The organism is Sphingomonas sp. TF3 (assembly GCF_003985085.1).
Classification (GTDB): Bacteria; Pseudomonadota; Alphaproteobacteria; order Sphingomonadales; family Sphingomonadaceae; genus Sphingomonas.
On the sequence record NZ_RWKS01000014.1, the window covers coordinates 1 to 57,671 of the forward strand.

Consider the following 57,671-nt stretch of genomic DNA (forward strand, 5'->3'; position numbering starts at 1 on the left):
GAACGAACCTTCTGCACAACAATGTCAGGACCTATTTCGGTGCGTATAATGCATTGCCAGTCGGCGCGCGCCAGCAGGCACGCGTGATTCAGGCGGGTGCCCGGTTCCGCTTCTGATCATTGGCTTCTATGGTTGCTGGGAAGGACCGCGACGCAAGTCGCGGTCCTTTTCGTATGGGCGGCGCGTGCGCGACCGGCGTGGAAACAGACCATGTATCGGCGGAGCGAAATCGCGGCCAATGCACGTTGACGGGGTCTGAAGTGCGCGCGTCAAAATGCCGGCGGGGCAGGGGCCCCGCCGGCATTTGCGTTCCTCTTGTCCGGACTCAGTGCGGCGTGAGCGTTACGGTCGTCTGACCGGCAGAGAGGGGAATGGTCCGGCCGCCGCGTGTATCGGTGCCCGCGTCGGTGGTATAAGCCCGGCCGCCCTTTGTGGTCGTTTCGACGAACAGGCGTGCTGCGGGGGTGGCGGCAGTGGCGGGGTCGAGCGTCAGCGTGATCGTACCGGTCTTGGGCGTATAGCGCGCGGTGGCGATCTTGCCGGCCTCGAGCGTGATCCACGTCCCCGCAGGCGCGACGAACAGGCGTGCGCGCGCGCCATCCTTCGGCACGACGCTGACCGAGTCCGCCGCCTTGGTAAGATTGCCGCCATAGGCCAGCCAACCGAAGGTCGGATCCTCGACCAGATAGGTCGCGGCGGCATAAGCGTGGCCGAAAAAGCCCATGCCATAGTCGCCGGTATAGGGGTCCCATCCCATCCGGTCGGGCCAGCTATGGAAGGCGGCCGACCCGAAGCCGTCGCGATCGATATTGGTGATCCCGCCCATCATGCCGCCATAAGCGACGCGCAGCAGGTGCGTGTCGGCAGGGTTGGCGCGATAGGCATCGAACAGCGGGACGGCGTTGAGCGCCGAGCCATAATGGTGGATTTGCCGCTCGATCCGCGGATATTTGCCGCCGTAGAGGAAATCCCAATAGCGGCGCGCATTGCCGTTATAGCCCCAGCTCGGGATTGTCGGGTCATAGCCGAGGATCGCCTCGCGCGTGGTGTCCGCCTGCGGCTGGTAACCGAAATAGCGCATCCAGGCATAGACTTCGGGCTGGCCGGTCGAATCCCACGCCATTTCGCTGCCAAAGGGGTATTGCAGTGTCTTCCAATGGTCGGCGCGGCCCTTCATCAGCGCTTCCATGTTGGTCGCTTCAGCCGTCATCCCCTCGCGCTTCAGGTCCTTCAGGATGTCGACGAACACGTCGCCCTCCATCAACCCGAACTGCGTGTAATACGGCGCGTCGCGCATCATCGCGGTGACGGTGGTGTAGGCATGGTCTAGATACCAGCGCCAGTCGTGCCGCGTGACCAGCCCGGGATGGTTGCGCGCGAGGCGGTAGAGCACCCAATGCCCGATCGCGACGTGCGGATAGTTATAGGCGCGGCCGAGATCGTCGGCGTCCTTGTGCGACCACGAGGTCCAGTTCCGCCAATTCTCGGTTGGGTCGTAATAGCCGGGATGTTCCTTGGGATCGTAATAGAAGATGCTCTTCTTGACCGCACCGGCATGGTCGCCGCTGGCAATTTGCAGCGTGCCGACAACGGTTTCGTCGACCAGCGCCTCGAGCTTGGCGACCTCGGCCGCATCGGGGTTGTCGAGCTGCTTCATCATCGCCGCGACCCAGCTACCGGCACCGCCTTCGTCGCTCATCCCCGAAATCCACACGCGCGGTTCCTGCGTCAGGATCTTGCCCGCTTCCTTGTCGTAGGACAGGATCGCGGGGGCGCGGTGGAACGGGTCGGTCTTGTCGTCATACCATTGCTTGGTGGTGGTGAAGTGGCCGATGTCGGCCATCACCTGATCGAGCGGCTTGGTGATATCGTAGCTGATCGTCTGCACCATGCCATCCGCATAGGTGATGCTGAGCCGCGCCGGACCCCAGCCACGCGCCTGCACGTCATAGCGCGCCCAGCCTTTGGCAGCCGCAGTCGGCGTGGCGATCAGCGCACCTGCCGGGAAGGATTCGATCCTGGCGACCTTGCTGCCATATTTCAGGAAGAGCGCGGCGGTGAGATCGGTCGGCACGACATAGCCGGGAATGCCGACCGCGACCGGGCGGTGCTGCGCGGCGAGCGTGGTCTCGATGCCGCGAATATCGGGCGACTGCACGAAGCGCACGCCGACATCGCGGCGTTCGCCGGGGGCGAGCGTGATGCTGGTGGGCGCGTTCCATTGCGGCCCGGCCTTGCTCCATTCCTTGTCGGCATAGCCCTTTGACGCGATCGTCCAGTCGTAAAACCCTTCCGAGGTCTGGCTACGCGGGCTCTTCTCGGTGAAGGTCGTGCCCCTGGGCGCGGCGCGGTCCTGCGGGAGCGGGACATAGGCTTCGAGCGGGCTGTGCCCCTCGGGCAGGACGAGCAAGGCAGGGCCCTTGCCGCTCAGCCGGGTCACCTGGAGATAGCCTGCATCGCGCCCGATATAGGGATCGACGAAGCTCGCCTCGGCATGCGCCTGCTCAAGCGTGCGGTCATCGATGATGTTGTCGAACACCATGGGCATACCAAGCACGCCGATTTCGACCGGGGTCGGCGACGTGTTGACCAGCGTGAAGCGCAGCACGGGTGAACCGCCGACGTTGAGCCAGCGGCGTTCGACCCGCAGCGGCAGGCCGTCGCCAAGCGAGGCGGTGATGTCGGCGGCGGCGAGCGTCGTGGCGTTGGTCGGCAATAGCGTGATCGCCTTGCGCCGATGCGCCGAGGCATAGTCGCGCCATTCCCCGCCAGGGGTGCGTAGCCGCAGGTTTATGTCGCCGACATGATTGTAGCCGTCGCCTTGCCGTTCCGGCTCGCGCTTGCCCGGGACGAAATCAAAGGTCGGATCGGCGAGCGGTGAGAGGCCGGCAAGGGTCTGCGTGTCGTTGCGCAGAAGCAGTTGCAGATTGGCGACACGCACCGCCGTGGTGGCGATCGGCTGGTAGACCGGCTTGGGCGGTTGGGCGTCCTGCGCCATGACGCCGAGCGGAGTCGCGATCGCCAACGCCAGGAGCGAGACACGCAGCATGCGGGGAGGGAGCATCGAGTTTCTCACTGTTTGGCGGCGGCGGGCGCTGCTGGATGGGGGCTCTGGTCTTCGAACGCGGCGTCGGCGGGCGGTGCCTCGTCAAGGAGGTTGCGGACGAAATAGTCGCGGAACTTGCGCCAGAAGAACGGCTGGGCGACGCGGTGCGTGGTGTTGGGCAGCACCACCATGTCGAAGTTGCGATGCGCCTGGATCAGCGCGTTGCCGAGCCGGAAACTCTCGGTAATCGGCACATTGTCGTCGATATCGCCGTGGATCAGCAACAATTTGCCCTTGAGGTTGCCCGCGACCGACATGTTGGAGTTGCGATCCCACACCGCCGGGTCTGGATTGCCCATCGTCACCTCGGGCCACCAGGCTTTGTCGAGCCGAAGATCGTGATTGCCCGACGATGAGACCGCCACCTTGAAGAAATCGGGCCGCCGGAGGATGAAGCGCGCCGCGTCATACCCCCCGGCCGAGCCGCCATAGACGCCGACGCGCGTCGTATCGATATAGGGATAGCGCGCCGCCATCTGGCGGATCATCGCGATATGATCGTCGAGGCCGACTTCGCCCAGATTCTGGTACGCCGGCAAGCGAAAGGCCTGACCGCGTTGCGACGTGCCGGTCGCATCGATCACCACGACGATCGCCCCGAGTTGCGCGACGCTGCCAGGCCCGTTCAGCAGCGTGTCGCCGAACGCGCTCGGCACGACGTGCATGGTCGGGCCGGTATAGACATTGTCGATGATCGGATAGCGCCGCGTCGGATCGAAATGCGCCGGGCGATAGATCATCCCATAAAGCGGCGTCTTGCCGTCGGCGGCGAGCCCCCGGAACGGCTCGGGCATGGTGAAACCGGTCGCGATGAGCGCTGACGCGTCGGCATGGCCGAGCTCGTACAGAATGTGCCCGTCGCTGGTGTCGCGCACGACGGTGCGCGTCGGGACGGTCGGGCTCGACATTGCGTCGATCACGAACCGGCCATCGTCGGAGACGCGCAGATCATGCTCAAGCGGCTCGGGCGTCAGCAGGACGGGCTGGCTGCCGTCGAGCGTCACGCGGTATAGCGCGTGATAATAGGGGTTGCGGTCGGCTTCGCGGCCGACGCCGGTGAGCAGGATCGAGCGCTTCGCGCCATCGACATAATTGACCGACGTGACCTCCCAATTGCCCTTGGTCAGGGGTATGCCGCCATTGGGATCGTCAGGACGTACCAGGTAAAGCTGTGCCCATCCGGTGCGCTCGGACACGTCAAGCTCGCCGCCCAATTCGGGGGCTGGTTGCAGAAAGCTCGATGTCACGGTGACCAGCGGCTTCATGGCTTCGCGCGCGGTGACCGTCGATGCGCCGGTGACCGGGTCGGACAAGTAGACGACGATCTGGCCGTAGCCGCGCTCGACCCATTGCGAGCGGACCTTGCCCGCCGACCAGCTCAGATCGGGATCGGCCGGATAGAGCAGCGATTCGCTCGGGACTTGGAGGGGCACGATCTTCGCCTTGCGATGCTTCACCGCATCCTCGACGTCGATCACCAGTCGGCTCGCTTGCGGCAATTTCGCCGCGCCCGCGAGCGGGTAAACGTAGGAGAAACTGCGCGGATAAAAGGCCCCTGGCGGCGTTTCCTGCGTCATCGTCAGGCGCTGCACATCGGTCGTATCGAGCCGCCAGGTGAGGATGCGCTTGCTGTCGGGCGACCACCGCACCGACACCGGCAGCACGGGATCTTCGGTGCCTTGCTTCAGGATTTCCCCCAGTTCGGCGATGCCGCGACCATAGGGTTTGTCGCGCGTGCCGTCGGTGGTGAGCGCGACGCGGCGTTGGGTCTTGAGGTCGACCGCGACCAAATTGTGATCCTCGGCCACGATGCGGAAGCGGCCGTCGGGCGAAACCGCATCGTCGCCCTTGGGCGAGTCCTTGGCGGCTTCGGTCAGCGCGCCATCCTTGAGCGTCCAGCGCTTGCCCAACGCGCCGAAACTGAGCACCCCTGTTGCCGGGTCATAGTCCGGAGCGTCCAGATAGAGGCCGCTCGGTGGGCCCGATTTGCCGGTCGCGTCGGAAACAAGCCGCGCCAGTACGGCCTCGTTGATAACCGGACGTGCCTCGCGCGTTGCGAGATCGAGGAACAGGATATCGCGGGCGTCGGTCGGGCCGCGGCGGAACAGCACGCCGTTGCCGTTATTGATGAAATGAGCGTCGAGATTCTGATCGACGATCAGCTTGCGCATGGCATCACCAAGGTAGCGGTCGGCCAGTTGGTAGCGTTGCTCGATCGTCGGCAAAGGCGCGGGATTTGCGCGTGCCGCGATCGGTGCCAGCGCTACGCCGGTCAGCAGCGCTAGGTGCACAATGCGACGCCGATGAATGCGCAGCGACGATAGACTTGGAGCAGGCACGGCGATCCCCTTTTGCGGCACGATACAGCAGGCATGTCCGCGCACGTCAATAATATTATACGGTATATGATTGGGAGGTAGGATCGGAATCATTCCGCCAATCAACCAAGGGTGTCGCGCGTTCTGCGATTGACCTCACCTTACAAATGGTCTTAATCGTATACCGTATTATAAGGGAGTGATCATGCAGGGCACGCGTCGCGAAGTGATGGCCGGAGCAAGCGCCTTGGCGCTGCTGGCTGGGCCAACCGCAGGGTTTGCTGCCCTCGCTGCGGGTTTGCCGCGCCGGGCCACGCCGTTTCCTTTGTCTGCCGTGCGCTTGCGCCCATCAGATTACGCAACTGCGGTCGAGGTCAACCGCACTTATTTGCTGCGCCTCAGCGCGGATCGGCTGCTCCACAATTTCCGTGCCTATGCCGGGCTCAAGCCCAAGGGCGAGGTCTATGGCGGCTGGGAGAGCGATACCATCGCCGGTCACACGCTTGGCCATTATATGTCGGCGCTCGTGCTGCTGCACGAACAGACGGGCGATGCGCAAGCGAAGGTACGTGCCGACTACATTGTCGATGAGCTCGCGGAGGCGCAGGCGGCGCGCGGCAACGGCTATATCGGCGCGATGCAGCGTAAGCGGAAGGACGGCACGGTCGTCGATGCGATCGAGATCTTCCCGGAGATCATCAAGGGCGATATCCGCTCGGGTGGATTCGATCTCAACGGTGCCTGGTCGCCTTTCTATACGGTGCACAAGCTGTTCGCAGGGCTGCTCGACGTGCATGCGAGCTGGGGCAATGCCAAGGCGCTCTCGGTCGCGACCGCTTTCGCCGGTTATTTCGAGCCGGTGTTCGCGGCACTCGACGACGCGCAGATGCAAACCATGCTCGGCACAGAATATGGCGGGCTTAACGAGAGTTTTGCCGAACTGTTCGCGCGGACCAAGGATCGCAAGTGGCTGGCGATCGCCGAGCGGCTGTACGACCGCAAGGTACTCGATCCGCTGACCGCCGGACAGGACAAGCTCGCCAATTTTCACGCCAACACCCAAGTGCCCAAGCTGATCGGGCTGGCGCGGATCCACGAATTGACCGGCGAACCGGCAAAGGCCGCTGCGCCGCGCTTCTTCTGGCAGGCGGTGACGCAGCATCACAGCTATGTGATCGGCGGCAATGCCGATCGCGAATATTTCTCCGAACCCGACAGCATCAGCCGCCACATTACCGAGCAGACGTGCGAGCATTGCAACACCTACAACATGCTCAAGCTGACGCGACAATTGTATAGCTGGCAGCCCGATGGCGCGCTGTTCGATTATTACGAGCGCGCGCATCTCAACCACGTGATGGCGGCGCAGGACCCCAAAACTGCGGGCTTCACCTATATGACGCCGCTGCTGACCGGGGCGGTGCGCGGATACTCGACCTCCGCCGACGACGCGTTCTGGTGCTGTGTCGGCACGGGCATGGAAAGCCATGCCAAGCATGGCGAGTCGATCTTCTGGGAAGGCGAGGGTGCCTTGCTGGTGAACCTCTACATCCCCGCCGATGCGACGTGGCGCGCGCGCGGCGCGGCGCTGACGCTCGACACGCGCTATCCGTTCGAGCCAACCTCGACGCTGACGCTCACCCAGCTCGCTCGCCCGGGTCGCTTCGCGATCGCGCTGCGCGTGCCCGGCTGGGCTGCGGGCAAAGCGTCGGTGCGCGTGAATGGCCAACCGGTCACCCCGAGCTTCGCGAGTGGCTATGCGATCGTCGAGCGGCGCTGGAAAGCGGGGGATACGGTCGCGATCACGCTGCCGCTCGAGCTGCGGATCGAGGCGGCGCCGGGCGACGACCGGACGGTCGCGATCCTGCGCGGGCCGATGGTTCTCGCCGCCGATCTCGGCACGACCGAGGGGGACTGGACCTCTCCCGATCCGGCCTTGGTCGGTGCCGACCTGCTGTCCAGCTTCCGACCGGGCACCACACCGGCGAGCTACACCACCAGCGGCGTCGTGCGGCCGGGCGACCTGAGTTTCGTGCCGTTCTACAAGCAATATGAACGGCGCAGCGCGGTGTATTTCAAACGCTTCTCCGAAGGCGAATGGAAGACCGAGCAAGCCGCGTTCGTCGCCGAGCAAGCGCGGCTCAAGGACATCGCCGCGCGGTCGGTCGACGTCGTCCATCTCGGCGAGATGCAGCCCGAGCATGATCACGGCCTGATCTCGGAGCTGTCCTTCCCGACAAGCTATCGCAACCGCAACGGGCGTGATGCGCGATCGGGCGGCTTCTTCGAATTCACGATGAAGGCAAAGCCCGGGCCGCTCGTGCTGCAGGCGACCTATTGGGGCGAGGAGCGAGGGCGCGATTTCGACATTCTGGTCGATAATGTGAAGATCGCGACCCAGCATCTTGGCGGCGACGTGCCGGGCAAGTTCATCGATATCGAATATCCGCTGCCACAGGCGCTGACCGACAAGAAAAGTGCGCTGAAGGTGCGCTTCGTACCGCACGACCGCAGTTCGGCGGGGCCGGTGTTTGGCGTGGTGCTGTTCACGGCCAAGCCCGGCACCGTCAAATGACCATCGCGACCGCGCCGGTCTCGGTGCGCATGACGCTGGCGGAGGTCCGTGCGCTCGCCCGGCGCGTGCTGCTTCAGGTCGGGCTGTCGGGCGATCACGCGCACGCTGTCGCGGAAACGATGGTGGCGGGTGAACGCGACGGCTGCACCTCGCACGGTCTGTACCGTCTGCTCGTCGCCGCCAAAAGCGTTCGTGCCGGGACAGTTGCGCCCGAGGCGATTCCGCTTCTGTCGGAGCCGGCCCGCGCGCTCGTGCGGGTCGATGGCGGCGGCGGCTTCGCCCAATTGGCCTTCGAAACGGGCCGCGCAATGCTTGTCGAAAAGGCGCAGCGTTACGGCATTGCCGCTCTGGCGCTCAATAATGTCGTGCATTTCGCCGCGCTCTGGCCCGAAATCGAATGGCTGGCAGAGAAAGGTCTCGTCGCGCTGGCCTGCACGCCGAGCCATGCCTGGGTCGCGCCTGCCGGCGGTACGCAGCCGGTGTTCGGCACCAATCCGATCGCCTTCGGCTGGCCCCGCCCCGGTCGGCTGCCGTTCGTCTTTGATCTGGCGACCAGCGCGGTGGCGCGCGGCGAAATCGAGCTGCATCGTCGTGCCGGTAAGCCGGTGCCCGACGATTGGGGGTATGACGCCGCAGGCCAGGCGACGACCGACGCCGAGGCCGTGCTCGCGGGGGCGATGCGCACCTTCGGCGGGCACAAGGGGTCGGCGCTGGCGGCGATGGTCGAGTTGATCTCCGGGCCGCTGATCGGCGACATGACCAGCGCGGAATCGCTCGCCGCCGACGGCGGCGCGGGCGGATCGCCGCTCGGCGGTGAATTGATCGTGGCGATCGACCCGGCGGGTTTTCTCGGCGATCAGATCGAGGCGCATCTCGCGCGGGCCGAAGGCGTGTTTGCGGCGATCGAGGAGCAGGGCGCGCGCTTGCCGTCGCAACGCCGCTACGCAGCGCGCGCGCAGAGCATGGCGCACGGCGTCGACATTCCGGCGGGGTTGCTCGCCGACATCGATGCCCTGGTGGCAGGAGAATGAAGATGCGGCATGGCTGGTTTCTCCTCGTGCTGCTCGGCACAGCGATGCCGACGGTGGCCGACGCGGCACCGCGCAAGACGGCGGGCCGCGCCGTTTCCGCCGACGATCGGCTGAAGGCGATCTATACCGCCGAATATGCCTGGCGGCAGAAGATGCAGGGACCCGATGAGAACAGCCCGCCCGAAACCCAGGCCCATTTGCCCGATGTGGGCCCGAAGGCTCAGGCGGCAAAACTCGCGCGCTGGACCGAGACCGAGCGCCTGCTCGCCGCGATCCCGTTCGCGCAGTTATCGACAAAGGCAAAGGTCGATTACGCGGTCTATAAGGGACAGATCGACGCGCTGCTCGCCGAACAGACCTATCGCGATTACGAAAAGCCGCTCAACTCCGACACCAGCTTCTGGGGCGACGTCGCTGAAGGAGCACGCCGCAGCTTTCACACCGAGGCCGACTACCGCGCCTATATCGCGACCCTGCGCGAGCTGCCGGGCTATTTCGACGCGCAGATCGCCAATATGCGTGCCGGTCTCAAACGCGGGTTCACGCCGCCCCAAGTGACGCTGCAGGGCCGCGACATCGGCGTGGCCCAAATCGCCGAAGCCAAGTCGCTGGCCGACAACCCGCTCTATGCGCCCTTCGCGAGCTTCCCGGCGGCGATCCCGGCAGCGACCCAGGCCGCGCTGCGCAAAGACGGCGCGGCGGCGATCACAGAGGCAGCGGTGCCGGCGCACGCCAAGCTGCTCGCTTTCCTGCGAACAGACTATATTCCGGGTGCGCGCAAGACGCTGGCGGCATACGATCTGCCCGACGGCAAGGCCTATTATCAGTCGAAGATCCGCGAGTTCGTCACGCTCGACATCAGCCCCGACGCGATTCACGCGATTGGGGTGTCCGAGGTCGCCAAGATCCACGCGCAGATGCTCGACGTGCTGCGCCAGGTGAAGTTCGATGGCGACCTGCCCGCCTTCCTGCATTACCTGCGCACCGATCCGCGCTTCTACCCCAAGACCGCGCAGGATCTGCTCAACCGCGCCGCCTGGATCGCCAAGACCTTCGACGGCAAGGCGAGCGACTGGTTCGGGCATCTGCCGCGCAGCCGTTTTGCGATCAAGCCGGTACCGGCCGACCTCGCGCCCTTCTACACCGGCGGGCGCGGCGGCCCCGGGATCTATCTGGTCAACACCTGGAACCTGCCCTCGCGGCCTTATTACCAGATGGTCGCGCTCACGCTCCATGAATCGGCACCGGGCCACGCCATGCAGATGCCGCTTGCCGCCGAAAATACCGGGTTGCCGCAATTCCGTCGCGACGCCTATCTCTCGGCGTATGGCGAGGGCTGGGCGCTGTATTGCGAGCAGCTTGGCGACGATATGGGGATGTATGACGATCCCTATGATCGCTTCGGCATGCTCAGCTACCAGATGTGGCGCGCGGCGCGATTGGTCGTCGATACCGGGATCCACACGCAGGGCTGGTCGCGCGAGCGGGCGCAGCAGTTCCTGCACGACAATACCGCACTGTCCGATCACGAAATCGAAACCGAGGTCGATCGCTACATCGCCTGGCCGGGGCAAGCGCTGAGCTATTACATGGGGGAGCTGGCGTTTCGCAAAGCGCGCGCACACGCCGAGCAGGCGCTCGGGCCCAAGTTCAATGTGCGCGCGTGGCACGACGCGATGCTTGAGCTCGGCTCGGTGCCACTCCCGGTGCTCGACGCGCGGACCGATCAACTGATCAAGGATGGCGGCAAAGGCCCCTATCCCGAAACGGAATGACGATGCGACGCTCCATCCTCGCCCTTGTCTTGCTGTCAACGACCCCGCTCGCCGCACAGGAGACGATCCACAGCAACGGCAATCCGATCCTCGCCGACGGCCGCTCGTATTCGACCGACCCGGCCCCGGTCGTGATCGGCGATAGCTTGTGGATCCTCGCCGGGCGCGACGAGGCCCCGCCGGGGGTCAATGATTTTATCATGAACGAGTGGCAGTTGCTCGCCACTAAAGACCCGGCCAAAGGCGACTGGACGCACTATCCGGCGATCACGCGGCCCGAAAGCGTGTTCAAATGGGCCGAGCCCGGGCGCGCTTATGCCGGCCAGATCGTGCCCGGACCCGATGGCAAATTCTACATGTACGCGCCGGTGTTGGAGGCGAAGAGCGATGCCCCCGACCGCTTCGCAATTGGTGTCGCGGTTGCCGACAATCCGGTCGGCCCATGGCGCGATGCGCATCCATCGGGACCGATCCTCTCGCAGCGCGTGCCTGAGCGCAACACGATCCAGAATATCGATCCGACTGTGATGATCGACGATGACGGCACGCCGTATATCTATTGGGGCACGTTCGGGCAGCTGCGCGGGATGGCACTCGCTCGCGACATGATCACGCCGACGGGCCGCGAAATCCGGGTCGACGGGCTGAAGGGCTTCTTCGAAGCGCCGTGGCTGATGAAACGCAAGGGCGTCTATTACATGCTCTACGCCGGCAACATTGCCGGACCGACGAGCGACTGCACGCCGGCGGTCTATCATGCCTGCATCGCGTACGGCACCGCGAGCTCACCGCTCGGGCCGTGGACCTATCGCGGGGTGATCCTGAAGCCGGTTTCCTCGACCACGTCGCATTCGGGCGCGGTCGAGTTCAAGGGCCAATGGTATCTTGCCTATCATACCGCCGATGCGGTCGGCGGCGGGCATTTCCGGCGCAGCGTGGCGCTCGACCGAATCGAATGGGACGATAGCGTGACCCCGGCGCGAATTCGCCCGGTCGTGCCGACGCGGTCGCCACAGCCGACGCCGGCACCGACGCGCAACGTCGCCGGTTCGGCCACGGCGTTCGCTTCGAACACCCCGGTGCCGGTGCAATATTGGATCAAGGCGCTCAACGACGGTATTCGGCGCGAGGCCCCGCTGCCGCCCGACATGTGGGGCACCTGGCGCGGTGCCGACAATCCGGCGCATCCGTGGATCGAATATCGCTGGGCCAAGCCGGTTACGCTCAATGGCTCGCGCATCTGGTTCTGGGGGGATCATCCGGCCGGGGCGGGCGAAGGCGTTGCGCCGCCTGCGCGCTGGCGGATCGACTATTGGGACGGACGCTGGAAACCGGTGCCGCAACCGAGCGGCTATGGCGTCGCGGTCGATGCGGCACAGGAGACGCGCTTCGCCACAATCACCACGCGCTGCCTGCGCGCGATCTTCGATGCTTCGCAGGCGGGCGGTGCCACCGCCGGAGTTGCGGTAACCGAATGGGAGGTGCTCGCGCCTACGCAGCAACGGCCGACCGCCGCACCTGTCGCCGCGTCGGAGCCTTGCGGCTCATGACAGCGCTTAGCCGTCGCGCTTTGCTCTGTTCGGCGGTCGCGGTGGGCGCGCTCCGCCTAGCTCCGGCGGCGTGGGCGATGGAGACACCGCAACGGCGGGTGGCGCGCACCGTCCAGGCGCGCGCGTCGCGCTTCGTCGTCGGGACCGATGCGACCGGTATAACCAGCCTGTCCGTCCGCGATGATCCTTTCCCAACCGATTATGTCTATCCCGGCGTAGCGCTTGGCACCGCGCGCATCGCGTGGCGGCACGGCGCGGGGGACTGGGAGCGCTTCGACAGCGCGCGCGCCGTGGCAGTGCGCACGGTGGAAACCGATGCGGGCAGAAAGGCGAACTATGCCATCGCCGACGCGCTGGAACTGCAGCTCGAACAGGGCCTCGAAGGCGCGGATCTGGTGTGGCGCATCACGCTGCACAATGTGTCGGCCGTGCCGGTCGAGATCGGCGATCTGATGCTGCCGCTGCCGATGAACAACATCGCCGACGCGGCGAAGGACGACGGCAACGCTGTGTTGAAGCATAGCTTCGTCTCGGGTCATGGCTCGCATCTGTTCTGGATGCGGCGCAACAGCGTCGGGCCCCATCTGCTGTTGATGCCCGAACGCGACACCCAGCTCGAATATTGGGACATGGCGGCGGCCGAGAACCATGATGACGGCTATGGCGTCTACATCCACGCCGCCGCTGCCGCTGCCGAAAGCGCCGCCAAGGGAACGCGCTGGCGCATTCCTGTGAACAACCTGATGCTGGCTCCGGGCGAGCGGCGCAGCTACGCCCTGCGCTTCAGCCTGGTCGCGGACTATGCCGCCGCGCGGGACGCGATCGCCGCTGCGGGCGGGATCGATGTTGAAGTCGTGCCCGGCATGACGGTCCCGAGCGACTTGTTCGTGATGCTGGCGTTGCGTTCGTCCGACCCGATCCACGGGATCGATGCCGAGCATCCCGCTGCAACGCAGATCGAGCCGCTCGGGGAGCGGGCGGGGCGGCAATTATACCGAGTCCGCTTTGCTCGTCTCGGCGAGAATCGCCTCACGATCCGCCACGGTGACGCGCGCTTCACGCATCTCGAATTCTTCGCGACCGAGCCGATCGAGACGCTGATCGCCAAACGCGGCGCGTTCATCGCCGCGCATCAGCACCGCGATCCGGCGAAATGGTATCATGGTCTGCTCGGCGAGTGGAACATGCAGAGCCAGACGCTGCTTGGGCCCGACACTTATGATCAGATCAAGGGCTGGCGTATCTACGAGGTGACCTGCGACGATCCGGGGCTCAGCAAGCCCGCTTTCCTCGCCGCCAAGAATGCCGAGCACCCGGTCCAGGCCGAAGTCACCGCGCTCGACGACTATATCGAGCATTTCGTGTGGGGCGGCCTGCAGCGCAGCACCGCCGAGACCTATCCCTATGCTATCTATGGCATCCCCGACTGGAAACAGAATCGCGACAGTGCCGATCCTGGCACAAAGGGGAAGCTGCACATCTGGCGGGTGTACGATTACCCGCACATCATCCTGCTTTACCTTTCGCTGTATCGCATCGCGATCGACCATCCCGGGATCGCGACGCGGCTGGATGCGAAGGCCTATCTCGAGCGCGCGCTCGGCACCGCGCGGGCGATGTTCACCATCCCGAAAACGCTGGCGAACTGGTCGGCCTATGAAACGGGCTTTTACAATGAATGCGTCCTCCCGGAGCTGATCGTCGCGCTGGACGCTGCCGGTCGATCCACGCAGGCGCAGGAGTTGCGCGACTTTTGGGAAACGAAGGTCCGCTTCTTCGTCACCGGCGAGCCGGATCTGTTCGGCTCCGAATATGCCTTCGATTCGACGGGATTCGAATCGACCCAGGCGATCGTGCGATACGCGCTCGACCATCCGGTCGCGGGCGTTTCGCGCGAAGCGGTCACGGCGTTCAGCGCTCGGCAAATGGCGGCCAATCTGTTTTGCCGTGGCTGGCTCGAACCGGCTTATTATCTGCTGGGCAGCGATTATCGCGGGTCGGGCGGCAATGCCTATACGCTCAGCTACATGGCGCAAATGGGCGGCTGGGCGGTGCTTGATCACGCGCTTGGCGATCCTGCGGATCCGCATCCTCTGCTTCGGCTCGGCTATGCGTCGTTTCTCAGCAGTTGGGCCTTGCTCAACAGCGGCACCGCGGAAACCGATTACGGCTATTGGTATCCGGGCAAGGCCAATGACGGTGCGGCGGCCGGCGGCTTTGAGCCGGCCCCGACCGGGCTGACCTGGCTCGATCAGCCGCATCATCGCGGCGCATGGTATTATGCCTGCGAAATCGATCTGGGCTTTTGCGGTGCGTTACGCAGCGCGGCGACGATCGTGGCGGATGATCCGATCTTTGGGCGGATCGCCTATGGCGGCACGGTGCGAGAGGGCGATCACGCGATCGCGGTCGTGCCGCGCGATGGCGTGCGGCGGCGGTTCCACGCGCGCTGGGCCGGCGGGACGGTCGATCTCACCTTGCACGCCGGGCGCTTTGCCGCCGATCGTGAGATCACGCTTTCGCATGACGGGCGCAGCGTCGGATTTCTTGTCGAACACGGCGCGGCATCGGTCACGCTCGATCTCGGCGCAGGACGGTGGCGGGTCGCGATCGAGGGGGCGATCGTCACGGAGGCTGGCGGCACCATCCCGCTTGCCTTGCGCGGTCCTTCGCCCGTTGCGGTTACGCTGACCCGTCTGGCCTGAACCCATGCGCCCATTCGGGCTATCCCATCGGCGCGTTCAATCGACGAAGGGACGGTCGAGCGATGGTTGGGGTTGGGTGAACCACTGCGCGCCGGTCGCGGTCACATGGAAATGATCCTCGAGCCGAATGCCGAAGCGATCGGGCACGACGATCATCGGCTCGTTCGAAAAGCACATGCCCTGCGCCAGCGGGGTCCGGTCGCCACGCACCAGATACGCGGGTTCATGGATCGACAGGCCGATGCCGTGCCCAGTGCGGTGCGGGAGGCCGGGCAAGCGATAGTCGGGCCCGAGCCCCGCGCTTTCCAGCACCGCGCGTGCCGCAGCGTCGATCGCCTCGCACGGTACGCCGGGCTCGACCGCAGCGAAGGCGGCGGCCTGTGCTTCCTGCTCCAGTGACCAGAGTACGCGCACATCGTCTTCGACCCGGCCGAAGGCGTAGGTTCGGGTGATGTCGCTGTGATAGCCATCGACTGTGCAGCCGGTGTCGATCAAGACGAGACTGTCGTCTTCGAGTTGCTGATCGCCAGGCAGACCGTGCGGGAACGCGGTCGCACGCCCGAACTGGACGGCGCAGAAGGTCGAGCCTGCCGCGCCAAGCGCGCGGTGTGCGGCGTCGATGAAGCGGATCACCTCGCTTGCTGCGATGCCGGGCCTGAGGATGCGCGCCGCGCGCCGCTGGACTTCCAGCGTCATCGCCTTCGCTTGCTGCATCAGCGCGAGTTCGGCGGCGGACTTGATCATGCGACAGCCGTCGATCGCGGCGGCACCGTCGATCAGCGTTAGACCATGCTGGCGCAGACGCTCGCCATAATGGAACGGCAACAGCGGATCGACCGCAAGCGTCGTACCGCGCGGCAGCGCGTCTGCGACCAGCGCGCTAGGGTCTTCGTCTTCCTCCCACAGCAAAGGCTCGGCAGCGACGGCGAGGCCCGCTTCGAGCGAACCCAATTCGAACGCCGGACAGATCAATCGCGGCGTCCCGTTCAGCGGCAGGAGCAAGGCGACCAGCCGCTCGGTCGGGGACCATGGCAGGCCCGTGAAATAGCGCAGGCTCGCCCCGGCGTTGACCAGCAGTGCGGTCGCGCCGGAGGCTTCGGTCAGGGCGCGGGCACGGTCGAGCCGGTCGCGCCGCTCGGCTGGTGCGATCGGCGCGGAAAGGGTCGGCCATGGTCCGAGCGTCGCCAGTTGTTCGTCCGCCGTCGATCCGCCGATCATCGTCTGCCTCCCTTGCCGCCAAACCGTTCGAGGTCGAACGGGGCCATGTCGATAAGATTCGGGTGTCCGGCGATCATCCCGGCGACGATTTCCGCCGTCACCGGGGCGAGCGTCAGCCCGAGATGCTGGTGCCCGAACGCGTAGAAAAGATTGTCGGCGCGGCGCGACCGGCCGATCGCCGGGAGATAATCGGGCAGGGTCGGACGGCTGCCCATCCAGCGCGTGAAGGGTCCGCCAATGGCAAGGCCGAGGTCGCCAACATGCTGTTCGAGCCGCTCCCATTTGCGCGGGTCGGGCGGGCCGTCGACAGTGCCGAGCTCGACAAAGCTTGCCGCCTGCACTTGCTCGCCAAAGCGCGTGACGATCATCGAGCGATCCTCGAACACGACCGGCGGGAGGTCCTGTGGCCAGCCGGCAGCGGTTCCGCGAATGTGATAGCCGCGCTCGGCGATGATCGGCGCGCGATGCCCGATCGCCGCGACGAGCGGTGCCGAGCGCACGCCTGCGGTAACGAGCACGCAGTCGGCGTCCAGGCCGGGGATCGTCGCGTGTCCGCCCTCGCGCACCAACGTCGCCTCCTGCTCGACGATCGTGCCACCCGCCGCGCAAAACGCTTCGCTCAGCACGGCGGCGAGCCTGCCTAGATCGGTGATCTGGCCGGTGCCGTGGAACTGGATGGCACCGCCAAGTGACGCCGTCGTCGCGCGTTCGAGCGTCGCGCGTTGCTCCGCTGTTGCGGTGTCAAAGCCTGCGGTGCCGGTATCCGCTTGCGCCCACGCCGCGCGCCCTGCAGCCGCGGTTGCGGCGCTTTCCCAGACGACCAGATGACCGGCTTCGCTCAGCAGATCGGGTGCGTCGATCGCCGTCACCAGGCGTCGCCAGGCGGGCAGGGCATCGGCGAGCAATCCCGCGAGCGCACGTCTGCCCGCGGCGAAGCGCTTCGGTCGGGCGGCGGCGATCATACGCGCCGCGAACGGGAGCCAATCCCCGACTGCGGCGAGCGGCAGGTCGAGCGCGCCACCGCGTGCGAACAGACGGTCCCCCGCCGAGCGCAACGTCGCGATCGAGGCAAGCGGGGCGACTTGCTCGGTTGCGATATGGCCAGCGTTGCCCCAGGATGCCGCGTCACGGCGTGTGGAGCGTTCGACGAGTGTCACTATATGCCCCCCCTGCGCGAGCCGGAGCGCACAACTGAGACCGACCACGCCCCCGCCGATCACCGCGATTTTCACTTTCGACTTTCTCCTGTTGCCCTGCAGCATTTCACTTCGTATACCGTATTCCAGATCAAACAAAAGGACGGATCACGGAAAATGGCAATCGGTTGGAGGGGTGTTTTCCCCGCTGTAACGACGCAGTTGCGTGCGGATCTGTCAATCGACCTCGCTGATACGCAGCGCGTTGTCGACGACCTGATCCGCGACGGCGTCACCGGTGTGATCGCGCTTGGCACGGTCGGTGAAAACAACTCGCTCGAATATGATGAGAAGGTCTCGGTGCTCTCGGCGATCGTCGAAGTCGTGGCCGGCCGCGTGCCCGTGCTCACCGGCGTTTCCGAATATGATACGCGCCGCGCCGTGCGTTATGCGCAGGCAGCGGAGAAGATCGGGGCCGACGGTCTCATGCTCCTGCCGCCGATGGTCTATGTGCCGCAGCCGCATGAGCTCGTCGCGCACTTCAAGGGCGTCGCGAACAACACCGCGCTGCCGATCATGCTCTACAACAACCCGCCGGCCTATCGCACCGTGATCGACAAGGCGGTGCTGGCCGAGCTGGTCGATACGCCCAATATCGTCTGCGTGAAGGAGTCCGCGCCCGATACCCGCCGCTTCACCGATTTCCGCAACCATTTCGGCGATCGCTACGTCTTGTTCGCCGGGCTGGACGACGTTGCCCTGGAAGGGCTCTACCTTGGCGCGCAGGGCTGGGTGTCCGGCCTCACCAACGCGTTCCCGAAGGAATCGGTCGAACTGGTGCGCGCGTTCGAACGGGGCGATCATGCCAAGGCGCTCGAAATCTATCGCTGGTTCATGCCGCTGCTGCATCTCGACGCCGAGCATGATCTTGTGCAATCGATCAAGCTGGCCGAAGAAGTGATGGGACGCGGGTCGGAACGCGTGCTCCCGCCGCGCTTGCCGCTGATCGGCGAACGCCGCGCAGAGGTGATCGCGATGGTCGAAAAGGCTGCGGCGACCCGTCCGACGATTGAAGTGGCCAAGGCGGCCTGAAGGTAGAACGTGCGGCACACTTTCTTCTGCATCGATGGCCACACCGCCGGGAATCCGGTTCGTCTGGTGGCGGGTGGCGCACCGTTGCTGAAAGGCGACAGCATGTCGGCGCGGCGGCAGGATTTTCTGTCGCGTTTCGACTGGATCCGCACGGGGCTGTGCTTCGAGCCGCGCGGGCACGATATGATGTCGGGCGGTTTCCTCTATCCTCCGACCAAGCCCGATGCCGATATCGGGATCCTGTTCATCGAGACATCGGGGTGCTTGCCGATGTGCGGGCATGGCACCATCGGCATGGTCACGTTCGGGCTCGAACATGGGCTGATCCAGCCCGCGACCCCTGGCGAATTGCGGATCGAGGTGCCGGCCGGGGTGATCGACGTGCGCTACACGACCGACGGCGATAAGGTGACGGCGGTGACCATCACCAACGTCCCTGCCTATGTCGCGCAGCGCGGCATCGCGGTCGATGTCGAGGGGATCGGCCCACTGACGATCGACGTCGCTTATGGCGGCAATTTCTACGCGATCATCGAGCCGCAGGGGGCCTATACCGGGCTTGATGCGCTCGGCGCGGCGCGGCTGGTCGAGCTGAGCGGGCGCATTCGCGAAGCGGTGCGCGCGCAATACGAGCCCGTCCATCCGCTCGACCCGACGATCCGCGGCGTCAGCCACATCTTGTGGGCCGACGCGCCGCTCGCCAACGACGCCGACGGTCGCAACGCGGTCTTCTATGGGGACAAGGCGATCGATCGATCGCCGTGCGGCACGGGCACCTCGGCGCGGCTGGCACACCTGGCTGCGACAGGGCGGCTGAAGGTGGGGGACCGCTTCGTACACGAAAGCTATATCGGCAGCCGCTTCATCGGTCGCGTTGAAGCGGATACCATGCTTGGCGATCTGCCGGCGATTATCCCGTCGATCGAAGGATCGGCGATCGCCACCGGATTTAATACGATCTGGATTGATCGTGCCGATCACTTCTGGGAAGGTTTCCAGGTTAAATGAGCAAACCCGCCGTTTCTCCGGAGCACGCCCGCATGAGCATCGTCGTTCGCACTTTATCGGAACGCGTATTCGAGATCGTCCGCGAGCAAATCGTCACTGGGCAGTTGCCGCACGATTTGCCGATCCGCCAGGATGCGCTGGCGGCCGAGTTGGGGGTCAGCAAGATCCCGCTGCGCGAGGCGCTGGCGCGGCTCGAGCAGGAAGGGCTGCTGACCAGCCAGGCCAATCGCGGCTATTTCGTCCAGCCGATGTCGAGCGCCCAAGCCGAGGAAATCTTCGAGCTGCGGCTAGCGGTCGAGCCGGTTGCGGCGGCGCGTGCCGCGCGCGTCGCCACCGAAGCCGACCGCCGGGCGGCGATCGAAAGCTTCGAGCGGCTCGATCAAGCTGCGGAAGGAAATCTCGCCGAGGTGGCGATCCGCAATCGCGACTTCCACACAGCCCTCGTCCGCCCGGGGGATCGTATCCTGACCACGCAGGTGGTCGAACGTCTCACGATCCTCGCCGAGCGGTATGTCATCGCGCATCTGGCACCGGCCGGCCGCGACGAACGCGCACATGTCGAGCATCGCGGGCTGCTTGATGCCTGGCTGGCGCGCGACGAAACCACTATCGAGTCGATGCTGAGCGAGCATATCGCGGCCACGCTCGACGATCTGCGCATTGAGTTTGCGGCAGCCGCCGCGACCTGATTCATCATTCCAGGAGAGGTCATGTTCGGACCACGTAAGCCGCTCGACAGCGTTACGAGTCACCCCAAGAACGCGCGCCTCGCCAAAACGTTAAGTTGGCCGCATCTGATCGCGCTGGGGGTCGGCGCTATCGTCGGCACGGGTATCTACACCTTGGTCGGCGTTGGGGCCGAGCGCGCCGGCCCGGCGGTGATCCTCGCCTTCGTCATCTGCGGGCTCGTATGCGGATGTGCCGCCTTGGCCTATGCCGAGCTCGCGACGATGATCCCTGCGGCGGGCAGCGCCTATACGTTCAGTTATGCCGCGCTCGGCGAAGGCATCGCCTGGATCGTCGGCTGGAGCTTGATCCTCGAATATTCGCTCGCCTGCTCGACCGTGGCGGTGGGCTGGTCGGGCTATCTGGTCGGTTGGATCGAGTCCGCAGGCGTGCATCTGCCGCACGCGCTGCTGGTCGGGCCGCATGGCGGCGGCATCGTCAATTTGCCAGCGGTCGCGGTGGCACTCGCCGTGATGGGCATGTTGATCGCGGGAACGCGCGAAAGCGCGACGCTCAACATCATCCTGGTGGTAATCAAGCTAGTGGCGCTCGGCGTCTTCGTCGCCTTTGCCGCGCCCAATTTCCACACCGCCAACCTGCATCCGTTCATGCCCTATGGCTTCGGCAGCGACGGCAAGCATGGCGTGATGGCGGCGGCGGCGATCGTATTCTTCGCTTTCTACGGCTTCGATGCGGTCGCGACCTCGGCCGAGGAGACCAAGAACCCCGCGCGCGATCTCAAGATCGGCATCATCGGGTCGATGGTATTGTGCACGATCATCTATATGGCGGTGGCGATCGCTGCGGTCGGTGCGCTGCCGTTCACCGCGCTCGCCAATTCGCCCGAGCCGCTCGCTTTGGTGCTGCGCAATCTCGGGCAGCCGCTCGCGGCGCATCTCATCGCATTGGCCGCGATCATCGCGTTGCCCTCGGTTATCTTGGTGATGATGTACGGTCAAAGCCGCGTCTTCTTCGTGATGGCGCGCGATGGCTTGCTGCCGCGTCGCCTCGCGAAAGTCTCGCAGCGTACCGGCGCGCCGACGCTGATCACCGTGTTGACCGGCGTGACGATCGCGCTGGTCGCGGGGATATTCCGGCTCGACGAGATCGCCGAACTCGCCAATGCCGGGACCTTGCTCGCCTTTATTTCCGTTGGCGCGTGCCTGATGGTGCTGCGCCGCACCGCGGCCGATGCCAAGCGGTTGTTCCGCGCACCCGCCCCCTATGTGGTCGGCACGCTGACGATCATCGGCTGCCTGTATCTGATGGTCAGCCTGCCACCGATGACGTTGGTGCGTTTCGCGGGCTGGAACGTGATCGGCCTGGTCATCTACTTCGCCTACAGCCGACAGCATAGCGACGTGACGGCGCGCGCGGCATCGGTCGCGGCGCTTTGAGCGTGCGACCATGGCGGCACATGGTCGCGGGTGCGGTAGCGTGGCTGGGAATGCTGCTCGCCGGATCGCCAGCCGTCGCGCACCCGCTCAGCTGCACCCCGGCGCAGGGGGCCTATGACATCGCGTTCGTGTTCCCCGGCGCACCGGCCAACCCCGGCATCCGCATGCTCGAGCTGCACCGCGCCGCCGACGGGAGCGTGTCGGGCTGGGTGACGTCGGACTGGTATGGCCGAATGACGATGCAGCAGATCGTCGTGACGCCGACGCTGCTCAGTTTCGACATGCGCAATCTCAACACGCCGGGTGTGCCCATCCGTCATTGGCGCGCGCGCGTTCGCGGGCAGAGCGTGCTGCTCGACGGTGGCATCTGGGAGTCGACGGTCGCTCTGACCGGGCACCGCGCCACCGCTGCCGAACGCACCGCGCTGACGTTCCACGAAACCACGCTGCCGGCGCTCGGTACGCTTGCGCCCGACGGCCTCGCTTTGACCCCGCCAATGGGGTGGAGCAGCTGGAACAAGTTCGCCGACAAGATCGACGACACCACGATCCGCGCGATCGCCGATGCGATGGTCTCGACCGGATTGCGCGATGCGGGCTACACCTACGTCAATATCGACGATGGCTGGCAAGGCGGGCGCGGGCCCGACGGGCAGATCCGGCCTAACGCCAAATTCCCCGACATGAAGGCCCTGGCCGACTATGTTCACGCGCGCGGGCTGAAGCTTGGCCTCTATTCGTCGCCCGGGCCACGCACCTGCGCCGGCTATGAAGGGAGCTACGGTCATGTCCAACAGGACGCGAACACCTTCGCAGGCTGGGGCGTCGACTATCTCAAATACGATCTATGCTCCGGCGAATATTTCTACGCCGATGCCGACACCGTTCAGCGCAGCTATTACGAAATGGGCGTTGCGCTCCGCGCGACCGGGCGACCGATCGTCTATTCCCTGTGCGAATATGGGCGGTTCCATGTCGGCAGCTGGGGCAGGGCGGTCGGCGGTCATCTGTGGCGCACGACGGGCGATATCACCGACGATTATGCGACGATGGCCCGGATCGGTTTCGAGAAGAATGGCGATCCAGGCGACGCCGGTCCGGGCGGGTGGAACGACCCCGACATGCTCGAAATCGGCAATGGCGGCATGTCCGAAAGCGCGTATCGCACGCATATGACCCTGTGGGCGATGTCGGCCGCGCCACTGATGATGGGCCACGATGTCCGCACGACGAGCGAGGCGGCGAAACGGCTGCTTGAAAACCGCGGTGTGATCGCCATCGATCAGGATGTCAGGGGTGTGCAGGGCAAGGCGGTGCGCAAGGATGGCGGCTCGGAAATCTGGCTCAAGCCGCTGGCAGGTGGGGCATATGCGATCGCATTGTTCAATCGTGCCGATGCGCCCGTTACCCTGACGTTACGCCCGGCCGATATCGGGTTGGAGTCGTTCACGGCGATGCGCGACGTCTGGACGGGGGTTGCGCTCGACCCGCAGGTCTCGACCTTCACGGTTCCCGCCAACGATGTGGTACTGCTGCAAGTTCGCGGGGATGCGATGGCCCGGCGACCCGTATAACAGGGTAAAGTTGGCGAACAGCGTCATCAGGTCGATCACGGGTAAAGTGTAACACCGTCCGGTGCGGGTGCTGCCAACAAAACGCACCCATACCTAGCCGTTTCACATCCGCTGGTTGCCCCAACCGCTTTGCCCGGTTGTCCAGGCTGGCGGGTATCGAGGCGCAGATCGACTAAAAGCGCCAGCCCGCCTGCGAAAAAATGGCGGGAGCGGCCGCGCCGCTCCCGCTAAGGGTCCCGAGGGGGGATTAGAAAGTACCGCGCAACCCGACCAGAACCTGTCGACCCGGCTTATACTGGGTGAAGGTGTCGTTGCTGAACTGGAAATAGGATTTCAACGTCGCATCGGTGAAGTTCGCGACGTTTACCGTCAGTTGCGGCAGATTTTTGATGCCGAAGATCTTGTCGAGATCGAATGCCGACGAGAAATCGTACGACGTATAGTCATTGTTGAACAACGCCGCAGCCGGAATGCCGTTCTGCGCGGCACCGCTGCTTTGCGAACCACGGCGGGACGTCGTCGAGACGCGCAACATCACGCCATGCTTCTCGTAATAGCCGGTGATATTGTAGGTGAAGGGAGCGACGCCATAAGCGATCGCGGCACCCTTGCTCGTCTGGTCGACGACCGTCGCGTTGGCGTTGAAGCCGAAGCCGGTCACGCCGATGTGCTTGGTCAGGAAATCGAGCGGCTGGACCCACTGGAATTCGAGGCCGTTGATCGTCAATTTGTCGGGCACGTTGGTCTGCGACGTAAGCTGAACCTGCGCCTGGGTCGGGCCGCCGCGCGAATTGAGCGCGATTTGCTGCGTCGGGTTCAGCGTGTCGTAGGTGATGCCATATTGCGCCAGGAAGCTGAACGGCACCGTCGTGATATTGGTGGTGGTGAAGCCGGTGATCGACTTGCGGAAGGCATTGACGCTGATCACCCCTTCACGACCGGTATAATATTCGAAGCCGAGGTCGAGATTGGTCGACAGATAGGGTTTGAGCGCGGGATTGCCGATCGTTGCCTGGTCGGCCGAGGGTGCGCCGAAGTTGACGCCGGGCAGCTGCGCCGAGGGATCGGGCCGGGTCATGGTGCGCGACCCGGCGACACGGACGACGGCATGCGCGCCAATGTCGTAAGCGAAGGTCGCGGCGGGCAGCCAGTTGCGATATTCGTTGCGCGTGGTCACGCTCGTCGAGATGTTCGGATACCGGCTGCCATCGGGCAGCGAGGCACCGCCGGCGAGCGTGTTGCGCGGATCCGGCAGCGACACCGTCCCCGTGATCGTCTGGATCGTATCGACGAAGCGCAGGCCGGCATTGAAGCGCAGCGTGTTGCCGCCAAGCTCCTGCGACCCATTCAGCGTTGCGAAGGCCGACTTGACGACCTCGCGAATATAGCCGCCGCTTGCGCCGGTGTTTGCCCCGCCCGAGGCGGGCTCGTTATCGTGGAACTGCTGATAATTGGTCGCATTGGCGAATTTCGGGAAGTCGACCGTTACGAAGCCGGCCGGCCCCGGGATCAGATAGCTTGGAAACGCGCTATTGGGGACGAGCGAGCCGCCATAGCTGACGGTGCCGGTCTGCCCGGCGGTCGCGCCGGTGCCGTAGCCGGGATAGGTCGGGTAGCCTGCAGGAGCCGCGCCGGGCGAATTGATCCCTGCGCATGGCGGCTGGCTGTTGGGCGACCCCACAAAGATGTTGGGATTGTTGCCGCAGACCGCATTCTGCCACGCCTGGCTGTTGTCGAAGCCCTGGATCAGGCGGGAGACGTCGTCATAATCACCGCCGACCTTGAGGTTCAGCTTGGGGCCGCCCCAGGTCAGATCGGCGCGCGCGCCCTTGGTCTTGTTGATGCGCCGCTCGTCCTGGATGTTGACGCGGGAGCCGGCGTTCCAGCCGAAGTTCGCCGGATTGTTGAGATCGATGTTAGGCGTGATCACCGGGCCGTTATCGGTGTTGGCGTAGGTGACCGTCGTGCCCACGCCAAGCGGCGTGGTCGCGCCGACCGTCGGGCTTTCGCGGTGGAAGGTCGAACGCGAGTAATTGCCCTGCGCCGTCAGCTTGAGCGTGTCCGAGATTTCCCATTCGCCGCCCGGATTGACGCTGAACAGCTTGGTCGTCTCGATATAGGGGCGGAATTCGTCGAAGAACTGGGCGTTGGCAAAGGTGCCGCCGGTGACCGAGCAGCCTGCGCTGCAATCGGCCTTGTCGAACGTCATGTTGAGCGGAATGATGGCGCTATTGCGCACGATCCACGCCATATCCTCGCGGATCAGATTGTTATGCTTATAGCCATACAGGCTATCGACATAGAAATGCAGCGTGTCGCTCGGTCGCCATTCCACGCTGACGATCGCGTTGACACGGTCGCGCGTTCCGCGCTCGTCGGAAGTCCGCCCCAATCGCGGTAGCAACGCGTTATCGATCTGCTGGATGGTGGCACCGGGATTGTGCGCCAGGAGGAAGGCCTGGTCGATGACAGTCCCCGCCACCAGACCGCCGCCCGCGCCTGTCGGCACGACCGAGGGAATCGTCCAGTTGCCGCCGCCGGTGCTGTTGCAACCGGTCGCTGCGCCGCACTGCGCGGCGGTCAGCGCCGGATTGGTATAGCCGATCGTCTCAAAGCCGCGTGTATCGGTGAATGAGCGCTGGCCGGACAAACCGGCGAGGATGCCGATCGTGTCGTTGTGCCAGCTGCTGATCAGCGAGCCGCGCACGCCGATCCGGTTGGCATCGCCTTGCTGCGACCCTTGCACATTGTACGCCAGGTAATTTTTGGCGCGGTCGAACGGCCGGGCGGAACGCAGATCGACATTGCCTGCGGCACCGCCTTCGAGCAGATCGGCGGTATAGCTCTTGTTGACCGTCAGCTTGGTGAAGAGATCGGTTGGGAAAAAGCTGAGGTCGACCGAGCGATCGGTACCCTGAGCGTCGGTCGCACCCGAGGACGCAACCGCGATCGGCGCGCCGTTCAACGTCACGTTGGTGAAATTGGAACCAAGCCCGCGGATGGCGACATTGGTGCCTTCGCCCGTAATGTCGCGCGTGATCGTCACGCCGGAAATGCGATTGAACGATTCGGCGATGTTGGTGTCGGGGAACTTGCCAATGTCCTCGGCGAAGATCGCATCGGTAAAGCCGGTCGACGCACGCTTGGCATTCGTCGAGAGCGCCAGGCTGTTGCGATAGCCGGTCACTACGATGTCGTCGGTGGGTGCTGTATCGGGCAAGGTTTCTTGCGGCGAAGCGCTCGATTGCACGGCTGCAGGCGGGGAAGCCTGCTCGCCAGAGCGTGGCGGAACAGCTGTGGACTGCGCGAACGCGTCCTGGGCGCAAAGGCCTGAAAGAATGGTTGCCCCAAGAAGCGCGCCCCGTGTCAGGCGTGCGGCACCGGTGAGAAAGCTCATGTCAGATCCCCTTCCTAATTATGCACGCGCCACGTTTTCCAGCGCTATGATTGCGCTACCATTTGGCCTGACAGGCAGTGTCTGTCAAACACAAAAAAGACAAGCTGTAAGGCCAATCGATCAGATAATTGCGCTGCGGGCATTGCTGCGGCATGCTGCGCGGAGGGTGCTCACCGCTCGTGTTGCGGGGATATGATGCGCCGTAGGGCAACCGGAAGGACGATGGGGAAATTGAAGACCGTACGTCTCTACGCGGAAATCGCTCGGCAGATTGGCGGGCAAATTCTTGCTGACCATTATCCGATGGGCACACGTCTTCCCTCGGAGCGCGAGCTCTCGGAGGCGTTCAACGTATCGCGGCCGACGATTCGCGAAGCGTTGATCGCGCTGGAGGTGGATGGGCTCGTCGACATCCGGATGGGGTCGGGGGTGTACGTTTCTGCGAAGACCCCGCGCGGCGGCAAATTCTCGGCGATCGGGGTGGGGCCGTTCGAGCTTCTGGAGGCGCGCCGCGCTATCGAGGGCGAGGCCTGCGCGATCGCCGCCACGCGCGTCGATGCGCATGACATCAAGGAACTCAAAACGCTTTTCGATAATCTGGTGGCTGCGGGCGAAGATGTTGAAAAAGCCGAGACGTTCGATCACCAGTTTCACATCAGCATCGCCAGAGCCACTCGCAACAGTGCGATTTCCGGCGCGGTCGAGGCGCTGTGGCAGGCCCGGCTGCGTTCGCCGCAGGAGAAAGCGATGTCTCAAAAGGCGCATCGCGCCGGGGTCGGGCCGCGAATCGACGAACATTTTGCAATCTTTGAGGCGCTCGCGGCACGCGACCCGGATTTGGCACGCGGGGCGATGCGGGCGCATCTCGACAAGGTGCTCGCCGCTCTGATCCAGGCGACCGAGGTCCAAGAGATTGCCGAGTTGGACGCGAGTCTCACGGCGCGGCGGCAGAGATTCGGCCTGGCATAGTCTCTCGTCCGGGCGGCGCGGGGGTGTGGGGTTCCGCTAAACCTGCCTGACAGACATCATTGACAAGATGGCGCTCAGGCGATCATGGTAGCGCTATCGTAAAGAGGCCGCCGCAGAGCGTCCATCGCTTCGTCGAAGCGACCGACAGGAAGGATGCCATGACCGGACACGCCAGTCCTCGCGCGACACGCCCCTGCTGCGATCGCATGATCGGCGCGGCGAAGGTCATGCCGACCTGATCGCTGCCATACCTTATTCCTTCCCACCCGCTCGGAAAGACCCCATGCCCCAGATTATCGATGCCAAGGTGATCGTCACTTGCCCTGGCCGCAATTTTGTGACGCTCAAGATCGAGACTGAGAACGGCGTTTACGGCCTTGGCGACGCCACGCTCAACGGGCGCGAGCTTTCGGTCGCGAGCTATTTGACCGATCATGTCATTCCCTTGCTGATCGGGCGCGATGCTCACCGGATCGAGGACATCTGGCAGTATCTCTACAAGGGTGCCTATTGGCGGCGCGGGCCCGTGACGATGAGCGCGATCGCCGCAGTCGACACCGCCTTGTGGGACATTAAGGGCAAGCTCGCCGGGCTCCCGCTCTATCAATTGCTCGGCGGCGCGAGTCGCGACGGCGTGATGGTCTATGGCCATGCCAATGGCGTCTCGATCGACGAGACGGTCGAGGTCGCACGCGATTATCAGCGGCAGGGGTATAAGGCGATTCGGCTGCAATGCGGCGTGCCGGGGCTGCCCTCTACTTACGGCGTGTCGAAGGACAAGATGTTCTACGAACCTGCCGATGCCGATCTGCCGACCGAGAATCTGTGGTCGACCGAGAAATATCTGCGCGTCGTGCCCGAGCTGTTCAAGGCGGCGCGCGCGGCGCTCGGTTGGGACGTGCATCTGTTACACGACATCCACCACCGCCTGACGCCGATCGAGGCGGGTCGTTTGGGCAAGGATCTCGAGCCGTATCGCCCGTTCTGGCTCGAGGATGCGACGCCTGCCGAGAATCAGGACGCGTTCCGCCTGATCCGCCAGCACACCACTACGCCGCTTGCAGTGGGGGAGATCTTCAACTCGATCTGGGACGCCAAGCATCTGATTGAGAACCAGCTGATCGACTATATCCGCGCGACCGTCGTCCATGCCGGCGGCATCACGCATCTGCGTCGGATCGCGGCGCTCGCTGATCTTTACCAGATCCGCACCGGCTGCCACGGCGCGACCGATCTGTCGCCAGTGTGCATGGCGGCGGCGCTCCATTTCGATCTGTCGGTGCCCAATTTCGGCGTGCAGGAATATATGCGGCACACCCCCGAGACCGACGCGGTGTTCCCGCATGCCTATAGCTTCGAGCGCGGGATGATGCATCCGGGTGAGAAACCGGGCCTTGGCGTCGAGCTCGACGAAGTGCTCGCTGCGCAATATCCTTACAAGCGCGCCTACCTGCCGGTGAACCGTCTCGAAGACGGCACGATGTATAACTGGTGACCGCTGAGCGGCGACCGCGCGGTAACGTCCGCTGGGTCATCTGCGGCCTGCTGTTCGCCGCGGTCGTGCTCAGCTACGTCGATCGTCTTGTCCTGCCGGTGCTGAAACCCAGCCTGCAGGCGCAATATGGCTGGAGCGAGCAAGGCTATGCCAATCTCGCAATCTGGTTCCAGGGTGCTTACGGCCTCGCTTATGTGCTGTTCGGTCGGCTGGTCGACCGCGTCGGTGCGCGGATCGGCTATGCGCTGGCGGTGACCTTATGGACGATCGGCCACGTCGCGCACGTGCTGTTCACCGGTACGCTCGGCATGGCATTCGCGCGGGTGCCGCTCGCGATCGGCGAGGCGGGAGCGTTTCCCGCAGCCCTCGCCGCGACGGGCGAATGGTTCCCAAAATCCGAGCGCGCACTGGCGATCGGCATCTTCAACGCCGGGTCGAACGTCGGTGCGATCGTCACCCCACTGGTCGTACCGGTGATCGCGGTGAGCTTTGGCTGGCGGATGGCGTTCATTGCCACCGGCGCGCTGACGATCCTGTGGCTGATCGCCTGGCTCGGCTTCTATCGCCGCCCGCACGACCATGCCGCAGTCTCGGCCGAGGAACTCGCCTGGATCGAACGCGAGCCCGCCGAGCGTGCGCGGCCGATCGCGTGGCGCAAGCTGCTTGGGCTGCGCCAGACCTGGGCCTATATGCTCGGGCGCTTCCTGATCGACCCAGTGTGGTGGACCTTCCTGTTCTGGCTGCCCGATTTCTTCAACCGGCAATATCATGTGAAGATGCTCGACTTCGGGCCGCCGTTGGTCGCCGTGTATTTGCTCGCCGATGTCGGTTCGATCGGCGGCGGCTGGCTGTCGTCGCGGCTGCTGTCGCGCGGCTGGGCCACGGGCCGCGCGCGCAAGACCGCGATGTTCGTCTGCGCCCTGTTCGCGCTGCCGATCGCCTTTGCCGCGCACGCCCCCAATCTGTGGGTCGCGGTGCTGCTGATCGGCTTGGCCTGCGCCGCACATCAGGGCTTTTCGGCCAACGTCTACGCGTTGCCGGGCGACCTGTTCCCGCGCGGGCGTGCCGGATCGGTGATCGGGCTCGGCGGCCTGACCGGGGCGCTGGGCGGGATGATCATGGCGAAGTTTGCGGGAACGATCCTGGCAACGCTCGGCAGCTACCAGCCGATTTTCCTCGTCGCATCCTGCGCCTATCTTGTCGCGCTCGGCGTGATCCACCTGCTCGTGCCGCGTTACGGGCCGGTGGCGCCCGAGCAAATCGCATGACGCGCCGTGCCGCCATCCAGACGGGAGACTTGCCGATGATCCTTCGTTCTCTGGCCACGATGCTGGCGCTCGCCGCCCCTGCGTTGGCGAGCGCCGCAACCGGCCACCCCTGTGCGGCGCAATGGCATGCGAGTTGGGCATCGTCGCAAAAGGAGCCGGACCAGGCGGATACCGGGATCGCCGCCAAATTGCGCGATGCGACGCTGCGTCAGACGGTGCGCCTTTCAGGGGGCGGCGCACGGCTGCGTGTCCACCTCTCCAACCTCGTGGGGACGGCCCCGCTCACGATCGACTCCGTGCATCTCGGTTTGGCCGAGGCGAGTGGTTCGGCGCGTGTCCGTGCCGGCAGCGATCACACGCTGTCGTTCGGCGGGCGCGCGCAGGTGACGATCCCCGCCGGTGCCGAATATGTGTCGGATCCGATCGCGTTTCCGGTTCCCGATCGCGCGACGCTGTCGATCAGCCTCCATCTGCCGCAGGCCCCGAGCGGGGTGACCGGCCATCCCGGTTCGCGCACGAGCAGCTACATCGCCGCCGGCAACCATGCTGCTGATGCGACGCTCACCGGCGAACGTGTCGAGCATTGGTATCTCGTATCGGGCGTCGATGTCGCGGGATGTGGTGGCACGATCGTCGCGCTCGGCGATTCGATCACCGACGGGCACGGCGCGACCACCGATGGCGACGATCGCTGGACCGACGTGCTCGCCGCGCGCTTGCCGGCGGGCGCGGGCCTGTCGATCGTCAATCAGGGCATCGGCGGCAATCGCGTGTTGCGCGACGGGCTCGGGCCCAACGCGCTCGCGCGGCTCGACCGCGATGTTCTGGCGCAGCCGGGCGTGCGCTATCTGATCGTACTCGAGGGGGTCAACGATCTCGGCGTGCTGACGCGCGACCATCCCGTCCCGGAGGCCGAGCATGCAGCACTCGTCGCCGATCTCGAGCAAGGCTATCGCCAAATCGTCGCACGCGCGCACGATCGCGGGATCAAGGTGATCGGCGCGACGATCCTGCCATTCGGCGGATCGGCTTATTATCATCCCGGCGCACCCGGCGAGGCAGACCGCGTCGCGATCAACCGCTGGATCCGCAGCGCCGGGGTGTTCGACGCGGTGGTCGATTTCGATGCGGTCATGCGCGATCCGTCGCGTCCCGAGCGTCTCGCGCCGGCGTTCGATTCGGGCGATGGTCTGCACCCATCCCCGGCAGGCTATGCGCGGATGGGGCAGGCGGTCCCGATCGCGCTTTTCCGATGAGCCCATATGGGCGCGGGCTGGGCCAATCTCTGTCCTACCTGGCCCCAGTGCGCTTGCGGGTAGCCTGATGGGCTCTCCGCTCGCTGCCGCGCTCCAGATAGACCGCCGCGGGCCCTGCTTCGACATCGCGGTGCCATGCGGATCGCGGGCGCGGCCCTGCGATCATGCGATGCGCGACGGGGCCAAGGGGCAGGTGCCGGAGTTCGGGGAAGACGCCTGGCATCGGCGCGGGCCGTACCACATGGCAATGGTCGACGCCTCGGCCGCGCGCGGCGTGGACGGCGACAACAGTTTCGATGCCTCCGATGCCGTGCATCCGGTGCGCTTCAGTGGCGCGCAGGATGGCGGGCGGCTCGCCTTCGATCTGTCGGCGAGATCGATCGTGGTTGGACAGGTGCAATGAGGCGGAGCGGCGGGGCATGTCTCTCGGCGGCGTCGGACGAAATTCGGAGAGCAAGATGAGCGGCTATTCACTTCCGGCGCTGTCCCGCCGCACATTGCTGGCTAGCGCAGGGTGGGGGGCGGCACTCGGTGCGCTTGCGGTGCCATCGCTCGCAGCGCCCATGGCGGATGCGGCACCGGACCCGCTTACTGCATTCCGCCTGATTGCCGATTCAAAGCCTGCGACGGTCTACGTGGATGCTGATGCCGACAGCGCGGTCCGGCGTGTCGCCGCCAGCTTTGCGGACGATCTCGGGCGCGTGAGCGGGAGCCGCGCGGCGCTGATCGAAGGTCGGATCGTGGATGTTCGCGGGCCTGTCGTGATCATCGGCGTTATCGGCCAGAGCCCAGTGATCGACCAACTCGTTCGCGCCGGCCGCATCGAAGCGGCCGATCTACGCGGCGAGTGGGAAGCTTTCCGCCAGATCGTCGTCGATGACCCGATGCCCGGCGTGGCGCGCGCGCTGGTGATCGTCGGCGCGGACCGGCGTGGCGCGGTGTTCGGCACCTACGATCTCTCCGCGCGGATCGGCGTGTCGCCATGGCATTGGTTCGCCGATGTACCGGTGCGCCGCCAGCGCGAGATCCTTATCCCCGCGGGCAGTCGCCGCGATCAGCCCAAGGTCAAATATCGCGGCTTCTTCATCAATGACGAGGACCCGTGCCTGTCCGGCTGGGCGATCAGGACATTCGGTGGCGTGAACGCGGCCATGTATGCGCACGTGTTCGAGTTGCTGTTGCGCATGAAGGGCAATTATCTGTGGCCCGCAATGTGGGGCAAGGCGTTCGCGGACGACGACCCCGCGAGCATGGTCCTGGCCGATGCGATGGGCGTGGTCATGGGCAATTCGCACCATGAGCCGATGCTGCGGGCGCAAGCGGAGTGGCACCGCCACCAGGACCAGGGCATCACCGGCGGACCCTGGGATTATACCAAGAACGGCGATCATCTGCGCGCCTTCTGGCGCGGTGGTATCGAACGCATGACGTCGAAAGGGGGCGGCAAGGCCTATGAGTCCGTGGTCACCGTCGGCATGCGCGGCGATGGCGACGAGGCGATGGCCGAGGGCACCGCGACCGGGCTGTTGGAACAGGTCGTCGCCGACCAGCGCCGGATCATCGCCGAGGTTACCGGCAAACCAGCCAGCGCGACACCGCAGGTCTGGGCGCTCTACAAGGAAGTGCAGGACTATTACGACCACGGCATGAAGGTGCCGGACGACGTGACGCTGCTGTTCTCCGACGACAATTGGGGCCAGCTCCGTCGGCTGCCCGATCCAGCCGCGCCGCCGCGGTCGGGCGGCTATGGCATCTATTATCACTTCGATTATGTCGGCGGCCCGCGCAATTACAAATGGATCAACACCAATCAGATCGAAAAGGTCTGGCAGCAGATGGACCTTGCCTACCGGCACGATGTCCGCACGATCTGGATCGCCAATGTCGGCGATATCAAGCCGATGGAATACCCGCTCGCTTTCTTTCTGGCGCAGGCGTGGAACCCGGAGGCGATGACGCCCGAGGCGCTCGCCGCCTATCCGCGCGCATGGGCCACCGCAACGTTCGGGCCGGAGCAGGCCGGCGCGATCGGCGAGATGATAACAGCATACAGCCAGTATACTGCCCGCCGCAAACCCGAACTGATCGACCAGACCAGCTTTCCGTTGGGCGGGGCAACCCCGGCGGGGCTCGACGGTGGCGAATTCGGCGCGATGGTTGCAGAATGGGACGCGCTGGAAGCGCGCATGCTGGCGGTGCGAGACCGGTTGCAGTCCGATCAACGCGACGCATATTACCAGCTTATCGAATATCCGATCGCCGCAATGGCGAACCTCTACCGCATGTATTACGGCACCGCTTGGAATCGTCTGCTCGGATCTAAAAATGATTCGCGCGCCAACCACTTCGCCGATCAAGTCGAAGCCGCGTTCCATCGCGACGGCGAACTGGTGCAGCGGTACCACAGCATCAACGGCGGCAAGTGGAACGGCATGATGGCGCAGGTTCACATGAACTACGTCATCTGGAACGACCCGACACAGCAGACCATGCCAAGCATCGTCCGCGTCGGTGCCGATACGCCGAAAGATCGTCGACAGCCGGTCCCCAAATTCATCGCGCGCGCGCCCGCGCCGCCTGGAATCGTTGCGATCGAAGCCACGGCGTTCAGCCGCGTGCGCGACGGAAAGGGCTTGCGTTGGACACCGGTCGCGCATCTCGGCCGTACCGACGGTGCGATGATTGCTCTCCCGCAGGGGCACCCCGCTACCGACGCGGAGGACAGCGTCTTTCTGGAATATGATATCGTGGTGCAACAGGCCGGGCCCGCGACCTTAGCGCTGTATCTGGTGCCGACCCTTGACGTCGCCGGGCATCACGGCGCGCGGATCGGGGTGTCGATCGACAATCGGCCGGTCCAGATTTTGCGTGCATCGCTCGAAGCAACGGGCGGCGATCAAAATTCGGAGGCGAAGAAACGTTGGGCCGACGCAGTGTGCAATAATGTCCTGCGGCTTTCCACTGGTCTCGGGGAGCTCGGAGTCGGTCGTCACACAATCAAAGTCTGGCGGTTCGATGATAACATGGTCGTTCAGAAGCTGGTGCTGGCGACGGTAACTGAACCACTATCGTATCTCGGGCCTGTGTCATGATATTCGTGGCGTCGGGAGTGGCTGTCGCCTGTTAGAGCGGCTTAGTGGGCTCGAAGTTGCAGCCCGCTTGCGGAAAGTTTTCACCGAGAGAATTTCGACGAGGTGGACGCTTTGCGATCGTTCGCAACTGAGGTCGGCTGACCCTGGCGCAAGCCGCTGCAGAACGGCTTCGTCGAAAGCTTTAATGGTCGCGCGCGCGACGGGTGCCTGAACGGACAGCTGTTCCGGGCCGACTACCGTGCACCCGCATAGCAGCTTGGCGTCTGGAAGGGCCGGATTGTCCGGGATGGACCAGATCCACCGGTCCCGATTATTCATACTCGACAGATAGGAATTGAAATTCGTAATCGAGGAGGCGGCGGGTGCAAGGGGAGGGCGCATTCTGTGCTGATCGAGTATCAAGAAGCCCACTCCGGCTATGGGCAGCGGTTGGGCCTGCTGGCCCTTGGCGTGTGGCTCTCGGGCGCTGCCTTCCTGGTTGGCGTGCTCGCCGTCGAGGGCGCGTCGGCGGGTAACGCGGCACCCATCACCATTCAGTCTACGATGGATTCGGCGATCGACCCATCTGCCGATGCGTTGTGGGCGTCGGTCGGTACCGTCGAGACGCAGCGTGGCACGGCGCAGCGCGCGCCCCAATCGGCCGCCGAATGGGGCAGGCTTCTGGGGCATGCGCAGACGTTGATTACGGGCGCGCGCCAGCTCCAGCGTCCGGGCCTGGCTGTGGGGGGCGATGGGCATAGTCCGCTCGCAGACGCGTCGGTCCCGGGTACACGCACGGCGGTCCAGATTCGTGCCGACATCGATCGCGACCCGGCGCGGTTTGTCCGTGCCGCCCAACGGCTGGAGGCGGGCGGTCGGCAGGCCTTGGCCGCGATCACCGCACGCAACCCCGAGCGCCTGATCGCTGCCGGTGCGGCTATCGATGCGGCGTGCGAGGCCTGCCATGCCGCCTATTGGTATCCGCGCGGGAAGCCGCTGTCCTTGCCCCCCGTCGATCGCTTCGATGCGGTCGCTGGTCGTCCGTGATCGTCCTTCCTTTTTCTCGTTTTGCAGGAGGCTTATCATGACCCTATCGAAGACACGCTTCGTATTGGCGGCGACCCTAGGGCTTGCCGCGGTGCCCGCCACCGCGCACCATTCCTTTTCCGCCGAATTTGACGGATCCAAGCCCGTTCGCCTGACCGGCAAGATCACGAAGATCGAATGGACCAATCCGCACTCCTATTTTTACCTTGAGGTAAAGGGGCGCAACGGCGTCGTTTCGACCTGGGCGTGCGAGGGCGGCGGCCCCGGTGCGTTGTCGCGGCGCGGCTGGAAAAAGGGCGACGTGAAGATCGGCGACACTTTGGTGGTCGATGGCTATCTGGCCAAGGACGGATCCCATACGATCGACGCGCGGCGCGTGCTGCTGCCGAGCGGCCGCTCGATCTACGGCGGGACGCCCGGCGATGGCGGTCCGGGCGACGGCGATCCGCGCAACGGCTGAGGCGATGTCGTCTGTCCTCGCCTTTTGCCAGTGGTTGCATGACCTGCCGATTTCGCGCGCGCTGAGCGAGTCGGATTGGGCGTTTCCCATCGTCGAAAGCGTGCATGTGCTGGCATTGACGCTGATGGTGGGGACGGTCGCCCTCGTCGATCTGCGATTGCTGGGCATTGCCTTGCGGCGGGAGCAGGTTTCGGTGGTGGCGGGGCAATTGTTACCGCTGACGTGGATCGGCTTTGCCGTGATGGCGCTCAGCGGGGCGGCCTTGTTCGCGTCGGAAGCGGTGCGCCTGGCCGGCAGTGTGGCGTTCCAGTTGAAGCTGGTGCTGTTGCTGCTGGCCGGGGCCAACCTGGTGGTCTTCCATTTTACCGCATATCGGCATGTGGCGACGTGGGACCGGGGAACCGCCACGCCGCGCGGCGCGAGGATCTCTGCCGCCGTCTCGCTCCTGCTGTGGTCCGGAATCGTCGTCTGCGGTCGCATGATCGCCTACTTCCATTGATCGGGGTGGCCGGGTCATGATCCATTCGCTTTTCCTGTGGCTCGGCCAGACCGGGCTGGGGACGTTTATGCGCGAATCCACCTGGGGGTTTGCGATCGTCGAGACGATCCATTTGCTGGGGCTCGCCGTGCTTGGCGGGGCGGTGCTGGTGGGGAATCTGACGTCAGGCCGGGTGCTGTTCCGCCGCAGCGATGGCGCGGCGATCGTCGCTGCCGTTCGACCGGTGTTTCTGGCCGCGTTGGCGGGCATGCTTGTGTCGGGCGTGTTGCTCGTCGCCTCCAAGCCCAACCGCTATTATCTCGACGACACGTTCCGCACGAAGATGGTGTTGCTGCTGCTCGCGGTCCTGTCGTCCTTCGTTGTCCAGCGCCTCGCGTTCCGGACCGGTCATTCGCCCGCGCTGATCCGGTTGCTCGCCCCGATTTCGTTGTTGCTGTGGCTGGGGGTGGGCGTGTGCGGGCGCATCATTGGCTTCCTCTGAAACCCGTTCGTCCGCCTGCTCTTTTGAGGGGATTTCCATGAAACGCATTGTCCGCCGCTTGCCCTATCTGGCGTTGCTCGCCAGCCTGGCGTCGCCCGTGATGGCGCAGGATTCGCCCCGCCACAGCGCGCCCTCGCCCGAGGTCGAAGGAGACGGTGCGTCGCTCCGCGGCGAGGAGCCGACCGGCGCACCGCAGCCGGCCCCGCGGGATGCGGCCGGGCACCCCGATTTGACCGGCTATTGGAAGCCGGTGCCCGAAAAGGGTAAGCCGGGTGGCAATATCGGCAAGGATTTGCCCGGCTTCAAACTACCGCTGACAGCGGCGGGCGAGGCGGCGCTGCAGCACAATCTGACCAAGACGATCGACCCCGAGGCTCTGTGTATCCTCGGCGGTATTCCGCGGCACGACGCCAGTGGTTTGCCCTTCGAGATTCTGCAAACGCCCAAGCGGCTGGCGTTTCTCTATCTCTATTCGACGCATCGCTTCATTCCCACGGACGGTCGCCAGCATGAGGTTGACCCCGAGCCACGCTTCTTCGGCAATCCAGTCGGCACCTGGGAAGGGGACACGCTTGTCATCGATTCGATCGGCTTCAAGGATGACAAGATCTGGATCGACGAAAACGCCAATCCGGCGAGCGGGGAGATGCACGCGGTCGAGCGTTGGACACGGCCCGATTTGCATCACATCCATCTGGACCTGCTGGTGGATGACAAGAAATTCTACACGCGGCCGTTCACCTTCGGTCGAACCTGGGTGTTGGGCAAGCCGGGTGAAGGGCTGACCGAATATTCCTGCGCCGAGAACAATGTCGACGCGGCGCATATCGGGCCGGGGCCGGGTGCTATTGGCGCGGATGGCAATCGTGGTGCAGATATCCCCAAGAAGCTGCCGGACAATCCGCCGCCGCCGGAATTTTATGAGGATCACAAGAAATGAAGGAGCGAAGGGGAGCGGCGTTAGGGCGAGCTCGCGGGGACAAGGGACGGTCGCGAGCGGGGGCTGGAATGCGCCATGCGGCAATTGGCGGCCTGTTGCTGACCCTGCTGGCGAGCAGCACGCTCACCGCCGCTCGCCAACGGGCCGTACCCAAGGCGGACCCCGCGCGCGCGATCCATGAGAAACTGATCGTGCTCGACACTCATTTCGACACGCCTGCCAATCTCGGACGGCCGGGATGGAGCATAACGGATCGCCACAGCGTCGGCGTCGATGGCGATCAGGTGGATTATCCCCGCATGGTCGAAGGCGGTGTGGATGGTGGTTTTTTCGCGATCTATACCCCGTCGGGACCGGCCACGCCCGAAGGCGACCGGGCGGCGCGCGACTTCGGCATCAGGCGGGCCGTGCAAATTCGCGAAATGATCGCCAAACATTCCGACGTGTTCGCGCTCGCGCTGACCGCTGACGATGCGATCCGGGCGGCCGCGCGCGGCAAGCGGTTTGTTTTCCTCAGCATGGAGAATGGATATCCGTTCGAGGGTGATCTCTCGCTGATGAAGACCTTTCGCGGGCTTGGCGTTACGATGATGGGGATTACCCATTTCAAGAACAACGCGCTCGGCGACAGCGCCACGGACACGCCGCAATGGCACGGCCTTTCCCCATTGGGGCGCGAAGCGGTGGCGGAGGCCAACCGGCTCGGCGTGGTGATCGATGTCTCGCATGCCTCGGACGAGGTGCTGCGGCAGACCGTCGCCTTGTCCAGGGCACCGATCATCCTGTCGCATTCGGGCCTGCGCGCAATCCACGACCATCCGCGCAATGTGTCGGACGCGGACGCGCTGCTCGTCGCGTCCAAGGGCGGAGTGATCCAAGTCAACGCCTATAGCGGTTATATGATTTCTCCTCCCGCCCCCAATCCCGGGCGTGACGCCGCGACCAAGGAACTGATGGCCGGGTACATGCGGATGGACACGCTGAGCGTGGCCGAGAAGCGCGCGCTGGTCGCCCGGCGCAAGGCGATCGAAGCGAAATTCCCCGCGCCGCGCGCCGATTTCGACATGTTCATGGCGCATCTGTTGCACGCGATAAAGCTGGTCGGAATCGATCATGTCGGGATCAGTGGCGATTTTGACGGGGGTGGCGGTGTCGATGGCCTCGACGACGTCACCGCTTATCCAAAGGTCACCGCAGCGTTGCTGAAGGCGGGCTATAGCCCGGCCGATATCGGCAAGGTGTGGGGTGGAAATGCGCTGCGCGTGCTGCGGGAGGCCCAGGCTTTGGCCGATCCCGCCGCTGTCCCCAAGGTGCCGGTAACGGGATAGGGCCTCGATGCCGCCGCGCCGCGCAGGGCGTGGTCGAAGCGCCCAAGCACGCGCTGCCGCGCTATCAGGTCCACTGCGCGAGCCAGTCCGCAAGCGCCTGCGGCGTCATGTGCCGGGCATCGCGCAGTGCCAGCGTATGCCCGTCATTGACCAGGCGGTTGGTTTTGGGATCGACGATCAGAACGGCTGGCGCGCCGCGATCGTAGTGCGCGCCATAGCGATCGGCGATGTCGAGATTCTTGTCGTAGCGGCCGATATCGACTTCGACGATGACGAAATGACGATCGAGGAAAGGCCTTACCTCAGGCAGCGCAAAGATCCCCGCCAGTACCCGACAATCTGGGCACCAATTGCCCCCCATGTCGATCAACAGGCGTTTGCGTTCGCGTTTGGCGCGTTTGATTGCGGCGGCGAGATCGGCATGCGCATCGGCTTTCTCGTCATAGGGCAAGGGCAGTGGCTTGGCCAAATCGTCGATCGTCGCGGCCGCTACATGCGGAGCGGGGGCTGGCGTTGCCGCGCTGGCCCCGGTGACCAAAACGGATGCGAAAGCAAGGACGGCCAGGGTTTTCATGCAAGTCTCCACCTTTGACAAAACCATGCGATGCGATTGCCGCTTGGCTGCGCGCATCATTCGCCGGGCCGCTTTGGGCGGATGACCGGAACGGACGCCTCGACCACGCTGTCGGGCGGCACATCGCCGCGCAGCCACACATTTCCAGCAATGCGTGTGCGTGCGCCGATCGTGATCGGGCCGAGCAACACGGCACCGGCGAAAATGACGACATCGTCGGCGATCGCGGGGTGGCGTCGCGTCGTGCCGCCCTCTACGGCTGCCGCAGCCCCGCCGGCCGGCAACGGCTCTCCCCCCAACGTGACACCTTGATACAGCCGCACACGGTTGCCGATCGTTGCGGTTTCGCCGATCACGATCCCGGTGCCGTGGTCGATAAAAAAGCTGCGGCCGATCTGCGCGCCGGGATGGATATCGATGCCGGTTTCGGCATGCGCGATCTCGGCGATGACCCGCGCGACCAGCGGAGCGCCCAGCCGATGCAGGCGGTGGGCGAGCCGATAGTGGATGATCGCCGCCAGCGACGGATAGGACAACAGGACCTCATCGACGCTGCGCGCCGCAGGATCATTGGCGTAGCCTGCGTCGACATCGTCATCGAGCGCGCGCCGGATGTCGGGCAGGCCTGCTGTAAATGCGCCGAGAATGCGCTCGACCTCCAGGCCTTCGGCCACCCGGTCGATCTCGGGCCGCGCAACGCGCAGCTCAATCGCAATTTGCGCACCGAGTTGTGAAAGGGTCGATTCAAGCGTGGCCTCGACCCATGCGTTTTCGTTGCCGATCGTGAGTTCGGGCGGCCCTAGCCGCAACGGGAACAACGCGGTGCCAAGCTCGTGCAGGATCCGTCGAAGCGCCAATCGCGAAGGGAACTGGATGCCACGTTCGGCATGACGCGCCTGGCTTGCCCGCCAGTCGCGCCGGGCGTGCTGCAGGCCCTCCACGACAATGCCCAATTCGCGCGGAAAGGCGATCGAGGTCGGGAATGCGGTTGTTTCCGTCATCGTGGTTCCTGTTGGTTGAGAGCCGACAATCCCCGGTGGTCCCGAACAAAGGGAGCCGGCGACCGAACAGCGGGGACGGCCTGCTCGACATTTGCACGGGAGTCGGGGTCAGCGCCGAGCCCGGTTCAAGGTGCCGGGTGGCGCAAACGTCCGCATGCCGGTCCCATTTTTTACCACCCGTTCAATAGACCATCGCGGCGATGGGAATTCAGAAGAAATGCTGTGCCCGGAGAAAATCCGGCTTGTCGATCTTTGCAGGCATCGGGGCGCGAGGCCCGACGTTTGGCCGGTCTTCTGCGGCTAACCCGATGATTTTCTGAACGAAGCGGAGCGGGCTCGCTGCTCGCGAAGAAAAATTTTCACCGTTGAAAGGCGGGAGGCGGTTGTGACGTTCCATTTTCCTATCATTCTAATGGGAAATTGGGGGCGATAATGAAGACTTGGGTACGATCAGGATTTTACTCTGGTGTCGCGATCGGGGCGCTGCTTGCAGGCAGTCCACACGCCGATGCGCAAACGCGGGTGGCGGGAGTGGCACCTGCCGATCGGTCCGAGCCGAGCGAAGACGTCCAGGCCGATCAAGGCTCCGCGGACATTTTGATCACCGCCAGGCGGCGGAGTGAGCGCCTGCAGGACGTGCCGGCGGCGATTACTGCGGTTTCGGGCGACACGCTGCAGGCGCAGCATCTCGACCGGGTCGCCGATTATGCGGCCAAGCTGCCGAATTTCGCGGCGGTCCAGCAGAATACACGCGTATCCGGCCTTTATGTGCGCGGCCTTGGCGGCAACGCCAACAATGACGGCGCGGAGGGCGGCGTCGGCCTGATCGTCGACAACGTGTTTTTCACCCATGTCGGGTTCAGTTGGCTCGATTTTGTCGATCTCGACCATATCGAGCTGGTGCGCGGGCCGCAGGGCACGCTGCTCGGCAAGAACACTACGATCGGCGCGCTGATCGTCACGACCAAGCGACCGAGCTTTACGCCTGAGCTCAATCTCGAGGCGGGCTATGCCAATTACGGGCGTTACCAGATCCGCGCCAATGCGACCGGCCCGGTGATAGGCGACACGCTGGCCTATCGCCTGACCTATTATCGCGACGCGTCGAATGGCTGGGCGCGCAATGCCTATGACGGGCAGAAATATCTCGACGTCAATCGCTGGGCGGTGCGCGGGCAATTGCTGTTCGAAAGCGGGCCGGTCACCAGCCGTCTGATCGCCGAGCATTATGAGACCAGCGAATATAACAATTACTATCCCAATTTCGCCGATGCCAAGACGTTTGCCAACGGCGCAGTGCGCGCTGCCAGTTGGGACACGAAGGTTCGCGGGCTGTTCGGCTATACGCCGAGCTACGATGTCGGGCGCAATGCCGATCTCAACACGCAGGACCGCATCGACAGCCGTGTCACCGGCGTTTCCAACGAACTGACCGTCAAGCTCGGTGCGCATACGCTGACGGCGGTGTCGGCATGGCGGCAACTGCGCTTTCGTCCGCGTAACGACAGCGACGGATCGCCCTTTTCGATTCTGCGGGCGGGCTATGACGTCGATGTCGACCAATATTCGCAGGAAGTGCGGTTGGCGTCGCCGACCGGCGGCGCGCTCGAGTATCAGGTCGGTGGGTATTTCCTGCGCGAGGATCTGGTCAGCAACAACCGCTCGATCTTCCAGGCGGACTCGACCAAATGGTTCCTGACCGGCGCGCTGCCGACGGCGGCGTTGTCGCCCGCGATCCTCAACGGGGTCGAGTACGATCAATATGGCACACTGCACGTCACCAGCGGTGCAGGCTTTGGGCAGGCAACATGGCATCTTGCTGACCGGCTCAGCCTCACTGGCGGCGTGCGCTTCACGCGCGAGACCAAGCGGGCGTCCAATACGGGCCTGACCTTCGGCGGCGCGACGCTGCCGGGCGCGCTCGCGCCGGCGCGCGCCGCGATCCTGTCGGCCTTTGGCGGCATCTTTCCGACCTATGCCGATAGCCGCACGACCGACAGCTGGTCGTGGCTGGTCAACCCGTCGTACAAGATCAGCGATGCTGTGTTGCTCTATGCCTCGGTCAGTTATGGCGAGAAGTCGGGGGCAGCCAATCTGAGCGCGACGCCCAATTTGAGCGCGACGCCGGGGCCGGGCAAACCCCTCATCATCAACCCCGAAAAATCGACCGATTATGAGATCGGGGTGAAAACCAAGCTGTTCGGTGGCCGCGCAACGCTGAACGGCAATCTCTATTGGAACGATATTCGGGATTATCAGGCCGCGCAGATCGATCTGACACGGCCGACGCTCGGCAACTTCCTCGGCAATGCCGCCAGGGTCCGGCTGCGCGGTGTCGAGATTGAAGGCGAAGCGAAGCTGGGCGGTGGGTTCAGCGCGTCGCTCAACGGATCGTTCAACGACGCGACCTATCGATCGTACACCAATGCGCCGGCACCCATCGAGTTTAGCAACGTCGTTTCCACGGTCGATCTGTCGGGCAAGCGCGTCATCGGCTCATCGAAATGGTCGGGGCAGGCGAGCCTCAATTATGATGCACCGATCAGCCGTCGCGTCGCGCTCACTGCGTATCTCAATCAGACCTATCGCAGCGCGACCAACCTGCTCAACCCCTATTCGGCCTATGGCAATCAGGGAGGCTATGGCCTGACCAATGGCGGGATCGGCCTGCATGGCATCGATGGGCGCTACTCGCTGCTGTTCTGGGCGCGCAACATCTTCGACAAGCGCTATGCGGTCGGGATCGGGGCGGAAAATTCGGTCAGCCCCTTCGTCAAGGTGCTCGGCGATCCGCGCACCTTCGGCGCGACGCTCAAGGGCAAGTTCTGAGCGTGGCCAAGCGGCAGATGAAATTGGGTGCCTTTCTGATGGGGGTGGGCCACCATCTCGCCGCGTGGCTGCATCCGTCGGTACGCCCGCAGGATTTGACCGAGCTGGCGCATTATACCCGACTGGCGCAAGCCGCCGAGGCGGCGAAGTTCGATGCGCTTTTCTTTGCCGACAATGTCGCGGCCTTCGGCGGCGGCCCGCTCGCTGAGCAGATCGCGCCGGTTTATTATCTCGACCCGCTGACCCTGCTGGCGGCGCTCGCGCCGGTAACGCAGCAGATCGGCTTGGTCGCGACGGTGTCGGCGACCTATTTCCCGCCCTATCATCTGGCGCGCAAATTCGCCTCGCTCGACCAGATCAGCGGCGGGCGCGCGGGATGGAATTGCGTGACCTCGGCGTCCGATGGCGAGGCGCGCAATTTCGGACTCGACGCGCAGCTCGACCATGCCGAACGCTACGCGCGGGCGCACGAATATCTCGATGTCGTGCGCGCGCTGTGGGATAGCTGGGACGACGATGCCTTGCTGTTCGACCAAAGCGGACGGCGCTTCTTCGATGCGGCAAAGGTCCGCCCGATCGACCATGCCGGTGCGCACTTCCGCGTCGCCGGACCGTCGCAGACCGGACGGCCGGTGCAGGGGCATCCGGTCATCGCCCAGGCAGGCTCTTCGGCGGACGGCGTCAAACTGGCAGGGGCTACGGCCGAAATCGTGTTCACCGCGCAGCAATCGCTCGCCGACGCGCTGACCTTTGCCGATGCCGTGCGCACGGCAGCGGTAGCGGCGGGCCGATCGCGCGATGCGGTGGTGATCCTGCCCGGTATCATGCCGTTCGTGGCCGAGACGACGGACCAGGCACAGGCCCTGCACGACGAACTGCAGGATCTGGTCGATCCGCGCATTGGCCTCGGCCTTGTCTCGACGCTGATGGGGTGGGACCTGTCAGGCTATCCGGTCGATGGGCCGGTGCCGGAAGCCCCTACCACCAACGGCTGGCAGAGCCGCCAGAAGCTGTTCGTCGATACCGCCCGCGCGGAAGGGCTCAGCATCCGCCAGCTTGTCGCGCGCGTCGCCAGCGCGCGCGGGCACAAGGTGGTGATCGGCACGCCCGCGCACATCGCCGACGAGCTCGAAGCGTGGTTCGTGGCCGGGGCAGCCGACGGCTTCAACATTCTGCCCCCGACCTTGCCCGCCGGGCTTGATGACTTTGCGCGGCTGGTCATCCCCGAACTGCAGCGGCGTGGACTGTTCCGCACCGAATATGAAGGCAGCACGCTGCGCGACCATCTTGGACTTCAGCGGCCGCTCGTGCGGCTGGCCGCGTGACACTTTTCGACGGAGGAGACTTGCCATGACGACGTCTGCCAATGCCTATCTCAATGCACCGGACCCGGACGGTATCCTTGATGTCCTTCCAGTCGGCGGCCGGATTGGCGCGGAGGTTCGCGGGGTGCGGTTGAGCGCAGCGCTTGACGACACCACACTCGCCGCGGTGCGTGCGGCGCTGGTCCGGCACAAGGTGCTGTTCTTTCGCGGGCAGGGGCATCTCGACGATGCCGGCCACGAAGCGTTCGGCAAGCGCTTTGGCAAGCCGGTTGCGCATCCGACGGTGCCGAGCCGTGGCGGCGATTTCCTGTTCGAACTCGATTCTCACATCGGCGGCCGCGCCAACCATTGGCATACCGACGTGACCTTCGTTGACGGCTATCCCTTCGCCTCGATCCTGCGCGCGGTGACGATCCCGGCAGCGGGCGGCGACACCGTGTGGGCGAACACAGCGGCGGCCTATCAGAACCTGCCCGAGGAATTGCGCCTGCTCGCCGACCGGCTGCGCGCGATCCACAGCAACGCCTATGACTATGCGGCCCAGCGGCCCGAGGCGAGCGAGCGCGAAATCAACCTGCACAAGCACATTTTCGCCTCGACCGTTTACGAGGTCGAGCATCCGGTGGTCCGCGTCCATCCCGAAAACGGCGAGCGTAGCTTGCTGCTCGGCGGTTTCGTCAAGCGCATTCTCGGCGTGTCGGCGAGCGAGTCGCAGCGCATCTACGAGATCCTGCAAAGCTATGTGACGCGACTGGAAAACACCGTGCGCTGGCGCTGGAGCGAGGGCGATGTGGTGATCTGGGACAATCGCGCGACACAGCATTACGCGATCGACGATTATGGCGACCAGCACCGCGTGGTGCGCCGCGTTACGCTCGATGGCGAAATCCCGCGCGGAGTCGATGGGCGCGAAAGCCGACAGATTCTCCCCGAACCCACCGCCTTGCTGGAAGCGGCGGAATGATCCGTCGTCAGATCCTGGGCCTGATCGGCGGCGGTGTCGCGGCGCTGGCGCTGGTTGGCTGTGGCAGTGCGAAGCACGACTCATCGGACAAGGGCGTCGTCTTCGCCACCCAGAAGAACGGCGTTCCGTTTCTTGCGCAAGCGCGCGGCGAGTTTGAGAAGCGGCTGAAGGCGCGCGGGATCGGCCCGGTCAAATGGGTCGAATTTCCCTCCGGCCCGCCGCTGATCGAGGCGATCCGCGCAGGCGCGGTCGACATCGGCCTCGTGGGCGATACGCCAGTGGTTTACGCCCAAGCGGCGGGGACCGATCTCTATTATGTCGCGGCGCAGAGCGTGCCCGGGCTGGTCGGCAGCGGGCTGGTGGTACCCAAGGGATCGACGGTCAAAAGCTTCGCCGATCTGAAGGGCAAGAAGGTCGCCTATACCAAGGGGTCGGCTTCCGAATATGCGATCGCTTCGGCGCTCGGTCGCGTCGGGCTGACGCTGGCGGACATCGTGTCGGTCAACCTCGCCCCCGGCGATGCGCAGACGGCACTGGCCAATGGCTCGATCGATGCGTGGTTGACCTGGGACCCGTATTTCACGCTGGCGCTCGCCCGCAGCAATGCCCGTGAGATCGCCCTTCCGCCAAGCGACCTACGGACTGTTGCGCTCTACGTTGCGTCGGGCAAGTTCACACGGGACCGGACCGATGTGTTGAAGGTGACGCTCGATGAATTGCGTGCCGAAGCGGCATGGGGCAACGCGCATCGCACCTTCTATCGCGATGCTGTCGCCAAGGCGACGCGGCTGCCGCTGCCGGTGCTCGACGGGATGCTCGCCCGCTACAAGGACTTCCTGTTTGCGGTAGATCCGATCACCCCCGCCGATATCGCCACCCAGCAACGCGTGGCGGATTATCTGTTGGCGGCGAAGGTCATCCCGAGGAAGATCGATGCCGCAAAAGCGGCGTGGACCGGCTGGACACCCGCAAAATGAGCCGGGAACGGCGCTGGGCTCTGGCGAACAGCGCGCTCACCCCAGCGATCGTGCCGGTGGGATTGCTGCTTGCCTGGCAGCTGGCTTCAAGCCTTGGCGTGCTGCCGTCCAATATCCTGCCCGCACCGACGGCGGTGGTGGTCGCGGCGGGGGAATTGATCGCCAACGGGCAACTCGTCGCCAATCTCGCGGTCAGCACCGCGCGCGCGCTGACCGGGCTGGTGGCGGGCGGCGCGATCAGTTTCCTGCTGGGCCTGCTGTGCGGCGTGTCGCCAACCGCGCGGCGGCTGCTAGACCCGACCTTGCAGATGGTGCGCACGATTCCGCATCTCGCGTTGCTGCCGCTCGTCATTTTGTGGTTCGGCATTGGCGAGCAGGCCAAGGTGCTGCTCGTCGCCTGGGGCATCTTCTTTCCGATCTACCTCAACACCTATCACGGCGTCGTTTCGACCGACCCGCAGGTGATCGAGATGGGGCGGATCTACGGCATGTCGCGCTGGGACCTGTTCCGCCGCGTGATCTTTCCCGGTGCCCTGCCCTCGATCCTGGTCGGCTTGCGCTTCGGGCTGGGCATCATGTGGCTGACGCTGATCGTCGCCGAGACGATCGCCGCCAATTCGGGCATCGGTTATATGGCGATGCAGGCGCGCGAGTTCAGCCAGACCGACATCATCGTGCTGTCGATCTTCGTCTATGCCGCGCTCGGCAAGCTGGCCGACAGCCTGACCCGCTTGCTCGAACGTCGTCTCCTGCGCTGGAACCCCGCTTATGCCTTGGCTTGATCGATGAGTGCGCCTCAGCTCCGCGTCGTCGCCCCGACCGTCAGGCCGCGCACTGGCGCGCCGGTGGCGGTGCGGGGCCTGACGGTCGAATTCGGCGAGACCCGGGTGCTCGACCGGCTGGATCTCGATCTGGCGGCGGGCGAGTTCATCTCGATTGTTGGGCGCTCGGGATGCGGCAAAAGCACCTTGTTGCGCGCGATCCTCGGACTGCTGAAGCCGAGTGCGGGGCGGATCGACACCGATGTCGCCGCCGCCCGCGTCGTCTTTCAGGAACCGCGCCTGCTGCCCTGGGCAAGCGTGCGCGACAATGTCGCCGTCGGTGCGCGTGGCATTTCCGACCGTGCCGAGCGGGATCGCCTGATCGACGCGCGGCTGGCGGAGGTCGGGCTGGCCGACAAGGCGAATGCCTGGCCCGCCAACCTGTCGGGTGGCCAGCGCCAGCGGGTGTCGCTGGCGCGCGCGCTCATCAGCCGACCGCGCCTGCTGGTGCTCGACGAGCCGCTTGGCGCGCTCGATGCGCTTACCCGGATCGAGATGCAGGGGCTGCTGGAACGCGTCTGGGCGAGCGAGAGCTTTTCCGCGTTGCTGGTGACGCACGACGTCGCCGAAGCGGTGGCACTGGGCGACCGGGTGATCGTGCTGGAGGGCGGGCGCATCTCGCTCGACATCCGCATCGACGTGCCACGGCCGCGTCGGCACGGCGATGCCGAGCTGGCGCGGGTCGAAGGGCTTATCCTCGATCGCTTGCTCGGGCGTTAGAAGGAGCCCTGCTTTACACCCTCACGTAACGCGCCCAGCGGCACTCTGCCCCGCAATTGGGGGGAGCAGCGGGCGGACGGGCGGCAATGCCTCAACCGAGCGGTTGGGTAGGTTGAGCTTGGGGAAGAGCAACTCGGCGACGCGGTACGCTTCCTCGATATGCGGGTAGCCCGAGCCGATCACCGTATCGATCCCGATATCGGCATATTCCTGCAAGCGCTCGGCGATGCTGTCGGGGCTGCCCACCAAGGCGGTGCCCGCCCCCGTGCGGACCAGCCCGATGCCAGCCCACAAATTGGGGGCGAGTTCGAGATTGTCGCGGCTGCCCTTGTGCAACGCCTGCATCCGCGCCTGGCCGACCGAGTCCGAGCCCTTGCTCAGCATCGCCTGGAACTGCTCGATCTGCACGTCGGAGACATGCCGGATGAGATCATGTGCGGCGGCCCAGGCAGCGTCGTCGGTTTCGCGGACGATGAAGTGGATCCGCAAGCCAAAGCGGATCGTGCGCCCGCGCTTGGCGGCGCGGGCGCGGACGTCGTCGATCACTTCTTTCAGTTGCTGCGGCGGTTCGCCCCAGGCGAGATAGACGTCGACATGCTCGGCGGCGATCTCTCGCGCGATGTCGGAGGATCCGCCGAACCACACCGGCGCGTGCGGGGTTTGCACGAACGGGAAATTGAGCTGTCCGCCGGTGATTGACAGATATTTGCCCTGCTGCGTGACCGTGTCGCCGCGCGCCAGCTTGCGCCAGATGTCGAGGAATTCGGCAGTCTGTTCATAGCGTTCGGTATGATCGAGATAGATGCCGTCCTGTGCCAGCATTCGCGGGCTGCCGCCGGTCACGACGTTGAGCAATGCGCGCCCGTTGCTCAGTCGGTCGAGCGCGGCGGCCTGGCGGACCGCTTCGGCGGGGGCGGTGAGACCGGGGCGCAGCGCCACCAGCAGTTTCAGGCGCTCGGTGAACGGCGCGATCGACGCGGCGGTGATCCAGGCGTCGGCACAGCCCGCGCCGGTCGGCATCAATACGCCGTAGAAGCCAAGCCGATCTGCGGTCACCGCCACTTCGCGCAGATAAGCAGGCGTCGGCGCGCGTTCGCCGATCGGCGAGGCGAGATAGCGCGCGTCGCCGCCCGAGGGGATGAACCACAGGAAATCAAGCGGAGTGCGTGGCTGCGATACGACTTGGATCATGTAACTCTCCCTTGCGACACTAAGGGTGGACGCTTGCGGACTGTCCGACCCTTAGGTTCGGGTGCAGGTTCGGTCCGGATCGGGGGGAAGGGGCGGGCATCGCGGCAGACGCAAAATCCATTGCCGGACTTTCGAAAGAGCGCCTGATGCTGGGGAAGGAGCGCGAGGGACGTTCGATTCATGCGGATGCGTTGTTCCGTGCGGCCGGTGAAAAGGCTTGCGCTTAATGTCCTTCAAAAGGATAGGGATTGCAACGCAGCGAAACCCTTAGCGCAGCCAAGAACAGCTTCTTTCGTGGTGAGTGAGGTGGTGAGACCGTAAACCGCCGCTTGGCCGGGCGATAGCGATCATCGGTGGCGGTACCGTCGCGGTCGTGGCAGGCGCGGCTTTTCCACGCCTTCAGAACCGAGACCGTCAGAGTTGCCATGACAGACCTTGCCCTGCTGTACGAACACCCCGCCTGGTTCACGCCGCTGTTCGACGCGCTTGATCGGCGCGGAATCGACTATGTCACCCTCAAGCCCGATGGGCATTTCGACCCCGGCGATCGCCGCGTTCCGGGGCATGTGGTGTTCAACCGTATCGCAATGTCCAGCTTTTTGCGCAGCGACGAACATCCCATCTTTTATGCGGCGGCGCTGCTTGACCACTGGCACCGCGCCGGTGCGCGGATCGTTAACGGGCCGGATGTGCTGGCAATCGATTCGTCCAAGGCACGCCAGCTTTCGCTGATCGCCGGGCTGGGGCTCGCCATTCCCGAAACGCGCATTGTTCACCGCGTCAGCGACGTTGAGGCGGCGGCCGCTTCGCTCGCTTTCCCGCTCGTCGTAAAGGCCAATATCGGGGGCTCGGGCGCGGGGATTGCGCGGTACGATACGCTCGATCAATTGCGCGCGGCGATCGTGGATGGCCTGTTGCCGACGAGCATCGACGGGGTTCTGCTCGTCCAGGATTTCGTGCCCGCGCGGGATGGTACGGTCACGCGGATCGAAACGCTGGACCGCCGCTATCTCTATGCCCTTGATATCGCGGGGGGCGGAGTGTTCGATTTGTGCCCTGCCGACGCATGCCAAATTCCGGGCGCGCCGATCCCGATGGTTTCGGCCGACCCGGCCCCCGGTTGGCGCGACGCGGCGGAGCGGATCGCGCGCGCGGTCAATCTCGACGTCGGCGGGATTGAGGTGATGATCGACGATCGCGACGGCACGCCGCGCTTTTATGATATTAATGCGCTGTCCAATTTCGTCGCGAAGCCGCTCGACATCCTCGGTTGGGATCCGCACGACCGCTTGGTCGACTATCTGGTGCAGGTCATCGAAGGGACGAAAGGCTGATGCGTTATGGATATTGGACGCCGGTGTTCGGCGGCTGGCTGCGCAATGTGGCCGACGAGGGCATGGACGCGAGTTGGGATTATACCCGACGCCTGACCCAGCGGGCCGAACACCTCGGCTATGACCTCACGCTGATCGCCGAGCTCAATCTGAACGATATCAAAGGTATCGATCAGCCCGCGCTCGATGCCTGGTCAACCGCAGCGGCGCTCGCCGCAGTTACCCAGAGCATCGAGCTGATGGTCGCGGTGCGTCCCAACTTTCACCATCCCGCGCTATTCGCCAAAGCCGCCGCTAATATTGACCAAATTGCTGGCGGGCGTCTGGCGCTGAACGTCGTTTCCTCCTGGTGGGCGGATGAAGCGCGGCAATATGGCCTGCAGTTTGACGAGCATGACGATCGGTATGCGCGCACCTCCGAGTGGCTCGACGTGGTCGAAGGGCTGTGGACGCAGGACCGGTTCAGCTTCGACGGGCAATTCTACCGCACCCGGGACGCGATCTGCGCGCCCAAGCCCGCCAAGCGGCCAACGGTCTATGCCGGTGGGGAAAGCGAGAAGGCCAAGGCGATGATCGCGCGTCAGTGCGATGCCTATGTGATGCATGGCGATCCGGTCACTGCGATTGCGCCCAAGATCGCCGACATGGCCGCGCGGCGCGAAGCGGTCGGTGGCGCACCGATGCGCTACGGCATGGCCGCCTATGCGATCGTCCGAGATAGCGAGGCCGAGGCGAAACGCGAGTTGGAGCGGATCACCACGGTGACCGATCTGCCCGCCGGCTATGCCAATTTCGATCAGTGGCTGTCGGGCACGCAGCTTGAGCGCGAATTGAAGATTCAGGAATATTCGGTGTCCAATCGCGGCCTGCGCCCGAATTTGGTCGGCACGCCCGAACAATTGCGCGAACGCATCGCTGAATATGAGGCGGCAGGCCTCGATTTGCTGTTGTTGCAGATGAGCCCGCAGGCCGAGGAAATGGAGCGCTTTGCGGCACAGGTGATGGTGCCGTGATCGAACTGATGGACGTCTTTCCCGGCAACGCCGGCATCGCGTTGGACGGCGTCTCGCCGTAGATCGAACGCGGTGAGGTTTTCGGCGTGATCGGACGTTCGGGTGCAGGCAAATCGCCCCTGACCCGGCGGATCAGCCGCTCGCCGCGAGCCGATAGCGAGGATTGCGTGCATCGATCGCAGCTTGCCAGACGCGCAGCACATTGCCGCCCCAGAGCTGCTCGATCTGCGCCGGGGTGTAGCCACGCTGTCTCAGCGCGGCAGTGACGTTTGCCGTCTCTCCGACATCGGACCATCCGGTTACGCCGCCGCCGTGATTGAAGTCCGACGACAAGGCGACATGGTCGATGCCGATGCGCTTGACCGCATAATCCACTGCGTCGATCAACTCGCGCAACGTCGCTCTGGGCTCGGCACCGACGATCTCGTGGTAGCGGCGGTCATAGTCCGCCTGCTGCTCGGGCGAGAGCACCGTGCTCCCGCTTTCGGAAAGCCCATATCCGGCGCGCAGCTTGGCGACGGCTTCCGTCGTTTGCGGGCTGCGCGCATGTAGATAGGCGCTGAACGCATTGATCGCGATTACGCCACCCTTGGCTTTCAACGCATCGAGCTGCGCATCGCTCAAGTTGCGCGATGCATCGACAAGCGCACGCACGTCCGAGTGGCTGGCGATTACCGGTGCGCGGCTTAGTGCCAGCACCTGATCGAACGCCGCGTCCGACAATTGCGAGACGTCGATCAGAACGCCCAGATCGTTGAGCCGCTGCACCGCCTGCCGCCCGAGCGGCGACAGCCCGCCATGCTCAGCCGTTCTGTCGCCCAACTGCAAGGCAGGGCGCGAGGAATCCGCAAACTGATTGTGCCCGGCGTGGACGAAACCGACGATCCGCACGCCGCGCGCATACCAGCGATCGAATGCGTCGACGTCGTCGCCCGCTGGCCACGCATTGAGCAGGCTCTCGACCACGGCGAAGCGGTGCCCGGCGACGATGCGTCGAACGTCGGCGGGCGAGCGGGCCAGCGCGGCGCGCGTCGGGTTGCCATCGGCGATGGCGTGGATTGCCGCGTCGCGTGCGATCGCGTCGCGCTGCGCGGTTGCCAGCGATGCGGGGTCGCGCGGCCCCTGTGCCACGAACAGGGCAACCGCGGCAGCGGTCAACCCGCCGCTTTGCGCGCGTGCGAGGTCGAACTGGGAACTCGGGTCGTTCAGGCCGTTCCACCCCGGCGTCGCGGCCGTCTTGGGCAGGTCGAGATGCGGATCGAACACGATGGTCTGCGCGGCGATGGGGGTGGCGGCAAGCAGGGCGGCCAGGAACGGGACGGTGTGTCGCATCGAGAGATCCTTTGATCAGAGCAATTCGGGATAGCCGGCCACCACCGCTTCGATCTCAAGCGAGCGCAGTGGCGCGTAGCGTTCGGTGCCGCCGGTGATGATATCGCGCAGGAAGAGTGCGTCGCGCGCAGCGGCGAGGCCGGGATCGGCGACGACCTGCGCGAGTGCAAGGCGCAGCGCGGCGACCGCTTCGATCGGGGTGGCGCGCGACGTGACGAAGGGCGGCGTGGCGCTTTCCGCAGTGGTGGCGAGGATACGCAACGCGTCGATTTGCTCCGGGCTATCGCGTTTCACCGCAGCAAAGGTGACGCTGTCGATGGCGGCGATGTCGGCATCGCCGCGCACGATCGCTGCGACACTCTCCCGATGCGATCCGGTCTGGAGAACGGTGCCGAAGAAGCGACCGCCATCGGCCAGCGGCGCGACGATCGCGCGAAACAGATTCATGCCGGTGTTGGAGTCCGTGCCGTTGATCGCGGCGGCGCGACCACGATAGGCCGGGAGCGTCGGCGCGTCGTCGTGGCGGGCGACCAGGAAGCTGCGGTGCAAACCGAGGCCGGAGGCCGGGGTATCATAGACCGGGGTCGCAAGGACGCGCAGCTTCAGCGACGGATCGGAAATCAGCGGAAATCCGCAAATCTGGCCGAATAACAGATCAGGATCATGCCATAGCGTTTGGACGGTGCGGCTGCGATCGAGGTGGCGCGGTACCCCTTTGATCCCGCGCGCGCCCAGAATGCGGGCAATCTCGTTCCACAGGCGATCGTTTGCGGCTTGCTGCGGCCCATGATCGTACATGCCGAGCGAGGCGACGCGCTGCTTCATACGGACGTGCGATGGGTGGGGTGGAGCGGCGCGTCGTGCGAACGGAGCGCGAAGCGGCGCAGGATCTGGCCATAACCATCATAGACGACCGCGCCCGGCGGGATCAGCTGGGTGCGGTTCCGGCGGTGATAGGCGGGCAGGCGATACCAGGCGAGGCCGGGCCGCGCGTGATGCGCTGCGTGCAGATTGTTGTTCAGGAAAAGCAACGCCAAAAGACCGCCACGCTCGACAGTTGCCGCCCGGCTGGGTGTGGTCAGGTCCGCGCGGTGCTCGGCGTGGCTGCGCAACGCGGTGAGCGCCATGCCGGGATAGACGAAATACGCACAATAGCTCGCAAGACCGAGACCGACCCAGTCGAGCCACGCCAGCAAGAGCATGACCGCCCCCAGATGTGGCACCCAGTCGCGCAACACTGCGCCCGGATCCAACGCGGCTCGGCGTCCCTCGTCGATCAGGAACCGCACGATCGCAATCGGCGGCCCGATCAGCATGTGTCCGAACAAGGTCGACTGCAGCCGTGCCGCCAACCAGGCAACGCCCCGATGTCGATCGACATAGCGCGATTCAGGGTCTGCGAGCGGGTCGGTGATTGCGGGGCTGGCGTGATGCGCGATGTGGCTTCGCCGATAACATGCATAGGGGAGCCACAGGCTCAATGGCACGAAGCCGATTGCCTGATTGATCGCGGGGATAGAGGTCGGATGCCCGTGAATCGTTTCGTGCTGGAGCGAGCCGTGCCATGCCACGATCCAGCCGCCCAACAGCAACAGAACGGGCAATGGCAACGCGTCATGCCAGAGAGTGAGGGCGCTCCAGGCACCATAGATCGTCCCCGCCACCAACGCCGTAGGCCAGTCGAAGCCGTGGCGCGCCTCCGCGGTTCCGGGGGTAAGGGGCATTGGCATGGAGATGTAAAATCCCGGTCCGGAACGTATATCCCAAAACTCTATCAAAGTAGTAGGATATACAACGCTGCCGATCTTGGCCTTTGCCAAGTTTTGCTTTTGTCATCTGCCCCTCCGGTGTCGGGCCGGGGGAGGGGTGGGCGGCAAGCTCCGACCGACCCCGGGCGCAGCAATATTGGCAACGCCTGCGCAGGCTACGCGGATGGTTGTGTTAACGCGCTAGATTGTCAGGACGATACCGCCTCGGATATCGTCTGCACTAAGGGCGCACGGGTTGCCGTCGCCCGCCGGACGCTGACGATCACGGCGACCAAGCCAAGTGCAGAGGCAACGGCACCGGTAAGCGCCACGGCGGGATAGCCGATACCGGCCGCAATGACCCCGCCGCCCGCCGCTGCGCCGATCGCGTTGCCCAGGTTGAACGCGCCGATGTTCATCGCCGAGGCGAGGTTGGGGGCGTCCGAGGCGGCATGCATCACCCGGATCTGCAGGGGCGGGATCAGAGCGAAGCTCGCAATGCCCCATAGAAAGACGAGAATTGCAGTCGGCACGGCAAACGACATCAGCATCGCAAAAGCGACCAGGATCACCGTCAGCGACGCCAGCGTTACGATCAGCGTCCGATCGACCGAGCGATCGGCAAAGCGGCCGCCGAGCCAGTTACCGATGGTCAGCCCCACGCCGTACGTCACCAGCATCGCGGTAACGAAGCCGAGCGACGCGTGCGTCATTTGGCGCAGGATCGGCGTGATGTAGGTGAAGACGGTGAACATCGCGCTCGCCCCGACCACGGTCAGGGCAAGTGCGGCAAGCACCGGTCCGCGCGTCAAGACGCGTAGCTCGGCCATGGCATTGGCGTCCTTGGGGGCAGGCAATACCGGCAGGGTGAGCCGCAATGCGGCCATCGTCGTGACACCCAGCGCGGTAATCCCCCAGAAGGATGTGCGCCACCCGAGATGATCGCCCGCCCAGGTCGCGAGCGGCACGCCGACGATGTTGGCGATCGTGAGCCCCATGAACATCGCCGCGACCGCTCCGGCGCGGCGCTCGGCCGGCACGAGACTTGCGGCGACGACCGAGCCGACACCGAAGAATGCGCCGTGATTGAATGAGGTCAGCACCCGTGCGGCCATCAGCATGGCGTACCCGGTCGATACTGCCGCCAGCAAATTGCCAAGGGTGAAGATACCGGCCAGTGCGATCAGCAATGTCCGCCGTGGCACACGGCCCGTCGTCAACGTCATCAGCGGCGCGCCGATCACCACGCCCAATGCATAAGCGCTGATCAATAACCCGGCGGTCGGTATCGACACGCGAAGATCATTCGCGATGACGGGCAAAAGCCCCATGGGGGCAAATTCGGTGACGCCGATTCCGAAAGCGCCGACGGCAAGGGCAAGGAGGCCGGGATTGAGCTTCATCGATCGAGTCCTCGAACGCGTGCGGGGATCAGGCGAGCGAAGCCGCCCTGCTGGCGATGGGGGGTGTGCGGAGGGGGCGATACGGGGCCGAAGCCAGGCACGGTGACGCGCGGCCGCGATACTCCAGGTTGGCGAACATCCATATCCACATCTCTACTTGCTATGTCGGGGCACAAATGGATTGTCTGGCATTGACTTATTCCGCGCGCCCGGCGCGAAAGATTTTGGATAGCGTTGTAAAGGCGGGATGGGGGCGGACCGCGCCCAGGCGCTGGAGGTGTTCGCGACCGTCCATCCCGTGAGGCGTTTTTCCCCTCGCGCCCGTCGTCACGCCGCAGCCGGGATGCGGGCATTTGTGCCAGCGCGACAACTTATTCCTTGTAATCCCCTTCCTGCTATATATCTGCACGGGCAGATAATGAAGGTGAAGCAATGGCCGTTTTCAGTGTGGACGATTGCGCCGCAAGCCGGGCACCGGGCCGGATGCTGCGTCGCCTTGACAAGGTCATGTCGGCGTTCGTCGAATCCAAGCTTGGTGACCATGATCTGAGCTATCAGCAGTGGATCGCGTTGCGGACGGTGGCCGAAGGCATTGTCGGCAATCCCGGGCAATTGGCGCGCGAATTGGGCATCACGACCGGCGCGGCGACGCGGCTGATCGATGTGCTGGAGGCACGCAGCCTGCTCGAGCGCGATCGTGGCGATGCCGACCGCCGCGTCGTCCGGCTGATGGTAACGCCTGCCGGGCGCGAGAAGGTGTTCGCGTTGCAGCCGCTTATCGTCAATGCGTGGAACGAAGTGGTCGCCGATTATTCGCAGCAGGAAGCTGCGGACATGGTCGCGATGTTGGTCAAGCTGCTTGCCGCAGCCGAACGTGTTGCGGGCGATCTGCCGCCGGTGGAGCGCGAAGCATGAAGCGCGCAACTGGCCTGGCGTCGCTCGGCGCGCTGCTGCTTGCGTCGTGCGCTGCGGTCCCCCACGATGCGCCGCAGGTCGCGCAGCTTCAGCCCGCTACCC

Annotated in this window: 45 protein-coding genes and 1 pseudogene (1 of these 46 running past the window's edge); 33 read left to right on the forward strand and 13 right to left on the reverse strand. The window is 64.8% G+C overall.

Going from position 1 to position 57,671, the window contains the following annotated elements; all coding sequences use genetic code 11:
• Positions 1 to 325 precede the first annotated feature (325 nt).
• Entirely contained in the window at positions 326 to 3,064 is a 2,739-nt protein-coding gene (locus tag EJC47_RS13415; RefSeq protein WP_126848388.1) for a DUF5695 domain-containing protein, read from the reverse strand.
• 8 nt (positions 3,065 to 3,072) lie between these two features.
• The gene (locus tag EJC47_RS13420; protein WP_221885175.1) at positions 3,073 to 5,397 is read right to left on the reverse strand and encodes a S9 family peptidase; all 2,325 of its coding nucleotides are present in this window, start codon (positions 5,395 to 5,397) and stop codon (positions 3,073 to 3,075) included.
• 232 nt (positions 5,398 to 5,629) lie between these two features.
• Here EJC47_RS13420 and EJC47_RS13425 point away from each other — a divergent pair, with 232 nt between their 5' ends.
• From EJC47_RS13425 to EJC47_RS13445, 5 genes are read left to right on the forward strand one after another with little or no spacing between them, the layout of a single operon-like run.
• Positions 5,630 to 7,999 carry a glycoside hydrolase family 127 protein gene (locus EJC47_RS13425; RefSeq protein ID WP_126848392.1) on the forward strand — a complete coding sequence of 790 codons (2,370 nt, stop codon included), beginning with the start codon at positions 5,630 to 5,632 and terminating at the stop codon, positions 7,997 to 7,999.
• Complete coding sequence (locus EJC47_RS13430; protein WP_126848394.1) at positions 7,996 to 9,030, forward strand: Ldh family oxidoreductase; 1,035 nt, start codon at positions 7,996 to 7,998, stop codon at positions 9,028 to 9,030. The genes EJC47_RS13425 and EJC47_RS13430 overlap by 4 nt, the downstream gene beginning before the upstream one ends.
• Positions 9,031 to 9,032: 2 nt before the next feature.
• A complete protein-coding gene (locus EJC47_RS13435) occupies positions 9,033 to 10,805 on the forward strand; it encodes a DUF885 domain-containing protein (RefSeq protein ID WP_126848396.1) in 1,773 nt (590 codons plus the stop codon).
• A 2-nt stretch (positions 10,806 to 10,807) separates the two neighbouring features.
• Positions 10,808 to 12,355: a family 43 glycosylhydrolase gene (locus EJC47_RS13440; protein WP_260591577.1), complete on the forward strand. Its 1,548-nt coding sequence runs from the start codon at positions 10,808 to 10,810 to the stop codon at positions 12,353 to 12,355.
• Entirely contained in the window at positions 12,352 to 15,060 is a 2,709-nt protein-coding gene (locus EJC47_RS13445; RefSeq protein WP_126848400.1) for a DUF5695 domain-containing protein, read from the forward strand. The genes EJC47_RS13440 and EJC47_RS13445 overlap by 4 nt, the downstream gene beginning before the upstream one ends.
• 36 nt (positions 15,061 to 15,096) lie before the next feature.
• Here EJC47_RS13445 and EJC47_RS13450 read toward each other — a convergent pair whose 3' ends face one another.
• Both EJC47_RS13450 and EJC47_RS13455 read right to left on the reverse strand, forming a co-directional pair.
• Positions 15,097 to 16,278, reverse strand: coding sequence for a M24 family metallopeptidase (locus EJC47_RS13450; RefSeq protein ID WP_126848402.1), 1,182 nt, complete (start codon positions 16,276 to 16,278; stop codon positions 15,097 to 15,099).
• The gene (locus tag EJC47_RS13455) at positions 16,275 to 17,510 is read right to left on the reverse strand and encodes an NAD(P)/FAD-dependent oxidoreductase (protein ID WP_260591579.1); all 1,236 of its coding nucleotides are present in this window, start codon (positions 17,508 to 17,510) and stop codon (positions 16,275 to 16,277) included. The genes EJC47_RS13450 and EJC47_RS13455 overlap by 4 nt, the downstream gene beginning before the upstream one ends.
• Before the next feature lie 81 nt (positions 17,511 to 17,591).
• Between EJC47_RS13455 and EJC47_RS13460 the strand changes: the two genes are divergently transcribed.
• Genes EJC47_RS13460 through EJC47_RS13480 form a run of 5 tightly spaced genes read left to right on the forward strand, consistent with a single transcriptional unit; the run spans position 17,592 to position 23,211 of the window.
• Positions 17,592 to 18,506 (forward strand): dihydrodipicolinate synthase family protein, encoded by a 915-nt coding sequence (locus EJC47_RS13460; RefSeq protein ID WP_126848407.1) that lies wholly within the window; start codon positions 17,592 to 17,594, stop codon positions 18,504 to 18,506.
• Between the two features lie 9 nt (positions 18,507 to 18,515).
• On the forward strand, positions 18,516 to 19,514 hold the full coding sequence (locus EJC47_RS13465) for a 4-hydroxyproline epimerase (protein ID WP_126848409.1): 999 nt from the start codon (positions 18,516 to 18,518) through the stop codon (positions 19,512 to 19,514).
• A gap of 32 nt (positions 19,515 to 19,546) precedes the next feature.
• Complete coding sequence (locus EJC47_RS13470) at positions 19,547 to 20,203, forward strand: GntR family transcriptional regulator (protein WP_033963409.1); 657 nt, start codon at positions 19,547 to 19,549, stop codon at positions 20,201 to 20,203.
• A gap of 21 nt (positions 20,204 to 20,224) precedes the next feature.
• Positions 20,225 to 21,637: an amino acid permease gene (locus EJC47_RS13475; protein WP_126848411.1), complete on the forward strand. Its 1,413-nt coding sequence runs from the start codon at positions 20,225 to 20,227 to the stop codon at positions 21,635 to 21,637.
• 20 nt (positions 21,638 to 21,657) lie between these two features.
• Positions 21,658 to 23,211 (forward strand): glycoside hydrolase family 27 protein, encoded by a 1,554-nt coding sequence (locus EJC47_RS13480; protein WP_126848527.1) that lies wholly within the window; start codon positions 21,658 to 21,660, stop codon positions 23,209 to 23,211.
• A gap of 247 nt (positions 23,212 to 23,458) precedes the next feature.
• Here the strand turns inward: EJC47_RS13480 and EJC47_RS13485 are convergent, their stop codons facing one another.
• Complete coding sequence (locus tag EJC47_RS13485; RefSeq protein ID WP_126848413.1) at positions 23,459 to 26,608, reverse strand: TonB-dependent receptor; 3,150 nt, start codon at positions 26,606 to 26,608, stop codon at positions 23,459 to 23,461.
• A 222-nt stretch (positions 26,609 to 26,830) separates the two neighbouring features.
• On the opposite strand from EJC47_RS13485, the gene EJC47_RS13490 reads away from it, so the two are divergent.
• The 13 genes and pseudogenes from EJC47_RS13490 to EJC47_RS13550 all read left to right on the forward strand — a co-directional run bounded on the left by EJC47_RS13490 (position 26,831) and on the right by EJC47_RS13550 (position 39,422).
• The gene (locus tag EJC47_RS13490; RefSeq protein ID WP_260591580.1) at positions 26,831 to 27,577 is read left to right on the forward strand and encodes a FadR/GntR family transcriptional regulator; all 747 of its coding nucleotides are present in this window, start codon (positions 26,831 to 26,833) and stop codon (positions 27,575 to 27,577) included.
• A 283-nt stretch (positions 27,578 to 27,860) separates the two neighbouring features.
• On the forward strand, positions 27,861 to 29,072 hold the full coding sequence (gene manD, locus EJC47_RS13495; RefSeq protein ID WP_126848415.1) for a D-mannonate dehydratase ManD: 1,212 nt from the start codon (positions 27,861 to 27,863) through the stop codon (positions 29,070 to 29,072).
• Positions 29,069 to 30,340 carry an MFS transporter gene (locus EJC47_RS13500; protein WP_126848417.1) on the forward strand — a complete coding sequence of 424 codons (1,272 nt, stop codon included), beginning with the start codon at positions 29,069 to 29,071 and terminating at the stop codon, positions 30,338 to 30,340. Before manD ends, EJC47_RS13500 begins: the two co-directional genes overlap by 4 nt.
• Before the next feature lie 35 nt (positions 30,341 to 30,375).
• Complete coding sequence (locus EJC47_RS13505; protein WP_126848419.1) at positions 30,376 to 31,596, forward strand: SGNH/GDSL hydrolase family protein; 1,221 nt, start codon at positions 30,376 to 30,378, stop codon at positions 31,594 to 31,596.
• Between the two features lie 67 nt (positions 31,597 to 31,663).
• The gene (locus EJC47_RS13510; RefSeq protein WP_126848421.1) at positions 31,664 to 31,999 is read left to right on the forward strand and encodes a hypothetical protein; all 336 of its coding nucleotides are present in this window, start codon (positions 31,664 to 31,666) and stop codon (positions 31,997 to 31,999) included.
• Between the two features lie 55 nt (positions 32,000 to 32,054).
• Positions 32,055 to 34,688: a glycosyl hydrolase 115 family protein gene (locus EJC47_RS13515; RefSeq protein ID WP_126848423.1), complete on the forward strand. Its 2,634-nt coding sequence runs from the start codon at positions 32,055 to 32,057 to the stop codon at positions 34,686 to 34,688.
• Between the two features lie 150 nt (positions 34,689 to 34,838).
• Positions 34,839 to 34,916, forward strand: a pseudogene (locus EJC47_RS13520) (integrase core domain-containing protein); the annotation flags it as partial.
• Positions 34,917 to 35,072: 156 nt separating this feature from the next.
• Positions 35,073 to 35,714, forward strand: a complete 642-nt coding sequence (locus EJC47_RS13525; protein WP_126848425.1) for a hypothetical protein — start codon at positions 35,073 to 35,075, stop codon at positions 35,712 to 35,714.
• Between the two features lie 37 nt (positions 35,715 to 35,751).
• Complete coding sequence (locus tag EJC47_RS13530) at positions 35,752 to 36,174, forward strand: DUF6152 family protein (RefSeq protein ID WP_126848427.1); 423 nt, start codon at positions 35,752 to 35,754, stop codon at positions 36,172 to 36,174.
• Positions 36,175 to 36,178: 4 nt separating this feature from the next.
• The gene (locus EJC47_RS13535; RefSeq protein WP_126848430.1) at positions 36,179 to 36,673 is read left to right on the forward strand and encodes a DUF6644 family protein; all 495 of its coding nucleotides are present in this window, start codon (positions 36,179 to 36,181) and stop codon (positions 36,671 to 36,673) included.
• A 16-nt stretch (positions 36,674 to 36,689) separates the two neighbouring features.
• The gene (locus EJC47_RS13540) at positions 36,690 to 37,154 is read left to right on the forward strand and encodes a DUF6644 family protein (RefSeq protein WP_126848432.1); all 465 of its coding nucleotides are present in this window, start codon (positions 36,690 to 36,692) and stop codon (positions 37,152 to 37,154) included.
• A 37-nt stretch (positions 37,155 to 37,191) separates the two neighbouring features.
• The gene (locus EJC47_RS13545) at positions 37,192 to 38,094 is read left to right on the forward strand and encodes a hypothetical protein (RefSeq protein ID WP_033963428.1); all 903 of its coding nucleotides are present in this window, start codon (positions 37,192 to 37,194) and stop codon (positions 38,092 to 38,094) included.
• A gap of 68 nt (positions 38,095 to 38,162) precedes the next feature.
• Positions 38,163 to 39,422 (forward strand): dipeptidase, encoded by a 1,260-nt coding sequence (locus EJC47_RS13550; RefSeq protein WP_126848434.1) that lies wholly within the window; start codon positions 38,163 to 38,165, stop codon positions 39,420 to 39,422.
• A 64-nt stretch (positions 39,423 to 39,486) separates the two neighbouring features.
• Here the strand turns inward: EJC47_RS13550 and EJC47_RS13555 are convergent, their stop codons facing one another.
• Together EJC47_RS13555 and epsC are read right to left on the reverse strand one after the other, a co-directional pair.
• Positions 39,487 to 39,996, reverse strand: coding sequence for a thioredoxin family protein (locus EJC47_RS13555; protein WP_033963487.1), 510 nt, complete (start codon positions 39,994 to 39,996; stop codon positions 39,487 to 39,489).
• A gap of 56 nt (positions 39,997 to 40,052) precedes the next feature.
• Complete coding sequence (gene epsC, locus EJC47_RS13560; protein WP_126848436.1) at positions 40,053 to 40,997, reverse strand: serine O-acetyltransferase EpsC; 945 nt, start codon at positions 40,995 to 40,997, stop codon at positions 40,053 to 40,055.
• A 432-nt stretch (positions 40,998 to 41,429) separates the two neighbouring features.
• Between epsC and EJC47_RS13565 the strand changes: the two genes are divergently transcribed.
• The 6 genes from EJC47_RS13565 to EJC47_RS13590 are packed head-to-tail and all read left to right on the forward strand — an operon-like array spanning position 41,430 to position 48,633.
• Positions 41,430 to 43,826: a TonB-dependent receptor gene (locus EJC47_RS13565; RefSeq protein ID WP_126848438.1), complete on the forward strand. Its 2,397-nt coding sequence runs from the start codon at positions 41,430 to 41,432 to the stop codon at positions 43,824 to 43,826.
• A 2-nt stretch (positions 43,827 to 43,828) separates the two neighbouring features.
• A complete protein-coding gene (locus tag EJC47_RS13570; protein ID WP_260591581.1) occupies positions 43,829 to 45,151 on the forward strand; it encodes an LLM class flavin-dependent oxidoreductase in 1,323 nt (440 codons plus the stop codon).
• Between the two features lie 25 nt (positions 45,152 to 45,176).
• Entirely contained in the window at positions 45,177 to 46,115 is a 939-nt protein-coding gene (locus EJC47_RS13575; protein ID WP_126848440.1) for a TauD/TfdA dioxygenase family protein, read from the forward strand.
• Positions 46,112 to 47,092, forward strand: a complete 981-nt coding sequence (locus tag EJC47_RS13580) for an aliphatic sulfonate ABC transporter substrate-binding protein (protein ID WP_126848442.1) — start codon at positions 46,112 to 46,114, stop codon at positions 47,090 to 47,092. Before EJC47_RS13575 ends, EJC47_RS13580 begins: the two co-directional genes overlap by 4 nt.
• The gene (locus EJC47_RS13585; RefSeq protein ID WP_126848444.1) at positions 47,089 to 47,874 is read left to right on the forward strand and encodes an ABC transporter permease subunit; all 786 of its coding nucleotides are present in this window, start codon (positions 47,089 to 47,091) and stop codon (positions 47,872 to 47,874) included. The genes EJC47_RS13580 and EJC47_RS13585 overlap by 4 nt, the downstream gene beginning before the upstream one ends.
• 3 nt (positions 47,875 to 47,877) lie before the next feature.
• Positions 47,878 to 48,633 (forward strand): ABC transporter ATP-binding protein, encoded by a 756-nt coding sequence (locus tag EJC47_RS13590; RefSeq protein ID WP_126848446.1) that lies wholly within the window; start codon positions 47,878 to 47,880, stop codon positions 48,631 to 48,633.
• 21 nt (positions 48,634 to 48,654) lie between these two features.
• On the opposite strand, the gene ssuD is transcribed toward EJC47_RS13590, so the two are convergent.
• Both ssuD and EJC47_RS13600 read right to left on the reverse strand, forming a co-directional pair.
• Positions 48,655 to 49,824, reverse strand: coding sequence for an FMNH2-dependent alkanesulfonate monooxygenase (ssuD, locus tag EJC47_RS13595; RefSeq protein WP_126848449.1), 1,170 nt, complete (start codon positions 49,822 to 49,824; stop codon positions 48,655 to 48,657).
• A gap of 223 nt (positions 49,825 to 50,047) precedes the next feature.
• Positions 50,048 to 50,251: a hypothetical protein gene (locus EJC47_RS13600; protein ID WP_126848451.1), complete on the reverse strand. Its 204-nt coding sequence runs from the start codon at positions 50,249 to 50,251 to the stop codon at positions 50,048 to 50,050.
• Between EJC47_RS13600 and EJC47_RS13605 the strand changes: the two genes are divergently transcribed.
• Both EJC47_RS13605 and EJC47_RS13610 read left to right on the forward strand, forming a co-directional pair.
• The gene (locus EJC47_RS13605; protein WP_126848453.1) at positions 50,250 to 51,158 is read left to right on the forward strand and encodes an ATP-grasp domain-containing protein; all 909 of its coding nucleotides are present in this window, start codon (positions 50,250 to 50,252) and stop codon (positions 51,156 to 51,158) included. The two genes, EJC47_RS13600 and EJC47_RS13605, sit on opposite strands and share 2 nt — an antisense overlap.
• Positions 51,158 to 52,171 (forward strand): LLM class flavin-dependent oxidoreductase, encoded by a 1,014-nt coding sequence (locus EJC47_RS13610; RefSeq protein WP_126848455.1) that lies wholly within the window; start codon positions 51,158 to 51,160, stop codon positions 52,169 to 52,171. Before EJC47_RS13605 ends, EJC47_RS13610 begins: the two co-directional genes overlap by 1 nt.
• Before the next feature lie 132 nt (positions 52,172 to 52,303).
• Here the strand turns inward: EJC47_RS13610 and EJC47_RS13620 are convergent, their stop codons facing one another.
• The 4 genes from EJC47_RS13620 to EJC47_RS13635 all read right to left on the reverse strand — a co-directional run bounded on the left by EJC47_RS13620 (position 52,304) and on the right by EJC47_RS13635 (position 56,654).
• Positions 52,304 to 53,503 carry a dipeptidase gene (locus EJC47_RS13620; RefSeq protein WP_126848457.1) on the reverse strand — a complete coding sequence of 400 codons (1,200 nt, stop codon included), beginning with the start codon at positions 53,501 to 53,503 and terminating at the stop codon, positions 52,304 to 52,306.
• A gap of 15 nt (positions 53,504 to 53,518) precedes the next feature.
• Complete coding sequence (locus EJC47_RS13625) at positions 53,519 to 54,328, reverse strand: phosphate/phosphite/phosphonate ABC transporter substrate-binding protein (protein WP_126848459.1); 810 nt, start codon at positions 54,326 to 54,328, stop codon at positions 53,519 to 53,521.
• Entirely contained in the window at positions 54,325 to 55,233 is a 909-nt protein-coding gene (locus EJC47_RS13630) for a fatty acid desaturase (protein ID WP_260591582.1), read from the reverse strand. Before EJC47_RS13630 ends, EJC47_RS13625 begins: the two co-directional genes overlap by 4 nt.
• A gap of 227 nt (positions 55,234 to 55,460) precedes the next feature.
• Positions 55,461 to 56,654, reverse strand: coding sequence for an MFS transporter (locus tag EJC47_RS13635; RefSeq protein WP_033967450.1), 1,194 nt, complete (start codon positions 56,652 to 56,654; stop codon positions 55,461 to 55,463).
• Positions 56,655 to 57,086: 432 nt separating this feature from the next.
• Here EJC47_RS13635 and EJC47_RS13640 point away from each other — a divergent pair, with 432 nt between their 5' ends.
• Both EJC47_RS13640 and EJC47_RS13645 read left to right on the forward strand, forming a co-directional pair.
• Positions 57,087 to 57,569 (forward strand): MarR family winged helix-turn-helix transcriptional regulator, encoded by a 483-nt coding sequence (locus EJC47_RS13640; RefSeq protein ID WP_033967449.1) that lies wholly within the window; start codon positions 57,087 to 57,089, stop codon positions 57,567 to 57,569.
• A protein-coding gene (locus tag EJC47_RS13645; RefSeq protein ID WP_126848461.1) for an efflux transporter outer membrane subunit crosses the window boundary here: on the forward strand, positions 57,566 to 57,671 show its beginning. Its footprint extends 1,325 nt past the window's final position; only the first 106 of its 1,431 coding nucleotides appear in the window; it begins with the start codon at positions 57,566 to 57,568; its stop codon lies off the right edge, out of view. The genes EJC47_RS13640 and EJC47_RS13645 overlap by 4 nt, the downstream gene beginning before the upstream one ends.

Coding starts and splice junctions, on each gene's coding strand:
- EJC47_RS13415 (WP_126848388.1), bottom strand. CDS start 3,064: ATGCTCCCTCCCCGCATGCTGCGTGTCTCGCTCCTGGCGTTGGCGATC.
- EJC47_RS13425 (WP_126848392.1), top strand. CDS start 5,630: ATGCAGGGCACGCGTCGCGAAGTGATGGCCGGAGCAAGCGCCTTGGCG.
- EJC47_RS13430 (WP_126848394.1), top strand. CDS start 7,996: ATGACCATCGCGACCGCGCCGGTCTCGGTGCGCATGACGCTGGCGGAG.
- EJC47_RS13435 (WP_126848396.1), top strand. CDS start 9,033: ATGCGGCATGGCTGGTTTCTCCTCGTGCTGCTCGGCACAGCGATGCCG.
- EJC47_RS13440 (WP_260591577.1), top strand. CDS start 10,808: ATGCGACGCTCCATCCTCGCCCTTGTCTTGCTGTCAACGACCCCGCTC.
- EJC47_RS13445 (WP_126848400.1), top strand. CDS start 12,352: ATGACAGCGCTTAGCCGTCGCGCTTTGCTCTGTTCGGCGGTCGCGGTG.
- EJC47_RS13450 (WP_126848402.1), bottom strand. CDS start 16,278: ATGATCGGCGGATCGACGGCGGACGAACAACTGGCGACGCTCGGACCA.
- EJC47_RS13460 (WP_126848407.1), top strand. CDS start 17,592: ATGGCAATCGGTTGGAGGGGTGTTTTCCCCGCTGTAACGACGCAGTTG.
- EJC47_RS13470 (WP_033963409.1), top strand. CDS start 19,547: ATGAGCATCGTCGTTCGCACTTTATCGGAACGCGTATTCGAGATCGTC.
- EJC47_RS13475 (WP_126848411.1), top strand. CDS start 20,225: ATGTTCGGACCACGTAAGCCGCTCGACAGCGTTACGAGTCACCCCAAG.
- EJC47_RS13480 (WP_126848527.1), top strand. CDS start 21,658: ATGGTCGCGGGTGCGGTAGCGTGGCTGGGAATGCTGCTCGCCGGATCG.
- EJC47_RS13485 (WP_126848413.1), bottom strand. CDS start 26,608: ATGAGCTTTCTCACCGGTGCCGCACGCCTGACACGGGGCGCGCTTCTT.
- EJC47_RS13490 (WP_260591580.1), top strand. CDS start 26,831: ATGGGGAAATTGAAGACCGTACGTCTCTACGCGGAAATCGCTCGGCAG.
- manD (WP_126848415.1), top strand. CDS start 27,861: ATGCCCCAGATTATCGATGCCAAGGTGATCGTCACTTGCCCTGGCCGC.
- EJC47_RS13505 (WP_126848419.1), top strand. CDS start 30,376: ATGATCCTTCGTTCTCTGGCCACGATGCTGGCGCTCGCCGCCCCTGCG.
- EJC47_RS13510 (WP_126848421.1), top strand. CDS start 31,664: ATGGGCTCTCCGCTCGCTGCCGCGCTCCAGATAGACCGCCGCGGGCCC.
- EJC47_RS13515 (WP_126848423.1), top strand. CDS start 32,055: ATGAGCGGCTATTCACTTCCGGCGCTGTCCCGCCGCACATTGCTGGCT.
- EJC47_RS13530 (WP_126848427.1), top strand. CDS start 35,752: ATGACCCTATCGAAGACACGCTTCGTATTGGCGGCGACCCTAGGGCTT.
- EJC47_RS13535 (WP_126848430.1), top strand. CDS start 36,179: ATGTCGTCTGTCCTCGCCTTTTGCCAGTGGTTGCATGACCTGCCGATT.
- EJC47_RS13540 (WP_126848432.1), top strand. CDS start 36,690: ATGATCCATTCGCTTTTCCTGTGGCTCGGCCAGACCGGGCTGGGGACG.
- EJC47_RS13545 (WP_033963428.1), top strand. CDS start 37,192: ATGAAACGCATTGTCCGCCGCTTGCCCTATCTGGCGTTGCTCGCCAGC.
- EJC47_RS13550 (WP_126848434.1), top strand. CDS start 38,163: ATGCGCCATGCGGCAATTGGCGGCCTGTTGCTGACCCTGCTGGCGAGC.
- EJC47_RS13555 (WP_033963487.1), bottom strand. CDS start 39,996: ATGAAAACCCTGGCCGTCCTTGCTTTCGCATCCGTTTTGGTCACCGGG.
- epsC (WP_126848436.1), bottom strand. CDS start 40,997: ATGACGGAAACAACCGCATTCCCGACCTCGATCGCCTTTCCGCGCGAA.
- EJC47_RS13565 (WP_126848438.1), top strand. CDS start 41,430: ATGAAGACTTGGGTACGATCAGGATTTTACTCTGGTGTCGCGATCGGG.
- EJC47_RS13575 (WP_126848440.1), top strand. CDS start 45,177: ATGACGACGTCTGCCAATGCCTATCTCAATGCACCGGACCCGGACGGT.
- EJC47_RS13580 (WP_126848442.1), top strand. CDS start 46,112: ATGATCCGTCGTCAGATCCTGGGCCTGATCGGCGGCGGTGTCGCGGCG.
- EJC47_RS13585 (WP_126848444.1), top strand. CDS start 47,089: ATGAGCCGGGAACGGCGCTGGGCTCTGGCGAACAGCGCGCTCACCCCA.
- EJC47_RS13590 (WP_126848446.1), top strand. CDS start 47,878: ATGAGTGCGCCTCAGCTCCGCGTCGTCGCCCCGACCGTCAGGCCGCGC.
- ssuD (WP_126848449.1), bottom strand. CDS start 49,824: ATGATCCAAGTCGTATCGCAGCCACGCACTCCGCTTGATTTCCTGTGG.
- EJC47_RS13605 (WP_126848453.1), top strand. CDS start 50,250: ATGACAGACCTTGCCCTGCTGTACGAACACCCCGCCTGGTTCACGCCG.
- EJC47_RS13600 (WP_126848451.1), bottom strand. CDS start 50,251: ATGGCAACTCTGACGGTCTCGGTTCTGAAGGCGTGGAAAAGCCGCGCC.
- EJC47_RS13610 (WP_126848455.1), top strand. CDS start 51,158: ATGCGTTATGGATATTGGACGCCGGTGTTCGGCGGCTGGCTGCGCAAT.
- EJC47_RS13620 (WP_126848457.1), bottom strand. CDS start 53,503: ATGCGACACACCGTCCCGTTCCTGGCCGCCCTGCTTGCCGCCACCCCC.
- EJC47_RS13625 (WP_126848459.1), bottom strand. CDS start 54,328: ATGAAGCAGCGCGTCGCCTCGCTCGGCATGTACGATCATGGGCCGCAG.
- EJC47_RS13630 (WP_260591582.1), bottom strand. CDS start 55,233: ATGCCAATGCCCCTTACCCCCGGAACCGCGGAGGCGCGCCACGGCTTC.
- EJC47_RS13635 (WP_033967450.1), bottom strand. CDS start 56,654: ATGAAGCTCAATCCCGGCCTCCTTGCCCTTGCCGTCGGCGCTTTCGGA.
- EJC47_RS13640 (WP_033967449.1), top strand. CDS start 57,087: ATGGCCGTTTTCAGTGTGGACGATTGCGCCGCAAGCCGGGCACCGGGC.